The 57,671-nt window shown below is 38.5% G+C and carries 54 protein-coding genes and 1 tRNA gene (2 of these 55 running past the window's edge); 26 read left to right on the top strand and 29 right to left on the bottom strand.

Annotated features, from left to right (window positions below):
* The 4 genes from adeJ to AAC388_RS03650 all read left to right on the top strand — a co-directional run.
* On the top strand, positions 1-2,494 hold the 3' portion of the coding sequence (adeJ, locus tag AAC388_RS03665; protein WP_206221993.1) for an efflux RND transporter permease subunit. The gene continues 683 nt to the left of window position 1, outside the view; 2,494 of the gene's 3,177 nt are visible here — the last part of the coding sequence; its start codon lies off the left edge, out of view; it ends in the stop codon at positions 2,492-2,494.
* Positions 2,494-3,945: a multidrug efflux RND transporter outer membrane channel subunit AdeK gene (gene adeK / locus AAC388_RS03660; protein WP_032056635.1), complete on the top strand. Its 1,452-nt coding sequence runs from the start codon at positions 2,494-2,496 to the stop codon at positions 3,943-3,945. The genes adeJ and adeK overlap by 1 nt, the downstream gene beginning before the upstream one ends.
* Positions 3,946-4,053: 108 nt before the next feature.
* Positions 4,054-4,404, top strand: a complete 351-nt coding sequence (locus AAC388_RS03655) for a YbjQ family protein (RefSeq protein WP_104075287.1) — start codon at positions 4,054-4,056, stop codon at positions 4,402-4,404.
* 7 nt (positions 4,405-4,411) lie between these two features.
* On the top strand, positions 4,412-4,846 hold the full coding sequence (locus AAC388_RS03650; RefSeq protein WP_017400199.1) for a YbjQ family protein: 435 nt from the start codon (positions 4,412-4,414) through the stop codon (positions 4,844-4,846).
* On the opposite strand, the gene AAC388_RS03645 is transcribed toward AAC388_RS03650, so the two are convergent.
* From AAC388_RS03645 to AAC388_RS03635, 3 genes are read right to left on the bottom strand one after another with little or no spacing between them, the layout of a single operon-like run.
* Positions 4,843-5,277, bottom strand: a complete 435-nt coding sequence (locus AAC388_RS03645) for a nuclear transport factor 2 family protein (protein ID WP_057085977.1) — start codon at positions 5,275-5,277, stop codon at positions 4,843-4,845. The genes AAC388_RS03650 and AAC388_RS03645 overlap by 4 nt on opposite strands.
* A 53-nt stretch (positions 5,278-5,330) precedes the next feature.
* Positions 5,331-6,137 (bottom strand): SDR family NAD(P)-dependent oxidoreductase, encoded by an 807-nt coding sequence (locus tag AAC388_RS03640; RefSeq protein WP_057085978.1) that lies wholly within the window; start codon positions 6,135-6,137, stop codon positions 5,331-5,333.
* A gap of 25 nt (positions 6,138-6,162) precedes the next feature.
* Positions 6,163-6,834 (bottom strand): hypothetical protein, encoded by a 672-nt coding sequence (locus tag AAC388_RS03635; RefSeq protein WP_002116504.1) that lies wholly within the window; start codon positions 6,832-6,834, stop codon positions 6,163-6,165.
* A 196-nt stretch (positions 6,835-7,030) separates the two neighbouring features.
* Between AAC388_RS03635 and AAC388_RS03630 the strand changes: the two genes are divergently transcribed.
* The 3 genes from AAC388_RS03630 (at position 7,031) to AAC388_RS03620 (ending at position 12,637) form a co-directional block, all read left to right on the top strand.
* A complete protein-coding gene (locus AAC388_RS03630) occupies positions 7,031-9,928 on the top strand; it encodes a valine--tRNA ligase (RefSeq protein WP_044101603.1) in 2,898 nt (965 codons plus the stop codon).
* 71 nt (positions 9,929-9,999) lie between these two features.
* The gene (locus tag AAC388_RS03625; protein ID WP_060466088.1) at positions 10,000-11,625 is read left to right on the top strand and encodes an AAA family ATPase; all 1,626 of its coding nucleotides are present in this window, start codon (positions 10,000-10,002) and stop codon (positions 11,623-11,625) included.
* On the top strand, positions 11,618-12,637 hold the full coding sequence (locus AAC388_RS03620; protein ID WP_060466087.1) for a DUF4435 domain-containing protein: 1,020 nt from the start codon (positions 11,618-11,620) through the stop codon (positions 12,635-12,637). The genes AAC388_RS03625 and AAC388_RS03620 overlap by 8 nt, the downstream gene beginning before the upstream one ends.
* 57 nt (positions 12,638-12,694) lie before the next feature.
* Here the strand turns inward: AAC388_RS03620 and AAC388_RS03615 are convergent, their stop codons facing one another.
* Entirely contained in the window at positions 12,695-13,711 is a 1,017-nt protein-coding gene (locus AAC388_RS03615) for a molecular chaperone DnaJ (RefSeq protein WP_060466086.1), read from the bottom strand.
* Positions 13,712-13,839: 128 nt separating this feature from the next.
* A complete protein-coding gene (locus AAC388_RS03610; RefSeq protein WP_060466085.1) occupies positions 13,840-14,745 on the bottom strand; it encodes an AEC family transporter in 906 nt (301 codons plus the stop codon).
* Between the two features lie 116 nt (positions 14,746-14,861).
* On the opposite strand from AAC388_RS03610, the gene AAC388_RS03605 reads away from it, so the two are divergent.
* The 3 genes from AAC388_RS03605 (at position 14,862) to AAC388_RS03595 (ending at position 18,088) form a co-directional block, all read left to right on the top strand.
* Complete coding sequence (locus AAC388_RS03605) at positions 14,862-15,746, top strand: LysR family transcriptional regulator (RefSeq protein ID WP_060466084.1); 885 nt, start codon at positions 14,862-14,864, stop codon at positions 15,744-15,746.
* A gap of 305 nt (positions 15,747-16,051) precedes the next feature.
* On the top strand, positions 16,052-17,239 hold the full coding sequence (locus tag AAC388_RS03600; protein ID WP_016143347.1) for an ammonium transporter: 1,188 nt from the start codon (positions 16,052-16,054) through the stop codon (positions 17,237-17,239).
* A gap of 138 nt (positions 17,240-17,377) precedes the next feature.
* Positions 17,378-18,088, top strand: coding sequence for a phosphatase PAP2 family protein (locus tag AAC388_RS03595; protein WP_342371206.1), 711 nt, complete (start codon positions 17,378-17,380; stop codon positions 18,086-18,088).
* 1 nt (position 18,089) lies between these two features.
* On the opposite strand, the gene AAC388_RS03590 is transcribed toward AAC388_RS03595, so the two are convergent.
* The 6 genes from AAC388_RS03590 to AAC388_RS03565 form a co-directional block, all read right to left on the bottom strand.
* Positions 18,090-19,424, bottom strand: coding sequence for a two-component system sensor histidine kinase PmrB (locus AAC388_RS03590; protein WP_002116013.1), 1,335 nt, complete (start codon positions 19,422-19,424; stop codon positions 18,090-18,092).
* Between the two features lie 23 nt (positions 19,425-19,447).
* Entirely contained in the window at positions 19,448-20,122 is a 675-nt protein-coding gene (locus AAC388_RS03585) for a DNA-binding response regulator PmrA (protein WP_002116411.1), read from the bottom strand.
* 14 nt (positions 20,123-20,136) lie between these two features.
* Positions 20,137-21,786 carry a phosphoethanolamine--lipid A transferase gene (locus AAC388_RS03580; RefSeq protein ID WP_342371205.1) on the bottom strand — a complete coding sequence of 550 codons (1,650 nt, stop codon included), beginning with the start codon at positions 21,784-21,786 and terminating at the stop codon, positions 20,137-20,139.
* Between the two features lie 178 nt (positions 21,787-21,964).
* On the bottom strand, positions 21,965-23,281 hold the full coding sequence (locus AAC388_RS03575; protein ID WP_078219638.1) for a DcaP family trimeric outer membrane transporter: 1,317 nt from the start codon (positions 23,279-23,281) through the stop codon (positions 21,965-21,967).
* A 274-nt stretch (positions 23,282-23,555) separates the two neighbouring features.
* Complete coding sequence (locus AAC388_RS03570; RefSeq protein WP_014207513.1) at positions 23,556-23,747, bottom strand: hypothetical protein; 192 nt, start codon at positions 23,745-23,747, stop codon at positions 23,556-23,558.
* A 73-nt stretch (positions 23,748-23,820) separates the two neighbouring features.
* Positions 23,821-25,080: an MFS transporter gene (locus tag AAC388_RS03565; protein WP_342371204.1), complete on the bottom strand. Its 1,260-nt coding sequence runs from the start codon at positions 25,078-25,080 to the stop codon at positions 23,821-23,823.
* A 128-nt stretch (positions 25,081-25,208) separates the two neighbouring features.
* Here AAC388_RS03565 and AAC388_RS03560 point away from each other — a divergent pair, with 128 nt between their 5' ends.
* The 4 genes from AAC388_RS03560 to AAC388_RS03545 all read left to right on the top strand — a co-directional run bounded on the left by AAC388_RS03560 (position 25,209) and on the right by AAC388_RS03545 (position 28,269).
* Positions 25,209-25,835 carry a lysophospholipid acyltransferase family protein gene (locus AAC388_RS03560; protein WP_342371203.1) on the top strand — a complete coding sequence of 209 codons (627 nt, stop codon included), beginning with the start codon at positions 25,209-25,211 and terminating at the stop codon, positions 25,833-25,835.
* 66 nt (positions 25,836-25,901) lie between these two features.
* Positions 25,902-26,819 carry a patatin-like phospholipase family protein gene (locus AAC388_RS03555; protein ID WP_014207516.1) on the top strand — a complete coding sequence of 306 codons (918 nt, stop codon included), beginning with the start codon at positions 25,902-25,904 and terminating at the stop codon, positions 26,817-26,819.
* A gap of 105 nt (positions 26,820-26,924) precedes the next feature.
* Positions 26,925-27,386, top strand: a complete 462-nt coding sequence (locus AAC388_RS03550; protein ID WP_016143172.1) for an NfeD family protein — start codon at positions 26,925-26,927, stop codon at positions 27,384-27,386.
* A 28-nt stretch (positions 27,387-27,414) separates the two neighbouring features.
* The gene (locus AAC388_RS03545) at positions 27,415-28,269 is read left to right on the top strand and encodes an SPFH domain-containing protein (protein ID WP_002116544.1); all 855 of its coding nucleotides are present in this window, start codon (positions 27,415-27,417) and stop codon (positions 28,267-28,269) included.
* Between the two features lie 70 nt (positions 28,270-28,339).
* On the opposite strand, the gene AAC388_RS03540 is transcribed toward AAC388_RS03545, so the two are convergent.
* From AAC388_RS03540 to prpF, 3 genes are all read right to left on the bottom strand, one after another.
* Positions 28,340-28,708, bottom strand: coding sequence for an MmcQ/YjbR family DNA-binding protein (locus AAC388_RS03540; RefSeq protein WP_342371202.1), 369 nt, complete (start codon positions 28,706-28,708; stop codon positions 28,340-28,342).
* A gap of 57 nt (positions 28,709-28,765) precedes the next feature.
* Positions 28,766-29,677 (bottom strand): polyprenyl synthetase family protein, encoded by a 912-nt coding sequence (locus AAC388_RS03535; protein WP_017386295.1) that lies wholly within the window; start codon positions 29,675-29,677, stop codon positions 28,766-28,768.
* A 163-nt stretch (positions 29,678-29,840) separates the two neighbouring features.
* A complete protein-coding gene (prpF, locus tag AAC388_RS03530; RefSeq protein WP_342371201.1) occupies positions 29,841-31,028 on the bottom strand; it encodes a 2-methylaconitate cis-trans isomerase PrpF in 1,188 nt (395 codons plus the stop codon).
* A gap of 378 nt (positions 31,029-31,406) precedes the next feature.
* Between prpF and AAC388_RS03525 the strand changes: the two genes are divergently transcribed.
* Positions 31,407-32,786, top strand: a complete 1,380-nt coding sequence (locus AAC388_RS03525) for an amino acid permease (RefSeq protein ID WP_031946772.1) — start codon at positions 31,407-31,409, stop codon at positions 32,784-32,786.
* Between the two features lie 102 nt (positions 32,787-32,888).
* On the opposite strand, the gene AAC388_RS03520 is transcribed toward AAC388_RS03525, so the two are convergent.
* Entirely contained in the window at positions 32,889-33,143 is a 255-nt protein-coding gene (locus AAC388_RS03520; RefSeq protein WP_002116175.1) for a TIGR03643 family protein, read from the bottom strand.
* Positions 33,144-33,451: 308 nt separating this feature from the next.
* Here AAC388_RS03520 and AAC388_RS03515 point away from each other — a divergent pair.
* A tRNA-Arg gene (locus AAC388_RS03515) sits at positions 33,452-33,524 on the top strand.
* Between the two features lie 13 nt (positions 33,525-33,537).
* Here the strand turns inward: AAC388_RS03515 and hchA are convergent.
* The 4 genes from hchA to AAC388_RS03495 form a co-directional block, all read right to left on the bottom strand.
* A complete protein-coding gene (gene hchA / locus AAC388_RS03510; RefSeq protein ID WP_342371200.1) occupies positions 33,538-34,413 on the bottom strand; it encodes a glyoxalase III HchA in 876 nt (291 codons plus the stop codon).
* 208 nt (positions 34,414-34,621) lie between these two features.
* Positions 34,622-35,632, bottom strand: a complete 1,011-nt coding sequence (locus AAC388_RS03505) for an NAD(P)H-quinone oxidoreductase (protein ID WP_081313899.1) — start codon at positions 35,630-35,632, stop codon at positions 34,622-34,624.
* Between the two features lie 32 nt (positions 35,633-35,664).
* Complete coding sequence (locus AAC388_RS03500) at positions 35,665-36,561, bottom strand: AraC family transcriptional regulator (RefSeq protein WP_069037011.1); 897 nt, start codon at positions 36,559-36,561, stop codon at positions 35,665-35,667.
* Positions 36,562-36,719: 158 nt separating this feature from the next.
* Positions 36,720-37,538 carry an undecaprenyl-diphosphate phosphatase gene (locus AAC388_RS03495; protein ID WP_016143164.1) on the bottom strand — a complete coding sequence of 273 codons (819 nt, stop codon included), beginning with the start codon at positions 37,536-37,538 and terminating at the stop codon, positions 36,720-36,722.
* Between the two features lie 353 nt (positions 37,539-37,891).
* Here AAC388_RS03495 and AAC388_RS03490 point away from each other — a divergent pair, with 353 nt between their 5' ends.
* Together AAC388_RS03490 and AAC388_RS03485 are read left to right on the top strand one after the other, a co-directional pair.
* Positions 37,892-38,692 (top strand): PaaX family transcriptional regulator C-terminal domain-containing protein, encoded by an 801-nt coding sequence (locus AAC388_RS03490; RefSeq protein WP_204085449.1) that lies wholly within the window; start codon positions 37,892-37,894, stop codon positions 38,690-38,692.
* Positions 38,693-38,797: 105 nt separating this feature from the next.
* A complete protein-coding gene (locus AAC388_RS03485) occupies positions 38,798-39,781 on the top strand; it encodes a fatty acid desaturase family protein (RefSeq protein ID WP_016143366.1) in 984 nt (327 codons plus the stop codon).
* 57 nt (positions 39,782-39,838) lie between these two features.
* On the opposite strand, the gene AAC388_RS03480 is transcribed toward AAC388_RS03485, so the two are convergent.
* Positions 39,839-40,864, bottom strand: a complete 1,026-nt coding sequence (locus AAC388_RS03480; protein ID WP_342371199.1) for an AraC family transcriptional regulator ligand-binding domain-containing protein — start codon at positions 40,862-40,864, stop codon at positions 39,839-39,841.
* Positions 40,865-41,022: 158 nt separating this feature from the next.
* Here AAC388_RS03480 and AAC388_RS03475 point away from each other — a divergent pair, with 158 nt between their 5' ends.
* Positions 41,023-41,721, top strand: coding sequence for an NAD(P)H-dependent oxidoreductase (locus AAC388_RS03475; RefSeq protein WP_342371197.1), 699 nt, complete (start codon positions 41,023-41,025; stop codon positions 41,719-41,721).
* 598 nt (positions 41,722-42,319) lie between these two features.
* The gene (locus tag AAC388_RS03470) at positions 42,320-43,819 is read left to right on the top strand and encodes an outer membrane protein transport protein (protein WP_342371196.1); all 1,500 of its coding nucleotides are present in this window, start codon (positions 42,320-42,322) and stop codon (positions 43,817-43,819) included.
* 59 nt (positions 43,820-43,878) lie between these two features.
* Here the strand turns inward: AAC388_RS03470 and thrH are convergent, their stop codons facing one another.
* Positions 43,879-44,496, bottom strand: coding sequence for a bifunctional phosphoserine phosphatase/homoserine phosphotransferase ThrH (gene thrH, locus AAC388_RS03465; RefSeq protein ID WP_003655338.1), 618 nt, complete (start codon positions 44,494-44,496; stop codon positions 43,879-43,881).
* A gap of 184 nt (positions 44,497-44,680) precedes the next feature.
* Between thrH and AAC388_RS03460 the strand changes: the two genes are divergently transcribed.
* Both AAC388_RS03460 and AAC388_RS03455 read left to right on the top strand, forming a co-directional pair.
* Positions 44,681-45,415, top strand: coding sequence for a phosphoadenylyl-sulfate reductase (locus AAC388_RS03460; RefSeq protein WP_005064416.1), 735 nt, complete (start codon positions 44,681-44,683; stop codon positions 45,413-45,415).
* Between the two features lie 171 nt (positions 45,416-45,586).
* Entirely contained in the window at positions 45,587-46,972 is a 1,386-nt protein-coding gene (locus AAC388_RS03455) for a wax ester/triacylglycerol synthase family O-acyltransferase (protein WP_005064414.1), read from the top strand.
* Positions 46,973-47,001: 29 nt separating this feature from the next.
* On the opposite strand, the gene AAC388_RS03450 is transcribed toward AAC388_RS03455, so the two are convergent.
* From AAC388_RS03450 to AAC388_RS03425, 6 genes are all read right to left on the bottom strand, one after another.
* Positions 47,002-47,175 carry a PA1571 family protein gene (locus tag AAC388_RS03450; protein WP_002116397.1) on the bottom strand — a complete coding sequence of 58 codons (174 nt, stop codon included), beginning with the start codon at positions 47,173-47,175 and terminating at the stop codon, positions 47,002-47,004.
* 139 nt (positions 47,176-47,314) lie between these two features.
* A complete protein-coding gene (gene rng / locus AAC388_RS03445; protein WP_069119193.1) occupies positions 47,315-48,769 on the bottom strand; it encodes a ribonuclease G in 1,455 nt (484 codons plus the stop codon).
* Between the two features lie 114 nt (positions 48,770-48,883).
* The gene (locus AAC388_RS03440; protein ID WP_005064410.1) at positions 48,884-49,444 is read right to left on the bottom strand and encodes a Maf-like protein; all 561 of its coding nucleotides are present in this window, start codon (positions 49,442-49,444) and stop codon (positions 48,884-48,886) included.
* Positions 49,432-49,923, bottom strand: coding sequence for a rod shape-determining protein MreD (mreD, locus tag AAC388_RS03435; RefSeq protein WP_002116279.1), 492 nt, complete (start codon positions 49,921-49,923; stop codon positions 49,432-49,434). The genes AAC388_RS03440 and mreD overlap by 13 nt, the downstream gene beginning before the upstream one ends.
* Positions 49,910-50,767, bottom strand: a complete 858-nt coding sequence (gene mreC / locus AAC388_RS03430) for a rod shape-determining protein MreC (RefSeq protein WP_002116449.1) — start codon at positions 50,765-50,767, stop codon at positions 49,910-49,912. Before mreC ends, mreD begins: the two co-directional genes overlap by 14 nt.
* Positions 50,768-50,783: 16 nt before the next feature.
* A complete protein-coding gene (locus AAC388_RS03425; RefSeq protein WP_000601379.1) occupies positions 50,784-51,824 on the bottom strand; it encodes a rod shape-determining protein in 1,041 nt (346 codons plus the stop codon).
* A gap of 133 nt (positions 51,825-51,957) precedes the next feature.
* Between AAC388_RS03425 and gatC the strand changes: the two genes are divergently transcribed.
* The 4 genes from gatC (at position 51,958) to AAC388_RS03405 (ending at position 56,021) form a co-directional block, all read left to right on the top strand.
* Positions 51,958-52,272: an Asp-tRNA(Asn)/Glu-tRNA(Gln) amidotransferase subunit GatC gene (gene gatC, locus AAC388_RS03420; RefSeq protein WP_000107699.1), complete on the top strand. Its 315-nt coding sequence runs from the start codon at positions 51,958-51,960 to the stop codon at positions 52,270-52,272.
* A 53-nt stretch (positions 52,273-52,325) separates the two neighbouring features.
* Entirely contained in the window at positions 52,326-53,804 is a 1,479-nt protein-coding gene (gatA, locus tag AAC388_RS03415; RefSeq protein ID WP_002116210.1) for an Asp-tRNA(Asn)/Glu-tRNA(Gln) amidotransferase subunit GatA, read from the top strand.
* On the top strand, positions 53,804-55,273 hold the full coding sequence (gene gatB, locus AAC388_RS03410) for an Asp-tRNA(Asn)/Glu-tRNA(Gln) amidotransferase subunit GatB (protein WP_002116348.1): 1,470 nt from the start codon (positions 53,804-53,806) through the stop codon (positions 55,271-55,273). Before gatA ends, gatB begins: the two co-directional genes overlap by 1 nt.
* A gap of 169 nt (positions 55,274-55,442) precedes the next feature.
* Positions 55,443-56,021 (top strand): DJ-1/PfpI family protein, encoded by a 579-nt coding sequence (locus AAC388_RS03405; RefSeq protein ID WP_005064406.1) that lies wholly within the window; start codon positions 55,443-55,445, stop codon positions 56,019-56,021.
* Between the two features lie 78 nt (positions 56,022-56,099).
* Here AAC388_RS03405 and AAC388_RS03400 read toward each other — a convergent pair whose 3' ends face one another.
* The gene (locus AAC388_RS03400) at positions 56,100-56,618 is read right to left on the bottom strand and encodes a hypothetical protein (RefSeq protein WP_005064404.1); all 519 of its coding nucleotides are present in this window, start codon (positions 56,616-56,618) and stop codon (positions 56,100-56,102) included.
* A gap of 83 nt (positions 56,619-56,701) precedes the next feature.
* On the bottom strand, positions 56,702-57,671 hold the 3' portion of the coding sequence (locus AAC388_RS03395; RefSeq protein ID WP_342371195.1) for a DUF1176 domain-containing protein. The gene runs 95 nt beyond the window's last position; only the last 970 of its 1,065 coding nucleotides appear in the window; its start codon lies off the right edge, out of view; the stop codon is at positions 56,702-56,704.

Raw genomic sequence — 57,671 nt, 5'->3', positions numbered from 1 at the left:
AGTGCTTAACGCAACAGTGAATGCACAAAGTTTGCTGCAAACACCTGAACAGTTTAAAAATATCTTCTTAAAGAACACAGCATCTGGTGCTGAGGTTCGTTTAAAAGATGTTGCACGTGTAGAGTTAGGCTCTGATAACTATCAGTTTGACTCGAAGTTTAATGGTAAACCTGCTGGTGGTCTTGCAATTAAAATTGCAACTGGTGCCAACGCACTTGATACCGCAGAAGCTGTTGAACATCGTTTATCTGAATTACGTAAGAACTATCCAACAGGTCTTGCAGATAAACTAGCTTATGACACGACTCCATTTATTCGTCTTTCAATTGAAAGTGTTGTACACACATTAATTGAAGCGGTAGTTTTGGTATTCATTGTCATGTTCTTGTTCTTACAGAACTGGCGTGCAACGATTATTCCAACACTTGCTGTACCTGTTGTTGTGTTAGGTACATTCGCTGTTATTAATATCTTTGGCTTCTCAATTAACACCTTAACCATGTTCGCCATGGTATTGGCAATTGGTCTTCTGGTCGATGATGCCATCGTTGTGGTCGAAAACGTCGAACGGGTTATGAGTGAAGAGCATACCGATCCGGTCACGGCGACCTCACGATCAATGCAACAGATTTCTGGCGCGTTAATTGGTATTACAAGCGTATTAACAGCGGTATTCGTACCAATGGCATTCTTTGGTGGTACCACTGGTGTAATTTACCGTCAGTTCTCGATTACCCTTGTAACAGCAATGGTTCTATCGTTAATTGTAGCGTTAACATTTACACCGGCACTTTGTGCAACCATTTTAAAACAGCATGATCCTAACAAAGCACCAAGCAATAATATTTTTGCTCGTTTCTTTAGAGGCTTTAACAATGGTTTTGACCGCATGTCGCATAGCTACCAAAATGGTGTTAACCGCATGCTTAAGGGCAAAATCTTCTCTGGCGTGCTTTACGCTGTAGTTATTGCTTTATTAGTGTTCTTGTTCCAAAAACTCCCATCTTCATTCTTACCAGAAGAAGATCAGGGTGTGGTAATGACGCTTGTTCAATTACCGCCAAATGCAACGCTTGACCGTACAGGTAAAGTGATTGACACCATGACAAACTTCTTCATGAATGAAAAAGATACTGTGGAATCTATTTTCACCGTTTCGGGCTTCTCATTCACAGGTGTTGGTCAAAATGCTGGTATTGGCTTCGTTAAATTGAAAGACTGGAGTGAACGTACTTCACCAGAAACTCAAATTGGCGCATTGATTCAGCGTGGTATGGCATTGAATATGATCGTTAAAGACGCATCTTACATCATGCCTTTACAGCTTCCAGCAATGCCTGAATTAGGTGTAACAGCCGGATTCAACTTGCAACTTAAAGATTCAAGTGGTCAAGGCCATGAGAAACTTATTGCTGCACGTAATACGATCTTAGGTTTGGCTGCACAAGATAAACGTCTTGTGGGTGTTCGCCCTAATGGTCAAGAAGATACACCTCAGTATCAAATTAATGTAGACCAAGCTCAAGCTGGAGCGATGGGTGTGAGTATTGCCGACATTAACAATACGATGCGTATTGCATGGGGTGGCTCATACATTAACGACTTCGTTGACCGTGGCCGTGTGAAAAAAGTTTATGTTCAAGGTGATGCGGGTAGCCGTATGATGCCTGAAGACTTAAACAAGTGGTATGTACGTAATAACAAAGGCGAAATGGTACCGTTCTCTGCATTTGCTACTGGCGAATGGACATATGGTTCTCCACGTCTTGAACGTTATAACGGCGTATCATCGGTTAACATTCAAGGTACACCTGCACCTGGCGTGAGCTCTGGTGACTCGATGAAAGCAATGGAAGAAATTATTGCCAAGTTACCATCTATGGGCTTACAAGGTTTCGACTATGAATGGACAGGTTTATCACTTGAAGAACGTGAGTCTGGTGCTCAAGCTCCATTCTTATATGCGCTTTCATTGTTAATCGTTTTCCTTTGCTTGGCTGCATTGTATGAAAGCTGGTCTATTCCGTTCTCGGTTTTACTTGTGGTACCACTCGGTATTATTGGTGCAATCGTATTAACTTACTTGGGTATGATTATTAAAGGAGATCCAAATCTCTCAAATAACATTTACTTCCAGGTAGCGATGATCGCGGTAATCGGTCTTTCTGCAAAAAATGCGATCTTAATTGTTGAGTTCGCAAAAGAGCTGCAGGAAAAAGGTGAAGACCTGATTGAAGCAACTTTACATGCTGCAAAAATGCGTTTACGTCCAATCATCATGACTACCCTTGCCTTCGGTTTCGGTGTACTTCCGCTTGCCCTTTCAACAGGCGCAGGTGCAGGAAGTCAGCACTCTGTTGGTTACGGTGTACTCGGTGGCGTACTCAGTGCAACGTTCTTAGGTATCTTCTTTATCCCTGTATTCTATGTGTGGATTCGTAGTATCTTTAAGTACAAACCAAAAACCATAAACACTCAGGAGCATAAATCGTGATGCAAAACGTATGGTCTATTTCAGGTCGTAGCATTGCGGTATCTGCACTTGCGCTTGCTTTGGCAGCTTGTCAAAGCATGCGCGGCCCAGAACCAGTCGTGAAAACCGATATTCCACAAAGCTATGCATATAGCGCTTCTGGTACGTCTATTGCTGAACAGGGTTACAAACAGTTCTTTAGCGACCCTCGTTTGCTCGGAGTGATTGATTTGGCACTTGCCAACAACCGCGACTTACGTACAGCAACGCTCAATATCGAACGTGCTCAACAGCAATATCGAATTACACAGAACAATCAGCTTCCAACAATCGGAGCAAGTGGTAGTGCAATTCGTCAGGTTTCTCAAAGCCGTGATCCGAATAACCCCTACTCTACTTATCAAGTAGGTCTGGGTGTAACTGCCTATGAGCTTGATTTTTGGGGCCGCGTACGTAGCTTAAAAGATGCTGCGTTAGATAGTTATCTTTCAACGCAAAGCGCACGTGATTCGACTCAAATCAGTCTAATCAGTCAAGTGGCTCAAGCGTGGTTGAACTATTCTTTTGCAACTGCCAACTTACGACTTGCAGAGCAAACGCTTAAAGCACAGCAAGATTCTTACAATCTCAACAAAAAACGTTTTGATGTGGGCATCGACAGTGAAGTTCCACTACGTCAGGCACAGATTTCTGTAGAAACTGCGCGTAATGATGTAGCGAACTACAAAACACAGATTGCTCAAGCTCAAAACTTGTTGAACTTGTTAGTTGGCCAATCAGTTCCACAAAACTTGTTGCCAACCCAACCTGTAAAACGCATTACGCAACAAAATGTATTTACAGCGGGTTTACCAAGCGACTTGCTTAACAACCGTCCAGATGTAAAAGCTGCTGAATATAACTTAAGCGCTGCTGGTGCGAATATCGGTGCTGCAAAAGCACGTTTATTCCCAACCATTAGCTTAACGGGTTCTGCAGGTTATGCATCAACTGACTTAAGTGATCTATTTAAGTCTGGTGGTTTTGTATGGTCAATTGGACCAAGCTTAGACTTACCAATCTTTGACTGGGGCACTCGTCGCGCCAATGTGAAAATTTCTGAAACTGATCAGAAAATTGCATTGTCTGATTATGAAAAATCAGTTCAGTCTGCGTTCCGCGAAGTTAATGACGCGCTTGCAACTCGTGCCAACATTGGTGAGCGTTTAACAGCTCAACAACGTCTAGTAGAAGCAACTAACCGCAACTACACACTTTCAAATGCCCGCTTCCGTGCCGGTATTGATAGTTACTTGACGGTTCTTGATGCACAGCGCTCATCTTATTCAGCAGAACAAGGTTTGTTATTGCTTCAACAAGCAAACTTAAACAACCAAATCGAGTTATACAAAACTCTAGGTGGTGGTTTAAAAGCAAATACTTCAGATACAGTGGTTAATCAACCATCTAGTGCTGAACTTAAAAAGCAATAAGTTTTAAATAACTTATTCACAAAAGCTCACTTCGGTGGGCTTTTTTATTGCAACTCATCTGAATATTTTTTATCTTGAAACCTTAAGAATTTAGATTGATAAAAAACAATGTTATTGAGTAATTTAGAAAGTGTGCCAGGCCACCAGATTGTAAAGCAGCTGGATGTTGTTTACGGAAGTACCGTTCGTAGTAAGCATGTTGGCCGTGACTTGATGGCAAGTTTAAAAAATATTGTGGGTGGTGAACTTACGGGTTATACCGAATTATTAGAAGAATCTCGCCAAGAAGCCATGCAGCGTATGATTGTAAAAGCCCAGCAACTTGGTGCGAATGCAATTGTGGGTATCCGCTTTTCAACTTCCAATATTGCACAAGGTGCTTCTGAGTTATTTGTATATGGCACAGCAGTGGTTGTACAGCCTCAAACCCCTCATCTACCCGATCCATTTAATGCATAGGTAGAAAATGGACAATCTTATTTTTCAGCTTGTTATTTTTCTCATTCTTTTCAGCATTGGTTGGGGTTTTGGCCGCCATATTGAACGAAAACATTTGAATGAACTTCTAGAAAAAGAGCAACAATTTGCCCATATCAGAATTGATACCAATCGTTTTGCAACGAGTGACCAACTGGGCCACTTTATTAGCAGTAATGTTGTGATTTCTCATGATTACTTTAAATATGTATTGGCATCTATAAAAAATGTTTTGGGCGGAAGACTAACCAGTTATGAAAGTATTGTTGAGCGTGCTCGCCGAGAGGCGATTGTACGTTTAAAACAACAAGCGCAAAGTGTCGGTGCTACTCATATTATGGGAGTTCGGCTGAGTACAACCGAACTCGGAATGCAAGGCGGAATGGTCGAAGTTTTTGCTTATGGAACAGCAGTTAAAGATTAATACTGCCCAACCTCAGAAAAATGAATACGTGGATTGCCAATATTTTTAGTTAAATGTTGGCAAATTCGGGTAATTTTCCATTGGTCTTGTTGTTTTGCCAAAGTAAAATAATAACGACCAAAAGAATGAAAATAATCATTTTCTGAAAAACGATAAATTTGATAATTACATTCTAGCCATGCTTGATCTTGTTCAATCCGAACCAGAGGATTGCTCAAATTGTGCTGTAGTCGCAAATGGGATAAAGCTTGTTGCCGAGAACCTTTATATTCATGACAAGACACCACACATAAAGGCTCTCCTCTAAATTGAAAATAGTCCACCTCAAGTTGATCTGCCAACAACTCATCAAAAGCATCCCAATTTTTCTGATCAAAGACCAATTGAAAACGCGTGACGACTTCTAAAATACGGTGATAATCCTGATCCATGGCGAACCTTCTATGCGGGTTTTTCACCAATTTAGCACGGCAAAATCACTTTTTTATTTTACTTTTGTTTTCCGAATCATTTTATAAAGAAGTTTTGGTGACATTCGAGAAACCATTACACCTAGTTTTTCTTTAGTCCCACCCACAACAATATATTCTTGACCCTGTACTAACGCTTTTACAGCTTGCTCTGCAAAAACATCTGCCTCTAAACCATTTTCAATTGCTTCATCTTGATGGCCTTGAGGTTCCCCTGCACCATTGAGTGCATTGAAAGAAACATTAGTTTTTACAAAACCAGGGAAAATAACCGAAACTTCGACACCTTGATCTGAGACCTCAGCACGTAAACTATTTGCCCACATGTGAATCGCTGCTTTAGCAGCCGAGTAGCTTGCACGGTACTGTGTACCCAATAAACCCGCTACACTCGACACAAATACAACTCGGCCAGACTTTTGTTTTAGCATGGTCGGTAGGACGGTTTTAGTTAACGCAACTTGTGAGAAATAATCGACTTCCATGATGGCGCGTTCGGTTGCCATTGTCGTGTCTTTAATTAAAGCACGTTGACTCAAACCTGCATTATTGATGAGCCAGTCAATACGGCCTTTCGCCTTTAAAATCTGCTTGTAAGCGTCTTGAACCTGCTTTTCATCAGTAATATCTGCGACCACAGACAAATGATGATCGGGATTTAATAAGCCAACCCGCACTTCTTCTAATTCTTCAAAACGACGCGAAGTCAAAATCAGCTTTGCGCCTTGTAAAGCCAACTCCCCTGCTAAGGCCTTACCCAAACCAGAAGATGCGCCCGTAATCCATACCACTTTATTTTGCAAAGTATCAAGTTTGGCCATGTGATGTTCCTATTATCTTTTTAAATTATGCTGCTTGGTGCATGAAGGCCAAAAAGTGGTTGATATAATGAGTTGCTGTGGTCTGATCGACCTGTGTCCCTAACTTTTCCAAACGTTTATAGCCCAAATGCGTCGTCATGTTGATGACTCCGTTAAGAGTTTTATCGACAACCAAATTAAATTTTAAACGCTTTTTAGGTTCACGTACTAGGCTTGTTACGCCTAAATCCACAATTTGTATGAGTGTTTCAAATGCAGCCGTAATGCTTTGCATATTACCGTCACGAATTTGCTGGGTAAGGGTTTCGGCTTGTTGTACGAGTTGAAGTGTGACCGGATAGGTAATATAAACTTGCTGCCCTTGCTCTTTCATGAGAGATGTCATGTAGTCAACTAAAGGTAAAAGACGTTCATTTCCAAAGAATGAAACTGACCAAGGCATGTATTTTCGAAAAGTCTCTAAAACTTGCTGAATAACTTTTTCAGACTCAGCTTGTTGTTTTGGAGACATGCTTGCATTTCCTGACTGTAAAAGCACAGAAAAAACCTGCTCAATAATTTCACAAGAAAGGTCAGACAAGACATCCCCCAAAACTTTTGCCTGACTTTGGCTTACCCCATCATGCAGTTTTTGCCGAATAGCCTCGAATTGTGTATAAGTCGAATCGGAAATTTTCAAAAAAACTTCATAACTCATCAGCAGCATCCTTTTTCAATTCTTTTGTAATTTTTGTGCCGTGTCGCCACACGATTAAATTGTGATCCATCTTTCATAAATCTACCGTTTTTTGAAAAAAATACAAAACCGTTTATCTGTTTTCAGCACATTAATTTCGAGGCATTTTTTTGCTACAATAGATGCAATTTTTTATGCATATTCGATCTAAGCTACTATGACTGACGCTCAAACCGCTCAAAATATTGCAACCACATACGATCCAACCGAGATCGAAAAGAAGTGGTACAAAACGTGGGAAGAACAAGGTTACTTCAAACCTTCTGGTCACGGTGAATCATTCTGTATCATGATTCCGCCACCAAACGTCACTGGTAGTTTGCACATGGGCCATGGCTTTAACAATGCCATTATGGATGCCCTCACCCGTTATAACCGCATGATGGGTAAAAACACTTTGTGGCAACCGGGTACAGACCATGCTGGTATTGCAACTCAAATGGTTGTTGAGCGTCAACTTGGCTTACAAGGCGTAACTCGTCACGACTTAGGCCGTGAAAAGTTCATTGAAAAAGTTTGGGAATGGAAAGAACAATCTGGCGGCACAATTACGAAACAAATTCGTCGCTTAGGTTCATCTGTAGACTGGTCACGTGAACGCTTCACGATGGACGAAGGTTTATCAAACGCAGTTAAAGAAGTATTCGTTCGTTTGCACGAAGACGGTTTAATTTATCGTGGTAAACGTCTTGTAAACTGGGACCCTAAACTTCAAACAGCTCTTTCTGACCTTGAAGTAGAAAGCAAAGAAGAAAAAGGCTCACTTTGGCACTTTAAATATTTCTTTGAAGACAAATCAGTTAAAACTCAAGACGGCAAAGACTATTTAGTTGTTGCAACAACTCGTCCTGAAACTTTACTCGGCGATACTGCCGTTGCCGTTCATCCAGAAGATGAGCGTTATGCGCACCTTGTTGGTAAAAATATTGTATTGCCAATTACGGGTCGTTTAATTCCGATCGTTGCTGACGACTACGTTGAAAAAGACTTCGGTACTGGCTGTGTAAAAATCACGCCTGCTCACGACTTCAATGACTATGACCTAGGTAAACGCAATAGCTTACCAATCATTAATATCTTCAACAAAAATGCCGAAGTTTTAGGTGAGTTTGAATATATTGCAAAAGCTGGCGAACAAATTTCTAAAACGATTACTGCACCTGCAGACTATGCTGGTTTAGAGCGTTTTGAAGCACGTAAAAAATTAGTTGCCCAAGCTGAAGCTGAAGGCTGGTTAGATCAAATCCAACCATATGACTTAAAAGCGCCACGCGGTGACCGTTCAGGTGTGATCATTGAGCCATTATTGACTGACCAATGGTATGTAAAAATTGCGCCTCTTGCTGAGCCTGCAATTGAAGCAGTTCAAGATGGCCGTATTAAGTTTGTTCCAGAGCAGTACAGCAACATGTACATGGCGTGGATGCGTGATATTCAAGACTGGTGTATTTCACGTCAGCTTTGGTGGGGTCACCGTATTCCAGCTTGGTACGATGAAAATGGCAACATCTATGTTGGCCGTAACGAAGAAGAAGTACGCGCGAAAAATAACATCGCTGCTGACGTTGAACTTAAACAAGACGAAGACGTTCTTGATACATGGTTCTCATCTGCACTTTGGACATTCTCAACTTTAGGTTGGACTGGCGACGCACAAAAAGATGCAGCAAATGATTTCTTAAAAACTTTCCACCCAACAGATGTGTTGGTGACTGGTTTTGACATCATTTTCTTCTGGGTTGCCCGCATGATCATGATGACCTTGCACTTTATGAAAAATGAAGATGGTTCATCGCAAGTTCCATTTAAGACTGTTTACGTTCACGGCTTGGTACGTGATGGTGAAGGTCAAAAAATGTCGAAGTCTAAAGGTAACGTACTTGACCCATTAGACTTGATTGACGGTATTGATTTAGAAAGCTTAGTTGCAAAACGTACAACTGGCCTAATGAACCCTAAAGATGCAGCGAAGATTGAAAAATCAACGCGTAAAGAGTTCCCAGAAGGCATTAATGCTTATGGTACTGACGCAGTTCGTTTCACGTTCTGTGCACTTGCAAACACTGGTCGTGATATCAAGTTCGACTTAAAACGTGTTGAAGGCTACCGTAACTTCTGTAACAAAATCTGGAACGCAACTCGTTTCGTTTTGATGAATGTTGAAGGCCAAACTGTTGGTCAAGAAGCGCGTCCTGATCTATGGGAACTTCCAGAACAATGGATTATCAGCCGTTTGCAAAAAGCAGAAGCTGCTGTACATCAAGCGTTTGCAACGTATCGTTTAGACCTTGCTGCTCAAGCGATTTACGACTTTATCTGGAATGAATACTGTGACTGGTACGTTGAGTTAACTAAACCAGTTCTGAATGATGCAGAAGTTTCAGAAGAGCGTAAAGCTGAAGTACGCCGTGTATTACTTGCTGTGATGGAAGCTTCATTGCGTTTGGCTCATCCGCTTATGCCATATTTGACAGAAGAAATCTGGCAGACTCTTGCACCAATGCTTGGTCAAGGCGGCCCAACGATTATGACTGCTCAATACCCGATTCCTGAGCAAGCAAAAATCAATGAACAAGCTGAAGCAGATATGCAATGGCTTCAAGGTTTGATTGGTGCCGTACGTAACATCCGTGGTGAGTTGGGCTTAGGTAATGCGCGCTTGTTGCCAGTATTACTTCAAAACACATCTGATGCTGAACGTGAACAAATTATTCGTATTGAAGCATTGTTCAAAGCATTGGCTAAAGTTGAAAGCATTGAGTTCTTGAATAAAGACCAAGAACCACCTTTGTCTTGCTCTAGCGTTGTAAGCCATGCATCGGTATTTGTACCAATGAAAGGTTTAATTGACCCTAAAGCTGAGCTTGCTCGTTTGCAAAAAGATTTAGATAAAATCCAAAAGCAACATGACCAAATTGCGGGCAAACTTGCAAACGAAGGCTTTGTATCTAAAGCACCAGCAGCGGTTGTTGAAGGTGAAAAAGCGAAGCTTGCTGAGTTTGCTGCTCAGTTAGAGAAAGTTAAAGCGAATATGGAGCAAATTGCTGCGCTTTAATCTTTAAAGTTTACAATTTAATCTGTAGTATAAAGGGTTGATTATTCAGCCCTTTATACTAAGATTAACATATGAAAAATTTTACTTTAAAAGCATTTAAAATATTGAATTTAAACAACGAATATGATGTTTCTCTAGAATTTCGTGACAATAAAAAAATTATAGTTTCTGAAAATGGTAGTGGAAAAACTACAATTTTAAATATTTTTTACAGTTTTTTTTCTTTAGATTATAAGTCAATCTCAACTTATAATTTTGACTCGATTATTATAATACTTTCTAACAATCTAACTTACAAATTTTCAAAATTAATTTTAAGATCTTTTTTAGACTCAGAGCGACTAAATAGTTTAAATGATTTTATCAATAGTGACTTTATAGAAATATATAAAGATTTTATTCAGAGAAATAATATAAATCCCAATAAAGAAGAAATTCGCCCTCTTAACTCTACATTTACTGCATTAATTTATCTGTATGTTTATGAAAACAAATTTAGTAGCAAAGTAATAAAAAATACAAGCTCAATAATAAAATCTGAATTAAAATCAAAAAACAACAATGAAATTTTAAAAATAATAAAAGATTATGAAGACATTCTATCACTTTATTTTCAAGATTATAATGATATATTTCAAAACTATGAAACATCATTAAAAAATGAACAAAATATTAATGAACTATATCTCAATATAAAAAGTAAATCTAAAAACCAATCAAAAAACATAATTGAAGATATGCAAGAACAGCTAAAAACAATGGAGGTCCGTGTTAATTTATTCAAAGAATTTAAAGATTTAAAGATTATTTACCTACCAACATATCGTAGAATTGAGCATAACATCGATTCTTTGTTCGATGAATTTAGCAACAATGAATTAAATTATGAATTTATGATTAATAGTAATGATATTAAAGAAAAGTTTATGAGTAATAAGCTAATTCAATTTGGTATAGAAGATATCGAAAACACTTGGAGAGATATATCAATAAATCTAAGAAAATCTATGATTGATGGATTTAATAAGTTTAGTGGTCTCATGCTAAAAAACTCAATTTCCTTCAAAAACCCAACCAAAAATCAAATTCAAGGTTTATCTGAAAAAATAAATACAATAAAAATTATATTTGAAAGACTAGGTGAGGACAACATTTCAAAAGAGACGAAAAACAAAATAATTGAGCTATTAAGCACTAAAAATCAATTAAATCATGAAAAATATAATTTCTTATACTATATGTTAATAAATTTAATAAAGATTTATGAAAATCAAGAAAAGTCTGAAATAAATATAAAAAAATTTGTTAATATTTCTAATGAATTTTTTAATTTCAATAACAAAAAAATTATTTATGATGAGAACAATGTTGATATAAAAATATTAAAAAAATATAAAAAAGAATATAAAACTATTGAATTAAACAATCTATCATCAGGTGAAAAACAAATTATTTCACTTTTTACTAGATTACTATTAAAAGAAACTAGTGAAGAAGTAAAATATTGGATAATAATAGATGAACCAGAATTATCTCTTTCGATAGAATGGCAAAAAATTTTATTACCAAATATATTAAAAACTGATAGATGTGAATTCTTATTTGCAACTACACACTCGCCATTTATATTTTCAAATGATTTAAAAATCAATACTGCTGATCTTTCTCTAGAAATGAAGGAATCTAACAATGACTGATCGCGTACAATCCATGTTAGCTGAGTTAGAAGATGACTCTGTCACTTTTAAAATTTTTATGGAAAAATTTGAAAAAAACTCAAACAGATATTTTTTATTTTTTGAAGGCGAGGATGATATAAATTATTATAATATTAGCTTAAATTCCTATCTAGGATCATTTCAAGAGGATTGGGATTATATAGTTTCTTATGGTCGAAAAAATGTTGAATTAATTATAAAAACCTTAGAAAACCATACTAAACAAGAATATAGATCATCATTTTTTTTTGGTTTTATTGATAAAGATTATCATGAGAATCCACCATCCTCTAATAAAATCTATATGACACCTTATTATTCAATTGAGAATTTCTATACTAATGATATTTTCATTCGTAATATTTTAATTCATAAGTTTAAATTTACAGATGAAAATCAACCTCTCAGCTCATCCGATTACAATATATGTTTTAATAAATTCATGATACTTCTAGAACAATTTATTAATATAATTCAAGATCTAGATGCTTTAATTCGAGCGAATAGACTCATGTATGAAAATAATATTACAGATTTAAAAATTAATGCACGGGATCTAAATTTAGATAATATTATTTATATAAGCTTAGATGAGGTAAAACTACGCATAAATCAATCATTATTTGAATTTATTAATGTAGATGAAGATAATTTTGAATCTACTTTTTTAGAAAAAGCTAAGTTATTTTATAAAAATAAAGGCTTAACTGAGCTAAGTTATTTTATCCGTGGGAAATTCATGCTTTATTTTATTCATAACTTTATTTTCAGATTAAAAGAAGCATCTCAAAATAGAGAATTAAAAAAAATATACTATAAAAATACAATAAAGAAGTGTCGAGATGAAAATAGGAAATTTAAATCAATTAATATTTCTGTTTATAAAGAAAGCCATGATATTATTTCCGATTTCTCTCAATATGCGATTCGGCCTATATGCCTTAATTCTTTTTTAGAAAGAGTTGCTACAAATCATAAAAAAATTGCTTAAAAAATCAACTTGCTCCTAATCTCATATCTATTAGGATTAGGAGCATTTACTTAAAAATTAAAGCACCCCACCACCCAACAACATCTCTATCCCACTCACTTTTTTCATATGTTTTAAACGTTCCTTTTCCCACTTCAACTGCTGCTTTAGCTCAACACAGTCAGCATCTACCGCTTTATAAATATCACTAATATGTACATGCTCTGCTTTTACATTTTTTGCTAATTGAAAAGAATCTAAAATCTCAGCTATTTGGCTTTCAAGCTGCTTACTTTGTGCATCTAAAGCGAGTTTATAAAACCGCAACTGCTCAGCAGATAGCTCTTTAGCGCCTAGCCCTTTATTCTGTTCAAGCTGTAACTGAAGTTTGAGTAAATAAAACAAATCCTGCTTTTCATAAGCCTGACTTGCCTGTTGGAACAGCTCCGTTTTTTCTTCTTTTTTAGTTTCATCTTGCTCGCGGTCTGGGTGAATCATCGCGGCAATTTTTAAATAGACTGTTTTAAGTGACTGCGCTGCCATTTGCTCAGCTTGTTCACGTTTCTGTTGTTGTCTTTGCTGTTTAGCTTGTTCCCGCGCTTGTTGTTGCTCGGCAGCATACTGTTCAAAGTCTTCTTCTAACTCTACGCTTTGCTCAGAATTTTCATCATATTCAAATTGTATTGACTGAGCTTTTTTATTCTTTTTTGCCGATTCCGCTGCATGTTGCTGATAAAAGGTATCGATCTGCTTTACCAGCTCCAACTGTTCAGCAGATAGCATTTTTGAGCGCTTCAACATTTGTGCAAGCTGGGCAATTTTTTCATCGATTTGTTGTATATCCGCTTTAGAAAACTCATGGCTATGCAATATATTCCAAAGTTGCTCTAACTGCTGAAATAGCACTATATGTAAATCATTATACACAGGCATCAGTTTTTGGCGTATGTGCTGTTGAATCTCAGCTTGTGCATTTTGCCATGTGCTCAGGCTAACTTTTTGCTGTTCTATTTTATCAATCAGGCGATTCAGTTTTTTCTGCTGTGCAGACGGCTCAGACCTTTGCTGCAAGCTGACTTTGAGATCAAAGGACATACTCATCCACCTGAAAAAGAAAAAAGTGTAGCAATAATCAGATGAGGAAGGTAGTAAAGCATTTATTAAGTCATCATCAACCTATTCATTTTTAAAAAATAGAATGTGTCTTAACTAAAGTTTATATTTTAAGAAATCCACCAAATCACTAATGGCAAAGTCACGGCAGCACATAGAGTTTGAAAGCTAATCACGGCTGCCATAAGTTGACTATCACCACCCAAAACTTTGGTTAAAATGTATGAAGCAGAAGCAGTCGGTAGCGCAAAGAAAATGACTAAAATTTGTGTTTGCAAACTTGGTAAATCAAACCACATGCAGACCATATAAGCCAAAGCAGGTACTGCTAAAAGTCGAGCAAACGTATCTGCTGCCAATACCATAATGTCTTTTTTAATTTGCATAAACTGTAAAGCTGCGCCAACACATAACAACCCTAGTGGCAAACTCGACACTGAAAAAAGCTTAATAAACTGAGTAAAGCCTTCCCAAATTGGGATTTGAAGTGCATTGACTGCTGCTCCGACCACACATGATGCAATCAACGGGTTTTTAAGGAGTGCAATCAAAACAGGTTTAATTGCCATGTGTTCTTTAGAGGTTAGAGCAAGCACCGAAATAACATTCACAAGCGGAATGCAAAGCGCCAATAAAATTGCCAGTATTGCCATTCCTTCACTTTTAAAAAGCGATGTCACTAAAGCCAAACCAATATAGGTATTAAAGCGAACCATACTTTGTACGTGCACACCAAAACGTGCAGGTGGTATGTGCCAAAATATTCGGAGGATGTATAAAAAGATGGTGACTGCTAAAACCACAACCAACATCGCAATGATGGCTGTACTCAAGCTTTGTAAGTCAATTTTTGCGGTCGATAGCGTACTAAAAAGTAAAGCGGGAAATAGAATATAGTAATTTAACTTCTCTGCCCCAGCCCAAAACTCATCGCTAAAAAAACGATATTTTTTAAATAAGTATCCCGATGCAATTAATGCAACTAAAGGAAAGAGAGATAAAACAATACTATTCATTTCTTTACTCGAGTTTTGTTAGGGCTTGCTGTTTTGGCAATTCGCTTGGCTTACTCATATATTAAAGATAATGAAAACTCATGATAAAATGAGTTTTTACTCATAACAAATACAACATGACATTTACCCAGCTTGAAATTTTTGCACTCATTGCTGAACTAAAAAGCTTCACTGCTACTGCAGAAAAGCTGGGAATTTCACAGTCGGCAGTTTCCCATGCGCTTAAATCATTAGAACAACAATGGGGCATTAACCTGATTTCAAGAACTCAAAGCGATATTGAGCTCACCACGACAGGCCAGCAGCTACTTACACATGTAAAAGAGTTATTGAGTATTTCCGATACATTAGAAAAAGAAGTGGCTGCCATCCACGGTTTAAACGAAGGAACATTACGTATTGGTTCTTTTGGGGCTTCATCATCTATTTATCTATTGCCTGAAATTTTAGAAACCTTTCGGCAGCGCTACCCTAAGATCGAGATTTATATTGATGAAGGTGAAGATAAAGAAGTTGCCCAGTGGCTATTGGAACGGCGTATAGAAGTTGGTTTCTTGATTATGCCAGATGAGCGATTCGATACATTCCCTTTGATTGAAGATCGTTTTGTGGCCCTAATTCCGAATAGTTACTCGCTCGCCCAACAACTCTATATTGATCCAGTACAGCTAGAAAATTGCCCTTTTATTATGACAATGGCGGGTAGTCGACATCAGGTCGAATTAATTTTAAAAAACTTTGATGTGAAACCAGACATCAAGTTTTATGTGTCACAAATTCTAAGTATCGTCAGCATGGTCCATAACCAGTTAGGGATTTCGATTGTCTCTGATATGGTGCTCACCAAAGAGTTACTCTCACTCTATCCAAATGTAGTTAAACGCCCTTTTAAACCGAACCTTAAACGTTCTATTGGTCTCGCAGTCAAAAATAAAAAGCACATGAGTCCCGCTGCAAAAGCTTTTATTGAAGTCGCACAATCGGTTTGGTCAGATCATTAATTGAATATGAGCGAGTCTTTTTTAAACTTTGAGAACGAACTCTTTCAGGTCAATTTATAAGCGTATTAGATGACTTGTAACGTAAAAAGCGCCAAAACCGCCCCTCTTTAACCAAATCAACGCACCATTTATCGCCAAAAACTACTTATTTAATCCAAATTGGTGCGCTTATTGCATATTCACTTTTATGCAATTGAGTTTGTTTCGACAAACTTAGGTTTTTAGATTCCTTAAATCTATTTTGGTGCAATTTACAGACCCAGATTTGTTCCAAAATGGAATTTAGCACTTTTTTCGAGCATGCTATGCAAAATGTAGATCTATTTTTCTTATTACTTGGTGCTGTTTTGGTTCTTGCCATGCACGCAGGTTTTGCATTCTTGGAACTTGGTACGGTTCGCCATAAAAATCAGGTGAACGCACTTAGTAAAATTCTGACTGACTTTGCCCTTTCTGCAATCGCATATTTCTTTGTTGGCTACTACATCTCTTATGGCCAGCACTTCTTCCATGATGGTACGGTTTTATCAAGTGATCATGGCTATAACCTTATGCGTTGCTTCTTTTTACTCACTTTTGCTGCGGCAATTCCTGCCATTATTTCGGGTGGTATTGCTGAACGCGCAAAAATGCGTTCACAAGCAATTGCCACACTCGCTTTAGTTGCGCTGGTATATCCATTTTTCGAAGGTATGGTCTGGAATGGTAACTACGGTCTGCAAAAGTGGTTAGAAACAACCTTTGGCGCAGCTTTTCACGACTTTGCGGGTTCAGTCGTAGTTCATGCCATGGGCGGTTGGATTGCACTTGCTGCTGTCATTTTATTGGGGGCGCGTTCTGGTCGTTATAAGAAAGATGGTCGTGTAAGTGCTCATCCGCCATCTTCTATTCCATTTTTAGCGCTTGGTTCATGGATTTTGATTGTTGGCTGGTTTGGCTTTAACGTGATGAGCGCGCAACGTGTTGATGCAATTTCTGGTCTGGTTGCCATTAACTCACTCATGGCTATGGTTGGCGGAACCATTACAGCAAATGCGATTGGAAAAAATGACCCTGGTTTCTTACATAATGGTCCACTTGCTGGTTTAGTGGCAATCTGTGCAGGCTCTGACATTGTTCATCCAATCAGTGCACTTGTTATTGGTGGTGCAGCTGGGGCTATGTTTGTATATCTATTCACCTATACTCAAAACAAACTTAAAGTTGATGATGTACTTGGTGTCTGGCCGCTACACGGCGTATGCGGCGCATTCGGTGGTATCGCAGTAGGTTTATTTGGTCAACAATGGCTTGGTGGCTTAGGAGGTGTCTCATTCATCTCTCAACTCATCGGAACAGCGCTCGCGATCGCTATTGCGCTTGCTGGCGGCTTTATTGTTTACGGCTTGCTTAAAGCAACTATCGGCATTCGTTTATCTCAAGAAGACGAGTTCCGTGGTGCAGATTTGTCTATTCATAAAATTTCAGCAAATTCTGAAGAGGGTATGTTTTAATACTTTCTAAAGTGCTCAGGGCGACGATACTTCTCGTCGCTTTTTTATTTTTAAGGAAAATTGAACTTCTTTCTTCAGTATAGTTTAAGAGCAATTTAAGTTTTATTTTATGTAATGCCTTTACCCACAATCTAATTGATGTTGCATGGCATGAATCAACAAAAACAATTTTTCCAGATTAATATCATTCTTCTGTTTTTCAGTTTTTTTCTGCTTTTAATCATTTTTCCAGTGGGTGGGAAAATTGATATGTACCTCATCCAACCTTGGATCGATTCAACGGGTCATTTTTTCAATCGAGACAATTGGTATCTGGAAAGACTTAATCATGAGATTGTAAAGCAGATCATTACTGGCATTTATGTCATCTTTTTTAGTCTATGGCTTGCATCATTTAAAGTTGAGAAATTAAAGCTTTATCGCTGGCAATATGGTTATATGTTTTTTGTGAGCATGATTGGTAGCGCACTGGTTGGTCTCTTAAAATCACAATCTGCTCATGCCTGCCCTTGGAATATGATTCATCCTAACAGCTTAGGTGGCTATATTTGGGACTTTACTGCGAAACATGGGCATTGCTTTCCGGGTGGACATGCAAGCGCTGGCTTTATTTTAATGACAGGTTATTTTGTTTATCGTCTTGAACAACCCAAACGTGCCTATTTTTATCTCATTTCAGGCATTTTATTAGGCTTTATGATGGGATGGGCACAAATGATGCGTGGAGCACATTTCCTAAGTCATAATTTATGGACAGGTTGGGTCATTTGGGCGGTAAATATCTTATTTTATGCCGTTTGTATTCACCGCTTTGAGTTTGAAAAACGAGTCAAACAAGAACTTGTCTAACTCAAGTCCTTGTTTCGTGAACATGTAAAATCTTTGGAAGTTTAACCAAGACCGAAAGTCCACCAAGCTCTAAACTTCTGTCTAGTGTCAAAGTCCCACCTAAACGTTGAGTTGCTCGGTCAACAATGGATAGACCTAAACCACTCCCCACTTCAAGATGATGATGTACACGATAAAAACGCTTTAGAACTTTATCATAATGTTCTGGGTCGATCCCCGCGCCGCTATCTTCAATTTGTATACACGCATCGCCATCTGTAGCAGTGAAAACAGAAATATTAATCATCCCCTCATGAGGGGTATATTTGATGGCATTATCAATTAAGTTAAAAATAATTGAATGAACAGTTGGCTCAACACTATGCATTTCAATTGGCTCGTTACGAACAAAGCCCAAGTCGATTTCTTTTTGCATAGCCAGATTAACAAGCTGCTCAACACAATTTAAAGCAACATCATTAAGCTGAAAAGCCCTCGTCGGTTCAATCACACTTAAAGAAACATCCTGTTTAGCTAGCGCTAAAAGCTGTGTCACCAAGTGCTGAATACGCGCTAATCCTTTACTCAAATTTTGCAGCGATTCCTGCTCAGGAAATTGACTAATTAAAATTTTAGTTTGTAAATTTAAAGCAGTCACAGGAGTTCGAAGTTCATGGGCAGCATCTGCAATGAACTGTTTCTGCTCATTTTGTGCCTTAGAAATGCGCTCAAAAAGACGGTTCATTTCATCAATTGTGGGTAACAATTCTTGAGGATAATCTACAACTTCAATAGGCGTCAGCTCTTCTGAGTCACGATGAGTCAGTTCATTTTTAAAGTCATCAATCGGCTTCAGCCCACGACGAATAATTGCAGCTAAAGCAAAAATCGCAAATGGTAAGATAATCAAATATGGAATGAACATGCTACCTGCAAGTTCCCAAGCAAAAGCCTCACGAACCTTTTCTTGCTGGCTAATCTGAATCTGGTAATCCTTTAACGGTAAAACATAGGTACGGATTAAGCCGTTACTGGTTTTATGTGAGTAAAAGCCAGCTTGTGCAACAGGTGGAACCAATAAATGGAGATGGTGTGATAAATGGGCTTGATCTTTATAAGCCCAAATATCTACAAATAGATCTTCTTCATGATAAGTTTTATGAAAATCAAATTCACTGCTTACCGTTTTTAATGGATATTCAGCTGTTCGCTCAGCTAAATAACGCATTTGGGTATCTAAAATTTCATCAACTTCTTGCAGTGCAACTTTATACGCACTAAAAATTAATATACAACCTAAGATGACACTGAAAATTGAGGTGCCCCAAATCAGTCGTTTTTTTAATGAATAATGCACTGTTATGAAGTTCCAAAATTAAGTTACGATTGCCCTAAACGGTAACCCAATCCTCGAATAGTTCGGATAAAGTCTTTCCCGAGTTTAGCTCTCAGGTGATGCACATATACTTCAATCGTATTACTGGTTACATCACTATCGAAATCATATAACTTATCTTCAAGATTTGCTTTAGAAAAGATTTTATTTGGGTGGCTCATTAAAGGAATCAGAATTGCCCACTCACGATTAGACAAATCAATACGCTGTCCTTTAAAAGTTGCAATGTGTTGTTCAACATTTAAAACCAGATCACCACTTTGTAATAGTTGCTCATGATTCGCAAGCTGAGCCTCTACGCCACTACGGCGTAATAGCGCATGAATACGAGCAAGTAATTCATCAAACTCGTATGGTTTGATCAAGTAATCATCTGCACCATGGTTTAAACCATCAACACGGTTTTGTAACTGATCTCGCGCTGAAATAATTAAGACGGGAGTTGCTGCTCTTTGGCGAATTTGCTTTAAGACCTGCATGCCATCCATCATAGGTAGCCCTAAGTCCAAAAGAATTAAATCGAATTTATTTTTAGCCAACTGAGCCAGACCGTCTAAGCCATTATTGACCCACTCCACTTCAAATTGATGATATTGCAGCAACGTTATTGTTGACTCTGCAATCATAAAATCATCTTCAATCATCAAGATTTTTGTCATGTTCTAGGCTCGCTTTAATTCACATGGGCACAAGAGTGCAGCATATCCAGTTGAGGGTTGATGACCTGAGTTTTTACACCTAACAAACTCAGTAAGCTTGGGAATAAATTATCCTGACTTAACTTTTCTTTAGTTTGTTGGCCTAAACAACTCACTTGTGCAAGGTTGTGTTGTTTCCAGCTATCAGAAAACCACATCATCATTGGTACATGCGTTTGTTGGGTCGGTGCAATTGCATACGGTGAACCATGTAAATATAAACCATGTTCACCCGTCGATTCACCATGATCAGATAAATACCATAAACCTGTTTGATATTTCGATAATTCTTTTAGGTTATTAATGATCTGACTTAACACATGGTCTGTATATACAATTGTGTCATCATAACTATTTAATAACTCCGTTTGAGAGCAGCCCTGTATCGCATTAGTATCACAAGTCGGTTTAAACGGTTGATATTGGGCAGGTGCACGCTTGTAATAGGCTGGCCCATGACTTCCGACTTGGTGTAAAACAATGAGTCGCGGACGAGTATCTTCTTTAGGAATAGTCGCTAAATACTCATTTAAGCTATCGATTAAAATATCATCATAGCATTCGCCATCTTTACACCATTTTTGCTTTAACTTTTCTGGTATTTTGTACTGTTCAACACGATCACAAGTACCCTTACAGCCAGAGTTATTATCAATCCAAGTTACTTGGTAACCCGCACGTTTAGCTATGTCCAATAGACCTTCACGGTGACTTGCTAGTTGTTCATCGTAGTCAACGCGAGGCATTCCAGAGAACATACATGGAACCGACACAGCAGTTGCTGTACCACATGAGCTGACTTGGGAAAAATTCAAAATATCTTGTTTGGAAAGTTCCGGATTCGTATTTTTCGAATAACCATTTAATGCAAAACTTTCCGCACGAGCTGTCTCACCAACAACGAGAACCATTAATTTAGGCAAGTTGCTTTGTACTTGCTGAACTTGATGAGCATCTTCTCCATAATGTATAAGTGGCAAGTTCTTCTTAGGTGCCATTTTGTGGTAATAAGACATTAAGGAAGAAATGCTATTTTGTGGTGAGATCATACCTTTCAAATCACGATGCTCACGAAAAATAGATGCAAAATCAACATAATAAACAAATAGTAAAACACCCACGATTGCACATGAGGCTACAATCGAACCAAGCTTTTTCATCAATAAATAAGATACTTTTTCTTTTTTAAGCTTTACCTGAGTAATTAAAATAATCGGCAAAGCAACAAAGAAAACTGTCCAAAGCCCGAAACGTAATGAAATTAAATCAGAAACTTCAGATACATCAGTTTGTATCATATTTTGAATCTGATCAGGTGAGATAATTACACCTAATGTATTGACGAAATAAGAGCTAAAACCACCAATCACGACCAGTAAAATTGCAAAAATTTTAGCGGTCCATTTCCAGTTTAAAATCTGTAAAACCGCATAATAAGCAGCAACCACAATAACTACAGTAGCAGCTAAAAATAGAATAGCCTTTATTCCAAAATATGGAGTTAAAAGATGGACTTGGTGATAAAAACCAATATTTAGAATTGCCCCTAACCAAATGGCTATAATCAAATTAAACATAAACAGTGAAATCTGTTTATGTTTTAAAGTAGAAAAAAAATTCAGCATCTTGGGTGACTACAATCTTTTTATGATGCTCTAATGTAGAAATTGAAACTTAAAAATGACTTAAATAAAAAATGATCTAATTCTGAAGCTTTAAAGCAAGCTAATTCTTTTAATTTATATAAAAAAAGACGAGATTAGATTTAACCTCGTCTTTTGAGCTTTTAACTAAATATTGTTTTTAGAAACTATATTTAGCCATTAAACCAACACGGTTGTCTTTGTAAGACTTACCATCAAATGTATCACGTTTACCGTTAACGTATTCAACGCCTAAATCAATTGGTTTAACTGGTGTATAGATGAAGTTAATCCATGCTTGCTGAACTTTTTCATTCCCTGCTGCATATGCTTTAGCATAATCAGTACCATCATCAGAGAACTGAGCACCGTACGCTAATGTAGAACGTAAGTTAGGCAAAATCTTATACGTTCCACCCACTTGTACAGCTACAAATTCATTTTGTTCAATATCACCATCTACGATTGTATAGGCCTTATTACTACCGTATAGATAGTTACTATTACCTACCACATAAGATGCATCAGCAAAGAGTTTTAAAGGATCAGATACTTTAAAGTCGGTACCAACAGCAACGCCCCAACCAGTTTGGTTGTCACCACCAGCTTTTGATTTATAGTTTTCAACTAATGCACGAGCTGAAGCATTACCTTTGCCATCAGCATAACCTTGGGTTACTTTAGCAGTTAAGACTGGTAGGCTATATTTAATACTGTCATTTATCCAAGCACCATCTTCATCTTTTTTACCAGTAAGGCCAGTGCTATCGCCCTCTTCAGCCGCTACAAACAATTGAGTTGTTGGCCCAAGTTTATAGTTATAACGTACTTGTGGAACACGCGTTGTACCACCACCAATGTTTGTCGAGAAGTCGATCATTTCTGGTGCATGGTTAGACAAGAAGTTTGAAGTTGTTTGACCGAATAACCAATTGTTATAAGTTAAGAAAGCATGACGAATACGTAATCCATCATTCGTACCCGCAAAGTCAACTTCGATTTTACCACCAACTTTGGCATCATTTACTGGAGCAGTAAAATCTAAACCAAGACGAGTTGTTTTAGGTGTTGCACGAATTTTATCAGTCGCCTCACCTTTTGATTCAGCTACTTTACCAAAGTCGTTATCCGCACCTTCGATAATATAGTTAGCATCGCCACGAACAAAACCATAGAGGTTCACATCAGCACCCGCTTTAGATTTTAATGATGCTAAAGGTGAAACTGGCGCAGCAGCTTGAGGTTGTGCCTTAACTTCTGCTAACTGGACTTGCTGTTGTTGCTGTACTTGCTGTTGTTGTTGCTGAACTTGACGTTGTTCTTGAATTAAAGCTTTTAACGCTTCAACTTCTTTACGAAGCTGTTGAATTTCCGCTTTGTCGGAAGTCGCAGCATGTGCCCCACTCATCATTAAAGCTGTAACTGTAAGAGCTAAACTTTTAATAACGAAAGATTTACGATTAAGGAATAGATCCATCAAAAACTCCTAAAAATATATTTTATGTTGCCTATCCATGCCAAGTTGATTTACGCCATTAAATTAGGGGCTAAAAAATCAACTCTCCTCCACATTGGTTACATTAATTTTATTACCGCAACCAAAACCAATTTCAACGTTGTGCAAGACTAAAACCTATAAACAAAGACATAAAAAAAACATACTTTGATTTACAGATTTTTACCTTAACTTCATGTTGTAACGAATCCTACACAACTCTCTTATCTTATAGAATGATTAAATCGTTATTTCATTATTCTTTTTTAGACTTTAGGCTAATAACCAATCTAATTGAACATTTTTCTGCCCATTTTGATTGATTCACATGATTTTTCTTGTTATCCAAATCCATTTTTTCTCCATTAAGCTTCCATTTGCTACCCACACAAGATGGCACAATTAATTGAGCATTTAAATAGCTAAAAATATACATTTTTAAAAACATAGACAAAGGTAGTAGATAAAGCTTAGATCACTGCTTGAGCAATATTAAAGTTCTTTATTTCATTTAGTTAACATTATTTTTCCTGTAGTTTCTCATGTTTCCATAGGAAAATAGGCAGTAAACTGATCACTGCAATAATGACAATAGCTATCAAATAATGGAAATAACCGAGTAAATCTCCAATCACACCACTAAAACTATAAAGAAGACCGCTAACAGTCGCCATGACTGAAACCTGAAAGGTGAAGTCTGTTCCCGCATATTCTTTTCGACTGTAATGCATGACTAGAGTCAACATAGCTACCAATAGCATTGCCGAGAATGCATCTTCTAAAGCATTGACTGTATATATAACCCAGACATTCAACTGAATTTTTTGTTCATAGGCATAGGCTAAATAAGCATAGGCTCCTAGACTCATAATTTTAAAAATTGAAAAGCCAATTAATGCTGCTGGTCTTGAAAAGTATTTAAGCACGCCTCCTGCTATTGCCGCCCCAGCGAGTGCTGCGACTGCACCGAGCATCGTGATGTAAACACCAATTTGAGTAAAACTTAACCCCATATCAACCATTAAAGGTTTAAGTAATGGTCCAGCTAAGCCGTCTGCTACTTTAAAAGTGATCAGTACCATTAACCAAGAGCGGAGTTCTTTATTTTGAGAGAAATATCTTAGGTAAGCTTTAATTTTTAGGACTAAATTTTGCTGATCAAGTTTGAGTTCGCGACTCGCATGAGAAGTATGTTGACGCTCTTTAAATAACCAAACTGGTAGAGTATTTAAAAATACTATGGTTGCTAATAGCAAAAAAGTGGGTTGCCATGTTAACCAGTCTAAGCACCAAAGTACGGCGCCTCCCCCAACTATAAAACCTAACCGCGAACCAATGACCTGAAATGTATTGCCCCAATGCTGCTGATCATGTTTTAACAAGTTGACTGCTAAAGCATCGGTAGCAATGTCTTGTGTTGCTCCAGTTAAGTTCATAAAAAGAAGGGAAATAAAAAATGCGAATAAATAAATAGGTTGATCTAAAGCTTGAACAGGGAAAAAAGACAAAATACACAGTACACCCACAGTCAAAAACTGAGTAGGTAGAATCCAACTACGATAATGTCCTAAATGGGAAAGTGCGTGTCGGTCGACCCACGGCGCCCAAAAAATCTTGATTGACCACGGTAACATTAATAAGCCAAAGCCACCAATATGGGCGAGTGAAACTCCTTCTGCTCTTAAGATCACGGGTAAAGCGTGGGTCATAAACCCAACAGGCAGTCCTTGTGCCCAATATAAAGAAAATAGCAGAAGATAAAGATTTTGCTGCCGCAACATAGAAACCTACTTTTTATTTGTTTAATGAGGAATAACATCAAATGTCATGTTGTTCTTACATTTTGCCAATGAAGCATATATTTCAAAAGATTAAGATAAAACTAGGACAAGTTAAAATTTAAAAAAATATGGATCAACATTTCCCTAATTTACCTGATTTAGTACCTCAACGCGGTACTGCTTTAAGCCGAGCGCTATTTAAAAAACTTTTTTTAGCGCAAGGTTGGACAATTGAAGGTGAAGTTCCTAATTTGCCAAAAGCAGTGGCGATTATTTCCCCCCATACTTCCAATATTGATGGATGGTATGGCTTTCTTGCGATTTTCGGATTAGGTATTCAAATTACGGTGTTAGGTAAAGATGCTCTTTTTAAACCACCATTTAAACGAGCTTTAGATTGGGCTGGAGTTATTCCAGTTAAACGTGACACAGCCAATGGTCTTACTGAGCAAGTCGTTGCAACTATTCAAAAATATGACAAGATCTGGATTGGTATGGCGCCCGAAGGCACACGTAAAAAAGCAAAAAAAATGAAAAGTGGCTTTTATGATATCGCTGCAAAAGCCAATATTCCCATTGTGATGTTTTCTTTTGATTATGATCACAAGACGATTCACTGCTTAGGTCACCTAAACCCAAGTGGCAACTATGATGAAGATCTCACCAAGATTTTTGAGCGTTATGAAGGAAAAATATCACCTAAAAATCGTAATTGGCTTGCTGAACCTTTACAAAATCTAGTGAAAAAAACCTAGCAAAAATTGAGCAAATCTGGTCTCATGAGCCCTCTTAATTTATCTCGACGTAGATTATTTTTAAAGATGAAAATTGCTCAATTTGCCAGTATTGGATTTATCTCTCTAGCACTATTTGGCTGTGATAAATTTAGCAAAACACCAACACCGACAACCTCAATGAAAGCCCGTGAACCTGTGATTGCACTTGCTTTAGGTGGCGGTGGAGCAAAAGGATTTTCACATATTGGTGTAATTAAGGTTTTAGAGTCTCACGGAATTAAACCTAAAATTGTCACGGGTACCAGTGCCGGTAGCTTTGTTGGAAGTATCTACGCAAGTGGACAAACGCCTTATCAATTGCAAAGTCTGGCTCTAAAGTTACAAGAGTCAGATATCCGCGATTTAACACTTAATCGTCAGGGTATTATTCTTGGACAAAAGTTACAGGACTACGTTAACCGTAATGTAGGCAATAAACCGATTGAGAAGTTCCCAATCCGTTTTGCTGCCGTGGCAACACGTCTTGATAATGGTCAAAAAGCTGACTTCATTAAAGGTAATGCAGGCCAAGCAGTACGTGCATCTTGCAGTATTCCAAATGTGTTTGTACCAGCAACAATTGGCAAGCAGAAATATGTAGATGGTGGATTGGTTAGCCCAATTCCTGTTAAAACTGCTCGTGATATGGGTGCAGATATTGTCATTGCAGTCGATATTTCCGCGCGTCCAGCAGGAAATCGCCCAGCCAATATGTGGGGACTACTGGATCAAACCATTAATATCATGGGTCAACAAAGTATTAATGAAGAGCTCAAGCAGGCCAATGTTGTCATTCAACCTAAAGTTGGTCATCTAGGTACTCTTGATCTCAAGTCAAGTAATCAAGCAATTTTGGAAGGTGAAAAAGCTGCTCAAGCGCAAATACGCCAAGTTGAAACTGCAATTGCAAACTTCAAAAAATCTCCAGCTGCGTTTAAGCCTGCACCACGCCCTAAATTCTAATTGAGGTGGTTTTTTTCTATCCACACTCCCCATCATCTGCTACAGTGGTAAAAGTGATATTGAGTCACTTTTACCCATCATAAAGATATATAAAAGAGCAGATCTATGGAGTTTGTTATACAACCTTGGCACTGGTTTGTATTGGGTATCTTACTTATTCTTTCTGAACTGATTCTACCCGCCTTTGCCGCGCTTTGGTTTGGTATTGCCGCCATTATGGTGTGCTTTCTCTACTGGTTATTTCCAGATATTAGCCTCACAACGCAAATTGTATTGTGGATAGTTCTGTCAGTGCTATGCACCATTCTTTGGTTCAAATTTATTAAACCATTATCAATTGATAAAACAAAAGCGGGATTACCCCGTGAAGCGACTATTGGTCAAATTGGTATGGTGATTCAAACCGGTCTCGACCATGATCAAATTATCGTTCGCTTTCCAATGCCTATTTTAGGGGCCGATGAGTGGAACTGCCGAAGCACCACACCAGTCAAAGTCGGTGATCGTGTTAGAGTTATTGATATTTCGGGTAATGACTTAATTGTCCAGTCCCATGGTACTTCATAAACATTAAAGATAAAGAGAGGGTATTTTCATGCCAGTCGGTACTATTATTGTTTTAGCCTTTTTGGCTTTTGTGGCTGTCACCATTTTTAAAGGGGTTCGTATTGTTCCTCAGGGTTATAAGTGGATTGTTCAACGTTTAGGGAAATATCACTCTACCCTTAATCCCGGGCTTAATTTTGTGATTCCCTATGTCGATGAAGTGGCTTATAAAGTTACCACTAAAGATATTGTGTTAGATATCCCATCTCAAGAAGTGATTACGCGCGACAATGCTGTATTACTCATGAATGCTGTGGCATACATTAATTTAACCACACCAGAAAAAGCGGTCTATGGTATTGAAAACTATACATGGGCAATTCAAAACCTTGTACAAACTTCATTACGTTCTATTGTCGGTGAAATGGATCTAGATGATGCTTTGTCTTCACGAGATCATATTAAAGCGAAGCTCAAAGCTGCGATTTCTGATGATATTTCAGATTGGGGCATCACTTTAAAAACTGTCGAAATTCAAGATATTCAGCCCTCTTCCACCATGCAAGCTGCCATGGAAGCTCAAGCTGCCGCAGAACGTCAACGCCGTGCGACAGTAACGAGAGCTGATGGTGAAAAACAAGCTGCAATTTTAGAAGCTGATGGTCGCTTAGAAGCATCTCGCCGTGATGCAGAAGCACAAGTTGTTTTGGCAGAAGCTTCACAAAAAGCCATTGAGATGGTGACAAGTGCAGTGGGTGATAAAGAAACGCCAGTTGCTTACCTGTTAGGTGAACAGTATGTCAAAGCGATGCAAGATATGGCGAAATCAAGCAATGCTAAAACTGTGGTTTTACCAGCCGATGTTTTAAATACAATTCGCGGAATTATGGGAAAGCATAATTAATTTAGGAACTTTCAATACGTAATTGAAATCAAAACGGTGACTATGATGTCGCCGTTTTTTATGTTTTATATTATTGGTTTTTTAATCTTTTCTGATCTTTCAAAGGGAGTTTTTTTACAACCAAATCATAAGAATCGTGAATTAAATCTTGAAGTAAATCGCTTGTTAAGTTCTTATGCGGTGTAATCGAAATCCAGTGCTTTTTATTCATGTGATATCCCGGAACAATAAATGAATAGAGCTCCTGATATTCCTGACTTTTATACGGATCACATTTAACATTAACCATTTTGACGTCAGCTACTTCTGCTGTCAGCATGAATATTTTTTCTAGAATTTTAAAAACTTCATATTCAGGCCCAAATGGATAGTCCTGTTGGCTAAAAGGAAGATTACGAGCGATTTCAATTGCTTTTTGATGAAGCTGAGCACCATTCATTCTTTTCTCCCTTATTCATTGAATATGAATAGAAGCACGAATATTGATTTAATATTATTAATTAGTACGTGCTAAAAGAAATTGTGAGATATCTACTAATTCTTTTGCATCGTCACCAAAATGAGCTAAGGCTTCAAAAGCTTGATCATGCAATTCTTTAGCATAGGCCTTTGCTTGTTCGAGCCCCATTAAGGCTGGGTACGTCGATTTTTGTACTTGTTCATCCTTACCTGCAGTTTTACCCAAGGTTTCAGTACTCGAAGTAATATCGAGAATATCGTCTAATACCTGAAAAGCCAAACCAATGGTCTGCCCATATTGACGCAACTTTGGAATTGCTTGATCTGTTCCAGAGAAAATGGTCACGGCACCCATCATAATGGCAGCCTGAATGAGCGCACCAGTTTTATTGCGATGAATATTTTCAAGTTCGTCTTGAGTAATTTGCTTGCCTTCAGCTTGCAAATCTAAAACCTGTCCAGAGACCATCTTGGAGCTGGCAGTTGCTAAAATCTGCATTTGTTTTAATACAATCGCGGCATCGGTACCCTGCCCTTGTTCATCGAACAAACGGCTCCCTAAAACCTCAAAAGCCATTGATTGTAAAATGTCGCCTGCAAGCAAAGCCGTATCTTCACCAAACGCAACATGACAAGTCGGCTGACCACGACGCAGTAAATCATTGTCCATACAAGGCAAGTCATCATGCGCTAGTGAGTAACAATGAATAAGTTCAACTGCAACCGCAGCACGGCGAGCCGCAGCAAAATTCGGATTTGGCTGTAAAGAAGCCGTGGCATAACATAAAGCTGGACGCACACGTTTTCCACCAAGCATGACTGCATGGTGTACTGCACTTTTTAAAGGTTCTGGAATTGAAAATGCGGCCAATGTCGTCAATAAATCTTGTTGAATACGTTGTTGAGCTTGTTTTAAAACATCCGCATTAACTTGAGAGAGTGATGACACAGTCGCCTCGATAAAATCAGTAGAGAAATTTTATTGAATGTCTTGAAGCATTCATGCGCTACATCATACACGATTCACTGTGAAAAGTGCGTGATGAGTTTTCGAAGGCCTATGTAAAAAGCCTCTACAAAATGGAGAGGCTTTTTACATTCTGAAGTGACTTTTAGAAGCTGTCACCTGGGACGCGTACCCAGCCTTCCATTAAGACACGTGCACTACGGCTCATAATGGCCTTTTTAACAACCCACTGGCCATTTGTAAGTTCAGCTTGAGCACCAACACGTAATGTCCCAGATGGATGCCCAAAACGTACTGCTTCACGTTCACCACCGCCAGCTGCTAAATTTACTAATGTACCCGGAATGGCAGCTGCCGTACCAATCGCTACTGCTGCTGTTCCCATCATGGCATGGTGTAATTTACCCATCGACAAAGCACGAACCAGTAAATCAACGTCATTCTCTGAAACGGACTTACCACTTGAAGCGGTATAGTTTTTCGGCTTAGAGACAAAAGCAATTTTTGGTGTGTGCTGACGCGCTGCTGCTTCTGAAATATCTTTAATTAAACCCATCTGTACCGCGCCATAGGCACGAATTTTTTCAAAACGTGCTAGTGCTGCTGCATCACTATTAATATGATCTTGTAATTCTGTACCTTGGTAACCCAAATCTTCTGCATTTAAGAAAATAGTTGGAATACCTGCATTAATGAATGTCGCTTGGAAACGGCCAATATCAGGAACATCTAACTCATCAACGATATTTCCTGTTGGGAACATATCACCGCCTTCTTCTCCATCATCGGCTGGGTCTAAGAACTCAATTTGAACTTCAGCGGCAGGAAACGTCACTCCATCAAGTTCAAAGTCGCCAGTTTCTTGAACTTGACCATTGGTGATAGGCACATGCGCAATAATCGTTTTTTGAATATTTTTTTGCCAGATTCGAACCGTACATAGGCCATTTTCTGGAATATGATCGGCATCAACTAAACCATTTGAAATCGCAAAAGAACCAACAGCAGCAGTCAAATTACCGCAGTTACCACTCCAATCTACAAAAGCTTGATCAATTGAAACCTGACCAAATAAATAATCGACATCATGATCTGGTTGCGTACTTTTAGCGAGAATAACAGTTTTGCTGGTACTCGAAGTGGCTCCTCCCATCCCATCAATTTGTTTTCCATAAGGATCTGGACTACCAATGACTCGTAGTAACAGCTGATCTCTTGCTTGACCTGCAACTTGAGCTCTTTCCGGCAAATCATCAAGTTTAAAAAAGACACCTTTACTCGTCCCACCACGCATATAAGTTGCTGGAATTTTAATTTGCGGTACTGAGCTCATATCAACTGTTATCCTTACTATTATGTTCTTCTATATCAAAACAAGCATTCTTGTTTACCCTTCTCTTCATCTTAAATTGTTTTAAGGCCAAGAGATAGCGATCTGCTTTATACATCAATCGTATTGACGTGAGCATATTTTGTGAATTTAACAATGCTCTTGCAATGACTTAATCTAAGCAAAATCTAAGAAAAAAAGTCTATCTGAAATTATATTTTTTAGAGTACTTTTCACTCGAAATAGAAATATTAAATGCAAGATTATGATTTTAAATAGTTTTTATAATTACTTTTCAGTCACTGCTTATTAATTTGTAGTCTAGGCTAAAATAACTCCATCTATTAGAATAATTTACTTATTCATAGTGAGTGAAGACCTTTGACCAACGAATCTTCTACACTTCAACGAGGACTAAAAAATCGACATATCCAATTAATTGCTATGGGTGGAGCAATTGGTACCGGATTATTTTTAGGCTCGGCGCAAGTGATTCAATCTGCGGGACCATCCATTATTTTAGGATATGCCATTGGTGGCTTAATTGCTTTTTTAATTATGCGCCACCTGGGAGAAATGATTGTTGAAGAACCTGTTGCAGGATCGTTCAGCCATTTTGCGTATAAATACTGGGGGAAATTTCCCGGATTTTTAACTGGATGGAATTATTGGATACTCTACGTTCTGGTTGCGATGAGCGAACTCACCGCAGTGGCCAAATATATTAATTATTGGTGGCCTCATATTCCAGCGTGGACGTCTGTCTTATTTTTCTTTGTCGTGATTACGGCAATTAACCTAACAAACGTCAAATTTTATGGTGAGTCCGAATTCTGGCTCGCTATTATTAAAGTTGCTGCGGTCATCTCTATGATTGTTTTTGGACTCTATTTGCTATTTACAGCAGATGTAGGCTCAAATATTTCATTTAGTAACCTTTGGTCTCATGGTGGATTTTTTCCAAATGGCTTTAGCGGCCTCTTCTATATGTTGGCTTTCTTGATGTTCGCCTTTGGTGGTATTGAACTGATTGGTATGGCCGCAGCAGAAGCAAAAGATCCGAAAAAAACGATTCCAAAAGCAATTAACCAAGTCGTTTTCCGTATTTTGATTTTCTATATCGGTTCACTAGCGATCTTACTTTCATTAGTGCCATGGAACCAATTAGATCTTGGCGGTCTCGACAAAAGTCCATTTGTTATGATTTTTAGCCAAATGGGAATTGGTTGGGCTGCACACTTACTTAACTTTATTATTTTAACTGCTGCTCTATCTGTTTATAACAGTGGGATGTTTGCAAATAGTCGTATGCTATACAGCCTCGCTCAACAAGGGAATGCACCAAAAGTTTTTGCAAAAACCAATAAACAAGGGGTTCCTATTCCCGCTGTTCTGCTTTCTGCTTTATTAATCTTTGGTTGTGTTCTTTTAAATTACTTTGTACCTGAAGATGCTCTTGGACATCTCATGTATGTTGTAGTTGGTGCACTTGTTCTAAACTGGGCAATGATATCAATTACACATTTGAAGTATAGACGCTTTGTTAAGCACGCGAATATTAAGACATCTTTTCCAGCGTTATGGTCACCTTTTAGTAATTACTTAGTTTTAGCCTTTATTGCTGTGGTTCTCTATATTATGTGGACTCAAGGCTTCAAAGAGTCAGTAATGATGATCCCTATTTGGATTACGGCAATGCTTGTACTTTTTGACTATTTAAATCCTAAAAAACTAGATTCCATTGAGAATCCTGAAGAATAAATAAATCTAAAAAGCCATTGTCTAGACAATGGCTTTTTTTATTCATCATTAGAAAATTACGCGTTGTAAGTATTAAAATTTCATTGACAATAAAATTAGAAGTTATGCATATTTATACTGACGAGAACAGTAAGCTCGTTCAACTTCTGGTGAACGTAATTGCTGATGCTTAGTTTTACGCCCTGCCATACGTTTACGCCAAAGTTTAAAACTATTGGTTTTTAGGTTGTATCTCATTAAACGAATAACTTCGCTTTCGCTTAAGCCATACTCTCGCTCAATTGCTTCAAATGGAGTGCGATCTTCCCATGCCATTTCAATAATTCTAGATAAGTCCTGTTCATCAATTTTTTTCATGCTCTGCCCTTTTGAATTATAGGTAGCTAAATCTGATTTTTAACAAACAACCTTTCGGGAATAGTTTCATCTACTGAATTGCTTGTCTTAAACCTTTTCGTGTTTTACTTCAGATCATAGAAAGACAAACATGAAGTTTTTGTGATTTTTTAGCTTTATAAACTGTTTTTCTACAGACATAAGTGTTTGAAACCGTTGAATGGTTCAACTTTATCTTTATTGGCCACTCTGGCAAAAGTTTTAATAACTAAAACGTAAAAAAGCCATTGCCTTCACAATAGCTTTTTTGTTTATAATCATAAAATTATGCGCCCTTAGCTTAACTGGATAGAGCAGTTGCCTCCTAAGCGACCGACGTGGGTTCGAGTCCCGCAGGGCGCACATACTTAATACGTTAATCCTTCACTTCAGCCAACAATGTTTCAGCTGCAAGTTTTCCTAAATTATTAGAAGCAAGCGGACTATCACCAGTTAGCAATTTACGATCTCTATGACATTGACCGGTAATGCCCTTATTTAAAATTTTGACACCGAGCTTTTCAAGGTTCTCACCTACTAGCCAAGGTAAAGCCCCTGGCATATAACCAATATCAATATTTGCTCCCTTATCTAATGAATCAGGGAATACACAAATTTGATAACCTTTAAAAATATAATTCTCAGGTTGTTCGCCTACTGCCGCAGCAAGTAATGAAGCTGGACCATGGCATAATGTAATAATAAATTTATCTTGTTCAACCGCCCATTTAAGAACTTTTTTCACCTCAAGGCTATGTGGAATCTTAGCTAATACGCCATGCCCACCCGGAATAAATACAGCCGTATATGGTGAGTTTTCACCGACTGCATTTTCTAAAATGTCAGCTAGTTTAAGCGGATTTTTTAATTTATCTGCATATTTCTGAAAGGTATCTAACACCACTTGTTCTTGCTTTGGCATTGCCCACATTTCAAGTTTGGCAGGGTTCCCTGAAAGTGTCGCAATATCAATTTCGAAGCCTGCATTATCTAAATGAAACATCGGTAAAAGCATTTCTACAGGATGGTTACCTGTTGAAAAGAACTTACCGTTTTGCATCTGAATATAACGTTCATCAGTTGCAATCATTAAAACTTTTTTATTGCCCGCATACGGCGTTGAATAAGTCGTGCCATCGTAATCGGTTTTAGGGGCAGTATATTGACTTAGTGAATAAGGTGATGGGAAAAAGGCATTATCTTCAGCCAAATCTGGAGTAGGATTTTTATCATCAATATTTGCGGTATTCATTGTTACTATCCTTTTTCATCAGTATGGAAAGAAATAATAAGGTAAGAACCCATTTTTATTTCTTACTCAATTTATAGGTGAAGTTATGGAACTGGTGCAATCTGCCAATAGAATTTGGCAATTTTTATAGAGAAATAGGCAGAATCTAGAATTATAAAATTCAGTTTAGGCGAACCTGTCGTTCGCCCAAACTTCAATGATTACAGTGTTACGCATTCATTTCTAAAACGATCTTTCCAATATGATCACCTTGTTCCATACATGCGTGAGCACTTTGTACATCTGAAAAAGCATACGTTTTATAGATTTGTGGTAAACATTTACCTTGAGCCAATAATGGCCATACATGCTCATGCAAAGATTGTGCAATCTCTGCTTTTTCTTGGCTATTACGTGCTCGCATCGTTGAGCCCGTAATTGTGGCACGCTTTAAAATCAGTTTTTGTAAATCAAATTCTTTTGCGATTCGACCACCCATAAAACCAATAATGACCAGTCGGCCATCACGTTTTAATAGATTTAAATTTTTTGTGAAATAAGAACCACCCACAATATCCAAAATAACATCAACACCTTGATCTTGAGTATGTTTCAAAACTTCTTGCTCAAAATCTTGGGTTTTATAGTTAATTGCTGTCGTTAAACTTGAGAGCGCTTCAACTTTATCTTCACTACCAACCGTAGCAAAAGTTTTAATCCCCAAAGCATGGCAAATGGCTAAAGCTGTGGTTCCAATACCACTTGCCCCACCATGAATCAGTGCGGTTTCATCTTTCTTTAAACGGCCGATATCAAATAGATTTGCCCAAACTGTAAAAAATGTTTCCGGAATCGCAGCGGCTTGAGTAAATGATAAATTTTCAGGTATTGGCAATACTTGAGTTGCTGTTACCGCACAGTACTCAGCATAACCACCGCCATTTGTTAGGGCGCAAACTTTATCTCCAACCTTGAATCGATCGACTTGTTCACCTACAGCAACCACGACACCAGCGACTTCAAGTCCGGGTATTTGAGTAACACCTTTAGGCATTGGATATAAACCCATACGCTGCAATACATCAGGGCGGTTAATTCCAGCAGCCTTTACCTCAATTAAGACTTCATCTGCTTGAGGTGCTGGAATATTTGCATCTTGAACTTTTAGAACCTCAGGTCCACCAGGAGCCGTAATTTCAATAATTTTCATGGTTGTTGGAAGGGTCATATAATGCTCCATGTTTGATTTATATTTCAAAATACTAATCTACGTTAAATAATTGAAGACTTGGGTGGAACTCCAAACAGTCGCTTAAATTCTCGGCTAAATTGTGAAGCACTAACATATCCAACTTCATAGGCGGCTTCTGCGACTCCCATTTTATTGTTTATGATTAACTCACGTGCCTTATGTAACCGAGTAATTTTGATGTACTGTAAGGGCGAATAATTCGTCACCTTTTTAAAAGTTTGATGAAAAAGCGAGATGCTCATGCCTGCTTGTTTCGCCAATTCTTGAACCGTTAAGTTATGATAATAATCACGCTGAATAATTTCACAAATGGTGTAAATCACGCCATTTCGACTTGCCATAGCAGATAAGCTTTCGACTAGATTGCCACCTGAAGCCTGCACCACACGATAAACTAATTCTCTTTTAACTTGCTCACCCAATATGAAAGTATCTTGTTTAGAACGAAGTAAATTGAGCAATCTGAGAGCAACCTCGGAAATGGTGGCATTCATGTCGATCACTCTAAGCCCACAGCTTAATTTTAAATCTTCTGAATGAGCATCTTCAGTAACCACTTGTTGCTGTTTATCCATTTTAGTAATGAGATCAGTCATCATTTGTGGTTCAAACTTTATTGCTATTGCCAACATCGGTTCATTATTTTCAACTACAGTATCGCAATCAAACGGTATTGCAATTGAGATAAATAAGCACTGTCCTTGTTGAAACTGAAAGATTTCTTTACCAATATATCCGCGCTTTAACCCCTGTATCACTAAAACAATTGAGGGCTCTTGCAGCACGGCAACAGGTGGTGTGGAATGATCTACACGCATCAAAGTGATATTAGAAATAAAAGTAGGATAGAGGCCTTCTGCTGGAGCCAAGTGCAAAAATGCATCGACCAAATGTTCTGTAAGATGATTTTGCGGCATAGTTTTATTGTGAGAGGTAATCTAATAATCAATATAACAATGAACCTAAAATGAAAACATCTGTCTTACGTTTACTTTGTATAAATAGGCAACTCAAATCAATTTTTAGGCATAAAAAAACCTAGAGCATTCTAGGTTTTTTCAATTTATAAGATTATTTAAGCCGATAAATTAAAGAACATTGCTGCAATCAAAATAATTACACCAAGTACAATTCGGTACCAAGCAAATACACGTAACGTGTGACGTTCTACAAACAGTACCAATGCTTTTACAACAAACAGCGCGGCAATAAAAGCAGCAACGAAACCTACCCCAATATTAATCATATTGTCTGAGGTAAGTACGTCAGCATTTTTAATCAAGTCAAAAGTCGCAGCACCCAACATGGTCGGCATTGCAAGGAAGAAAGAGAACTCTGTAGCCGCTTTACGTGATAAGCCCGCAAACATTCCGCCTACAATTGTTGCGCCTGAACGTGAAGTTCCCGGAATCATCGCCACACACTGAGCAAGACCTACTAAAAGCGCTTGTTTAAAAGTAATTTTAGTTGCATCGAGTGTTTTATGTTCAAACTGTCTAGATTCAACCCAGAAAATGATCAGGGCGCCGACAATTAAGGCAATCGCAACCACAATTGGGCTAAATAGAACACTTTTAATAAAGTCGACAGCTAGAACACCAATAATGACTGCTGGAAAGAATGCAATAAGCACACTAATCGCAAAATGACGTGATTCCACATCACCACTAAAGAATCCCTTAATCAAGTTAATAATTTTTTGTCGGTATAACCAGCACACTGCCAAAATAGCACCTAACTGGATTACGACCTCAAATACACGACCGCCGTCTGAGTGGAAATCGATAATATGACCAAATAAAATTAAATGGCCTGTACTCGAGATGGGTAAAAATTCAGTTAAGCCTTCGACAAAGCCTAAAAACAGTGCTTTTATAACTTCAAAATTTTCCATAACTTGCTCAAAGAAAGTTAATCATTAGAACGACCTAAAATTTGTTTTATCGAAATTGGTAAGTCCCAAATTAGACTTAACACATGTTCAATATCAGATCATTTCTAACGTTTGTGGTTATTGCCCCTAGTTAAAGGCAGTTTATTTAAAGTGCGATAATGTATCACATCATGATGACAAACTTGGGTTAACTATCGTAAAAAGATAAAACTTGGTTAAGAACTGCCAAAGTTTTTCTTGTTATACACAAAGCTTTTTACCTTTACTTACTCTACAAAATGATCTTAAAAAGTCCTTAAAAAAACATGATATTATTCTGATCAAATGCAGGTCATCTCAAAAATTCAAACTGAATGAAAAATACCAAAATTAATGCACGCCATCTCATTATCGATTTATTTCTTTCCTCTGCTTACCCTCAGCTCACCATTAAACAAATATTAATTGCCGCTAAACTTTTTAATATGAGTGACAACGGTATACGTGTGGCTACGACTCGGCTATTAAATGAAGGCATGATAGAAAGTGTAGAACGCGGTATTTATCAACTTTCACCATCAACCAAAGAATGGGCAAAAGTCATTTTGAATCGTAAAAATGGCATTAAGCAGACTAAAGAATGGCGACAACACTATCTGGCAGTATTTACGGGGACATTAGGTCGTATTGATCGAACCGCTTTAAAAAAGAGAGAACACGCTTTACGTCAATTTGGTTTTAGAGAACTCGAAACTGGAATTTATATACGTCCAGATAATTTAGCGTATAGCTTTGAAAAAACATGTGAAGAACTCATTTTAGCGGGTCTTGAAAATGAAGCTAAAATTTCTATTATTCAAAAATTTGACGCAAAAACAGTTTCGTTAATTCCTTCTTTGTGGGATATCAAACAGCTTGAAAAAAACTATGAAATGTATAGTCAAGATATCCAAGAATGGCTTTTGAATTATAAAAATTTATCCTTAAATGAGGCTGCTACCCAAGCTTTATTATTAGGACGTGAAACCATTACCTTACTCATGAATGATCCTCTACTGCCTTCTCCATTTGTTGATGAACATGCCCGCAATCAGTTTGCTCAAAATGTACAACAGCTCGATTCGATTGGACAAAAGCTATGGCAGAAACTTTATGAAAATGAATTAGCCCACTAAAGGGCGATTTATTTTTTTACAAACAAATATTTCACATTTTAAAATTTTATGATTATATTTGTAATATAAGATATGGATACCAAAATCTGATTTGGGAGAATAAAAATGAATGCACAAGTGAGTGTGACCGATCTATTTAGCAGAGAAGAAATACAAGAACTCACACAACCCTCAGACATATACGGTGCTTGGGCTGTTGCAAGCACATGGGCCGTTATTGGCGGAACATTTGCAAGCTTAATCATGATGTGGGATTACTTACCTAGCTGGGGCAAATTACTTGCTTGTATGCTAGCTTTAGCTATATTGGCAGGTCGCCAGTTATGCCTAGCAATTTTGATGCATGATGCATCTCATAAAAGCTTATTCAAAAATAAAAAAATAAATGACTTTGTAGGCGAATGGCTATGCGCCCGTCCAATCTGGAATGATCTACAAAAATACCGCGTACATCATGTTCGTCATCATGCAAAAACCTCTACTCCAGATGATCCAGATCTTTCGTTAGTTTCTGGTTTTCCTGTAAGCAAAAAATCGCTTACTCGTAAATTTTTACGCGACTTAACAGGTATGACAGGATTAAAGTTTAGCTTTGGTCGAGTGTTAATGGATCTAGATCTAATGAAATGGACTGTTGCCAATGATCAAGTCTGGCTAGATCGAAGCAATAAAGATTTCGTTGATTATGCAAAAAGTCTTATAAAAAACAGTAGTGGTGCCATTGCAACCAATGTAGCTCTTTATGGTGTTTTAAAAGCTTTTGGTCAACAACGGTTTTATTGGTTATGGCCCCTAGCTTATTTAACACCGTTTCCATTATTTTTAAGAATTCGCTCAATGGCCGAACATGCAGGGATGCAAACGAGTAATACAGCTTTAACTAATACCCGTACTACACGTGCAGGTTGGATTGCTAGAAGTTTTGTGGCGCCTATTCATGTCAATTATCACATGGAACATCATTTAATGGCTTCGGTGCCCTACTTCAAACTGCCACGTATGCATCGTCTATTGAGAGACCGCGGACATGTTCCTGCACCGCCTAGCTATTTTGAAGTGATTGAATCACTCTCATCTAAGCCAGAATAGTCTACTTAATTGACTCAAATAATAAATGAAAGGCCATGAATTTAAATTTGTGGCCCTTTAATTTGAATCCGCCATCTTATGTTTGGTTTGGAAATATTTAGGAGTAACACCCACCCAGCGCTTAAACGCACGAGTGAAGTGAGAAGTCTCGGCATAACCTAGCATTAAAGCCACTTTTTCAACCGACATGTTATTTTGAGCTAAAAGTTTCTGGGCATGCTCCTTTTTCAGTGAGTCAACCAAAAGTGTAAAACTAGTATCATCAAAAGCTAAATAACGTTGCAAAGTTCGCTCCGACATATTCATAATATGAGCCACTTGTCCAACTTTTAGCGCCTCAATATTCCCATTCATAAGCAATTTTTCGGCAACTTGTTTGACTTGTCCTTTCCAACTACTTTTTAAGTTTAATTTCTCTATATCCCGTTTACATTGCGCATTTAATAACGGCGCTAGCATTGGGTCTGCCGTTAATACAGGTTGTGCTAAATACTCTTTTGGAAATATCCAACGATTACGCTTTTGGTTAAATAAACAAGTTACAGCCAGCTGATGACTGATTTGGCCAAAACCTATTGGCTCTGGCATTTGTAATTCAACTTTTCCCAAATGAGAAAGCCCTGTTAATTTTTTGGCAATTTGAACAAAACCGACTAACAAAAAAATGTTGGCATTTGAACTCAATTGAAATTGATTAACAGGCTGATGAATTGACCAACATGCATCATTATTTTCTTGTTTTAATTCTGGTTTAAAAACCTTACAACGTGAACCAATGAATTCTTCAAGTATTTTCAGTGCTTCTCCTAAATTTGGAGAAACTATGGCAGCCATTCCGACTGAACCATAACATGAAGCCGTCATGCTTAAAGCTAAATATACTGCTAGTGCTGGCTCTTTGCATAACTCGATCGCCCGTTCAATAAGCTGATTTAAGATGTTGAACTCAACATACCAGTAAGGCTTTTCTAATTGTTCTAAATTTATTCCACTTCCATTTAAAAGCTGCTCACTAGAGACACCCCACCGCTTAACAGTCTCGACGATTAAATTAATATAAGTTCCGGGTAATTCTGGATTCATAAATAACCCAATCAGCAAAATAAAATGGCGCGAAATGGTAAAAACTGTCAGTTCATGAACTATGCCATGCTTTTAAATTGATGCATAGTTATTCAAAACAAAATCCGCTGAATTGCACTAGACAGCAAAATTTCTGAAAAGAATACAGGTCCTCCTCTATGAACATTCTGATTGTCCATGCTCATCCAGAACCACAGTCTTTTACCGCTGCTCTAAAAAGTACAGCTAAGCAAACCTTAGAAAAATTGGGGCACAGCGTAGAAGTTTCAGATTTATATGCGATGCAATTTAACCCAGTTGCATCCCAAGAGGATTTCTTAGAGCTTAATCAGCCTGATTATCTTAACTATGCTCTAGAGCAAAGAAATGCCAGCAAAAATCAGCTTCTAGCTCCAGATATTCAAGCAGAAATTGAAAAGATAAAAAAAGCAGATCTCGTCATTTTAAATTTCCCACTTTATTGGACATCTGTTCCAGCAATTTTAAAGGGCTGGATTGATCGTGTGTTTGTCTCTGGACTTTTTTATGGGGGTAAACGGTTTTACAATCATGGTGGCATGGCAGGAAAAAAAGCGATGTTGTGTTTAACACTCGGTGGTAGAACACACATGTTTGGAGAAAACTCAATTCACGGCCCAATCGAAAATTATTTATCGCCGATTCAACGTGGTACTTTGGCATATGCTGGTTTTGAAGTTTTACCGCCATTTATTGCTTACCATGTGCCGTATATTAGCCAAGAAGCACGACAAACCCTTCTTGAAGACTATGTAATCTACCTTACTCATCTTGACCAGCTAGAGTCATTAAAATTTCCCAAACTTGAGCAATTTGATGAAAAACTCTATCCACTCTAATGCTCTGTTTTAGCTCTAAAAATAGAATAGCCGAATTTAGATCATTATTTTCGGTTTTTTATTACACATAACTTTCAAATATAGAATCCAAATTCGCTCAAAAAATAGATCAAATGGTAAAAAAATTAAGGTAAACTTTTTCATAAAATGAATAATATAAAATTTAATCAATAATATACAGATGTAGAGAAACTAGACTTATCAACTAAAAATGGCTACCAATACTCATTTCATAATCACTTAATTCATATTTTTACAAAAAAATCTTTGACCATTTTTCTTGGATTTGTGACAAAAATGTCATAAAAACAAAGACCATTACTAATAGATAAAAAATATAAATATCAAATAATTAAATTAATTTAACAATGCAAATATTCCTTCATATTTCATCCATTATTGGCGTTATTTGTATAAAAAGTGAGTACTCCTCAGTTCATATAACAGATTTACTCTTATTGTAATTATGCTATTTTTGTTACATGGAGTTATCAAAGCTTCTATTACTTGTAATTAGGAGCTTTGAAGGCAACACAGTTTAAACGGTTTAACTCTGTTACTTTTAAAAAAATGTCTTGAAGTTCAAGGAAAGATTAAAATGAAATTAAAACATCTGAGCACTGCAATGATTTTAGCAACGCTGCCTGCAACTGGGGTTTTTGCAGCAGCATTGGATCGCTCTGGACAGTCAATGTCTGCATTCTTACAACCTGGTAACTACTTTGAAGCTGGTATTACTGCTTTAGATCCAGATGTATCAGGTAAAGAAGCAGGATCAAGCGCAACACGCCGTGATATTAGCGATATGGGTGAGGATTATTATTTCCCTAATGCAGCACTAAAACTACAAATAAACGATAAATTCTCATTTGGTTTACTCTATGATCAGCCATTTGGTGCAGATGCGGAATATTCTGGAAAAAACGTATTTGTATCAGACTCTTCTAATACAATTTTAGCTCAAGATAGACTAGATGTAATTCGTGCCAATACTATTGATACAACTTTTAATAGTTTAACTGCTAATCAACGTGTGGGTGCCGCCCTACAAGCCCAAGGAGTTGACTTATCCTCCCCTGCAGGACAAGCACAATTTGCTGCTACTTTAAATGCTTATAATAATGATGCAGCTACTAAGGCTGCTATCGATGCTGGTGTAAAACAGGGTGTCGCAGCAAGAGTAGATGCTGGAATAAATGAAATTAATGGTTTACTCGGCAAGGGTGGAACAAAAGTTGAAGTAGATACTCAAAACCTTGCTATGGTTTTTGGTTTTCAACCCAATAAAAACTGGAATCTCTATGCGGGTGGTGTGTATCAAACAATTAAAGGAAACATTAGCCTCCGTGGACAAGCTTATAGTATCTACAACGGCTATGATGCAGATATTAAAGAAACTGGCGGCGTGGGTTGGTTAGCAGGTTTTGCTTATCAAATTCCTGAAATTGCCCTTAAAGCTTCTTTAACTTATCGTTCTGAAGTTGACCATGATGTCAATATCCGTGAAAACTTGCCTACACTTCCTGCTCTGTCATTATTAGGGCAAGCTGCAGCGGCCGATGCGATTAAAAATAGCTCAGCAGATACCACAATTACTACCCCCCAATCAGTTAACTTTGATTTCCAAACAGGCATCATGGCTGACACTGTTGCGTTTGCCAACATTCGTTGGGTGAACTGGAAAGATTTCTCTGTTCAGCCATACAAATTTGGACAACTATCAAAAGTTGTAGGACCTATTGTCAACCGCCCAAATGGCTTCGATTTAGTTAGCTATACAGATGACCAATGGACAGTAACCACAGGTGTTGGTCGCAAACTCAATGATAAATGGGCTGGTAACGTTTCTGTAGGTTGGGATTCTGGTGCTGGTGACCCAATCACAACTTTAGGCCCAACTGAAGGTTACTGGAACGTAGGCGTAGGTCTTCAATATAGTCCTACTCCTCAAACGTTTATTGCTGGCGGTGTAAAATACTTCTGGTTAGGCGATGCCAAAGCTCAAACTGGTGCACAAGCTGGCGGTGATGAATATGTTGCAGAGTTCTCTGACAACAATGCAATCGCTTATGGTTTAAAACTTGGTTATAAATTCTAAGTTTCAAAACTGATTTATATAAAAAAGGCGCTTAAAGCGCCTTTTTTATTATTTATTTCTTATGCTGGAATGCTACGTTTTGAAACTGAACGAATTGCTTCTTTTAATGCATCATATCCGTGAATAGCTGGAAACTGAGGAAACTCAGCAATCACATTTGCAGGTGCATCAAACAAGAAACCATGGTCCGCTTCACCAAGCATGGTTGTATCGTTATACGAATCACCTGCAGCGATTACACGGAAATTCAAGCCATGCAGTGCTTTAACAGACTCACGTTTTTGATCGGGTTGACGTAGTTTATAAGCGGTAATCATACCTTCTTCATCTGTCTCTAACTTGTGACAGAAAATTGTTGGCCACCCTAATTGCTTCATTAAAGGATGTGCAAATTCATAGAAGGTATCTGACAAAATTACGAGTTGGAAATGCGTACTCACCCATTCAACAAACTCTTTTGCACCTGGTAATGGCCCCATCTCAGCAATGACTTCTTGAATATCATTTAAGCCTAAACCGTGTTGTTTTAAAATATTAAGACGCTGAGTCATTAAAACATCATAATCCGGAATATCACGAGTTGTTGCTTCGAGTTCTTTAATCCCTGTTTTTTTTGCGAAATTGATCCAGATTTCAGGAACTAAAACCCCTTCAAGATCTAGGCATACGATTTCCATGAATGCTTCCAACGTTGGTTAAAAATTGCTGTATCATACCATTAAGATTTTCAGTTTTGCGTTGTTATTGATCAAATCAATTTTATTCATAAGGATCGAAATTAAAGTGCTAAGCACTTTATCAACTATCCTTTAGAATATTTTTCATAACTCAATGCGCCCAAGCCTTTTGCCAGGAACACACATGACCGTTATTCCGACTATTGATATCGTAGATGCTCTTGCTGCTGAATATGCAACCAAAAGCCCTCGAGAAATTTTAGAACTTGCCTTAAGCCAACAAGGTGAAATTGCAATTTCATTTTCGGGAGCAGAAGATGTTGTGTTAATTGATATTGCTTCACGCTTAGGCAAACCTTTCCGTGTATTTAGTCTCGATACGGGCCGCCTGCATGCCGAAACTTATCAATTTATTGAAACTGTCCGTAAACACTACAATATCAATATCGAAATTTGTTTCCCTGAATCTGAAGCTGTTCAAAACATGGTAAACGAAAAAGGTTTATTCAGCTTTTTTACAGATGGGCATCAAGAATGTTGCGGTATTCGAAAAGTTCAGCCTTTGCGTAAAAAACTTGCGACTTTAGATGGCTGGATTACGGGTCAACGTAAAGATCAAAGTCCTGGTACGCGTACAGAGATTCCTGTAGTACAAGCTGATGCAGGTTTCTCTGGCCCAGGTAAGCAACTCATTAAATATAATCCTCTAGCGAACTGGACAAGTGCTGAGGTATGGAGCTACATCCGTATGATGGAAATTCCATATAACCCTCTTCATGAGCGTGGTTTTGTTTCTATTGGATGTGAACCATGTACGCGACCTGTATTACCAAATCAACATGAGCGTGAAGGACGCTGGTGGTGGGAAGAAGCCACTCAAAAAGAGTGTGGCTTACATGCTGGTAATATGAAAAAGTAATTGGATATCAAAAAACCACTGGCAAATCAGTGGTTTTTTTTATGTCATGTTCCGTACACAAAGTCATATTTTCTCTACTCTAAACGCTATATACTTAATTTTACGGTTCTATAATTCTAATAAGAGCTCATATAAGGGCTTCTTAGAAAAATGCATGAGGCACAATGATTTATGCGTCCATTACACCCAATTGATTTCATTTTTCTGTCACTTGAAAAAAGACAGCAACCCATGCATGTCGGTGGATTATTTTTATTTGAAATTCCTGAAAATGCACCAGAAACCTTTGTACATGATTTAGTAGAAGATATTAAACGCTCAAAGAGCATTCCTATTCCTCCGTTCAATAACCGCTTAAGTGGTTTATTTTGGGATGAAGATGAAGAATTCGATATCGATCATCACTTTCGCCACATTGCTTTGCCTCATCCTGGCCGTATTCGTGAACTTCTGGTGTATATTTCACAGCAGCATAGTTCACTAATTGATCGTGCAAAGCCACTTTGGACTTGTGACATTATTGAAGGAATCGAAGGCAATCGTTTTGCCATGTATTTTAAAATCCATCATGCAATGGTAGATGGTGTTGCTGGTATGCGTTTGATCGAGAAATCTCTATCAAAAACACCAGAAGAGAAACATGTTGTTCCTTTATGGTGTGTTGAGAGCAAAAGAGCTAAGCGTCTAAAAGTACCAACTCCAAGTACTAGTAAAATTAAAAGTATTTTAGGCGGTATTAAGTCTCAACTCGACATAGCTCCAAAAGTCATGCACGAGCTATCTCAAACAATATTCAAGGAAATGGGTAAAAATCCTGATTATGTTTCTACTTTTCAGGCACCAGTTTCTATTTTGAACCAAAGAGTCAGCGCTTCACGTCGTTTTGCGGCCCAATCATTTGAATTAAGCCGCCTTAGAAAAATTTCAAAAGCATTAGGCGTGACGATTAATGATGTTGTCCTAGCTGTATGTTCAGGCGCTTTACGTGAATATTTGATTAGCCAAAACAGTTTACCTAAAAAGCCACTTATTGCCATGGTTCCAGCTTCATTACGAACAGATGATTCTGACATGAGTAACCGGATTACTATGATTTTGGCAAATTTAGGGACGCATAAAGATCAACCGTTAGAGCGTCTAGAAATCATTCGCCGTAGCATGCAGAATTCAAAGCAACGCTTTAGCCGCATGACTGCGAATGAAATTTTAAACTATAGTGCGGTTGTTTATGGTCCGGCAGGATTAAACATCATGTCAGGAATGCTTCCTAAGCGTCAGGCGTTCAATTTAGTGATTTCCAATGTACCAGGACCACGTGAGCCGCTTTATTGGAATGGCGCGAAATTAGATGCACTCTACCCCGCTTCGATTGTCATGGATGGACAAGCTCTAAACATTACCATGACTAGTTATTTAGATAAGCTTGAAGTTGGATTAACAGCTTGTCGAAATGCTTTGCCGAAAATGCAAAACCTTTTGACTCATTTAGAAGATGAGATTCAACGTTTTGAAGAAATTATTGCAGAGAAACAGCTGAAACATCATTCAGCAAGTTAGAAAAAGTTAAGGGGCTTTGAATTGGCCCCTTATTTTTTGATTGTGCGGCACTGGTTAAGTAACTGATGACATACTGAACGAATCATTGCAGTTGTGATTGGTACTTCTTTACCTTGGTCATTCAACATATAGCAGCTATTTACTGGCGTGCTTTCTAAAACATGTTTAAGACCGTTGCTAATTAAGTTTTCACTTACATTCATGGGTTATACCTCTTATTGTTTGCTAAGACGTTTAATAGGGAGAACGTCTAGGGCTACTGTATGTAAGTAGTATTTAAAATTCATGAATGAAAGTAAAATTTCAGTTGTAACAAGGATTAAGCGATATCTTGTTACAACTTTAACTTAAAATGATATCGTATTGCTCTTGCGTATATAAATTTTCGACCTGAAATTTAATAACACGGTTAATAAAATGCTCTAAATCGGCTACTGCTGGTGCTTCTGCTGTTAATAATCGGTCAATCACAGAAGGATGGGCAACAACAGTAAAGCCACTCGTTGACTCAAATGCGCGGGTATAACGTAATATCTCACGAAATATTTCGTAACACACTGTCTCCGCTGTTTTGACAAAACCACGCCCTTGGCATGTTGGACATGATTCACATAACAAGTGTTCTAATGATTCACGAGTTCGTTTACGCGTCATTTCGACCAGACCAAGTTCTGACACTTGAGTAATTTTGGTCTTCGCGTGATCTCGCTCAAGCATTTTCTCAAACTGACGCATCACCTCTTCACGGTGAGTTGCTTCTTGCATGTCAATAAAATCAATAATGAGAATCCCCCCCAAATTACGCAGTCTAAGTTGACGCGCGATAACTTGAGTCGCCTCCATATTGGTTTTAAAAACCGTGTCTTCAAGACTACGACCACCTACATATGAACCTGTATTAACGTCAATCGTTGTCATGGCTTCAGTCTGGTCGATCATCAGATAACCGCCCGACTTCAAAGCTACGCGAGTTTGTAAGGCTTTTTGAATATCTTCTTCAACATTATAAAGATCAAATAGTGGTCGCTCGCCCGGATAATGAATGAGACGACTCTTCATATTCGGGACAAATTCATTTACAAACTCAAGCAGTTTTGCATGAATCTCTCGCGAATCTACATAAATCTTTGCAGTTTCTTCGCTTGCTAAGTCGCGAATAATACGTTGAGGTAATGGAAGTTCTTCAAAAATTAAAGAAGGAACAGCAACGTCGGTCTGTTTACGCTGAATGTACTCCCACAATTTGCTCAGATAGCACATGTCCTGAGCAATTTCTGCCTCATCCACCCCTTCCGCAGCCGTACGGACAATCACACTACCGGGTAAATTATGCTCAGATTGAATACCTTCAATAATATTACGCAGTCGATCTCGCTCTTCTTCAGACTCAATACGCTGCGAAACACCAATATGGTTACCATACGGCATTAAAACCAAATAGCGAGAAGGGATTGAAAGATCTGTACTTAGACGTGCACCTTTTGTGCCCAACATATCTTTCATTACTTGGACAGTAAGGGTTTGCCCAGGATGTAATAGCTCAAAGACATTTGGGGTAGGCTGCGAACGAGGCCAAACCATATCATTGATATGTAAAAAGGCTGTTCGAGACAAACCAATATCAACAAAGGCAGCTTGCATGCCCGGAAGCACTCGTACAACTTTACCCTTGTAGATATTGCCGACTAGACCGCGTTTAACTGTACGCTCGACATACAGTTCATTAACAGTTCCATTTTCGATTAATGCTACCCGACACTCCATAGGCGTGACATTAATAAGTAGTTCTTCTGACATACATAAACTCAAAGCATTATAAAATTTTTTATTAAAGAGTCAGTGAAGCTGTTAACTTTAACGTTGTCTAATGTTCATCGACAATGCTATTCAATGAAGAATGATAACAACCCCTTATGTCTTTACTCTTTTGAATAACTGTGCAAATTCGTATAAAGGAAGTCCTACCACATTACTATAACTTCCTTGAATTTGGGGAATATATTGCGAGGCAATTCCTTGAATTGCATATCCACCCGCTTTTCCAACAGGCTCACCCGTGGTCCAATAATCTTCCATATCCTGTGTAGTCAGGTGCTGAAACTCAACTTGTGTTTGCACTACCTGACTTAACATTTGTTGTTGAGTCGCAACGCACAGTCCAGAAAACACATCATGCCAACGTCCAGATAATTGTTTCCAGATTTCAAAAGCATGATTTTTCGATTCAGGCTTACCAATAATTTGGCCATCAAGTCCCAGACTTGTATCGGCAGCAATAACAATTGCTTCTGGAAAAAGCTTCAATACAGTTTGAGCTTTTTCTCTAGCCAACCGTTCAACATAATGATGAACCAGCTCATTTTCATGAACAGACTCATCAATGTCAGGACTATAGATTTCAAAATCTAAGCCTAGCTGTTGCAACAGCTCCTTCCGACGAGGAGAGCTAGATGCTAAAACTATATGCGCCATTTTGCCAAACAATAATAGACGACTGGCCACGTGATGATACTTGTCATCAAAGGTTGCCAATGTCTAGCAATCGAAAAATGAATTCCACCCATCGTCTGTGTTACCCACATAAATGCTAAATGGGCAATAATGACCAGCGTTGCTATCGTCCATAAATTAACAAAAGTTAAAATACGGCGTTCCCGAATTAAAAAACGGGTAAGAAAAGTCACAATTACAAAACTTAAGGCATTGAGCCCTAAAGGCGCATCAAGCAGTAAGTCTGTAAAAATCCCCATCCCAAATGCAAACCAGACCCCACACCATGTTGGCTGACATACTACCCAAAATAGCATAATCATTAACATGAATAGTGGCCGCCATCCTGAAATATCATAAGATAGCGGATAAACCATAAGTACAGAACCCACAATAACGGAGAGAATAATTCCCCATAATGGATCTTTACGCTTTTCTCGTTTTAGTTTAGCGATCGGCATACGGCTGCTCCTTCGCTAATGATTCAGAGAAAAGTACAACTACATGATGGCCTGTTGCCAATTGTGCTGATGGTGTTACATCAATTTCAGCAAACTCACCTGAATTATGGCGTTTTATTTTGGCCACTGTACCCACTGCGTAACCTGCTGGGAAATGTTCACCCAAGCCTGAGCTAAACACTTTATCCCCCACCTGAATATTCGCACTGGTCGGTACATATTCCATTTTTAAACGGCCCAAATCACCTGTACCAGAAACAATCGCCCGCATTCCAGTACGCTCAAGACGTACCGACAGTGAATGTTCTTTATCTGATAACAACATCACACGTGAGCTATGAGGGTATACATTAATAATCTGCCCCATAATCCCCTTATCATCCAGAACCGTTTGACCGACCTTTAGATGGTCCGTAGAGCCTCGGTTAATAATGATGATATGGCGTAATGGGTCTGCATCTGTCCCAATCACTTCGGCAATTTCCATACGACCATCAATAATTAACGGTGTATCAAGAAGGCCTCGTAAACGGGTATTTTCAGCTGACAGTTCAGAAAGCTTCTGTAAGCGGACTTGAGCTTGTAAAAGCTCAGCCTGCATCGCGGTATTTTCACGACGCAGTTGTGCTTCAGATTTTGTTTGTTGATTCAGCCATTCTCTCGACAGTACCGGATAACTAGCCAATGCATAAATTGGGTTATATGCAGCGTACAAGACATCCCTTGCTGGCTGAATTACATAAGGCATGCGCCAATCAAAGAACAGCACAACCAAACATGTAATGACCGCAATAATGAACGAGCGGAAAGATGGCGGCTGTCTTGAAAAAATATTCGGTTGCACCGCCTAATCCTTAAACTTAACCGACGAAAAGCATGTCATGGTTCGGGTTGTCGAAGAATTCTAATACTTTACCACCACCACGGGTTACGCAAGTAAGAGGATCTTCAGCAACAACAACTGGTAAACCAGTTTCTTGAGCCAATAACTTGTCAAGGTTACGAAGTAGCGCACCACCACCTGTCAACACAATACCGCGCTCAGCAATATCAGAAGAAAGTTCAGGAGGAGTTTGCTCAAGAGCAGATTTCACAGCGCTTACAATGCTTTGTAACGGATCAGAAATGGCTTGAGTAATTTCGTCAGAAGTTACGGTAATTGCACGAGGCACACCTTCTGCAAGGTTACGGCCACGTACTTCGATTTCTAATGTTGTACCATCAGAAACAGCCATGCCTACTTCTTTTTTAATAATTTCAGCAGTGGTTTCACCAATCACACAACCGTGAGCTTTACGAACATAATTGATGATTTGCTCATCAAAAACATCGCCGCCGATGCGTAAAGAGTCAGCATAGACACAACCTTGCAATGAAATAATTGCAATTTCTGTTGTACCGCCACCAACATCCACAACCATAGAACCACATGCTTGTTCAACTGGCATACCTGCGCCAATTGCTGCTGCCATAGGCTCTTCAATCAAACGAACATCACGGGCACCAGCATTAAATACTGCTTCGCGAATCGCACGACGCTCGACCAAAGTTGATTTACATGGTACACATACAACTACACGAGGTGCAGGTGGGAACAAACGTTTTTCGTGAACTTTACCAATAAACTGATTCAACATGGTTTCAGTCACTTCAAAATCCGCAATTACACCGTCTTTCATTGGACGAATTGCAGAAATATTCGCAGGCGTACGGCCCAGCATTTGCTTAGCATCTAGACCTACAGCAGCAACAATTTTTTGTGAACCACTGTGACGAATTGCCACAACTGTTGGTTCATTTAATATAATGCCGCGGCCTGGTGCATAAATAAGTGTATTTGCTGTACCTAAATCAATGGCTAGATCCGGCGAAAACAAGCCAATTAGTCGTTTTAGAATCACGGTTCGTTCTCAGTTAAACTTTCATGTGGATGCAAGGTGGCAACTTTAAACTAAATGTGATGATTTGAACAAGTCAATCGCTTATTATAACGCACGATATTTTGAAAATTTTTAATACTGATTAGGTGATGTTATGTCTACATCGGATGCACAGCATTCAGCAGATTTAAATGCACAAACAGTTTCAGCAATCGCCAATCTTGCTCGATTGTCGCTCAATGATACGCAATCTGCTGAATATGCTCAAAGTCTAAATAAAATTTTAGGCATGATGGAAACCTTAAAAGGCATTGATACGGAAGGCGTAGAACCTTTGAAAAGTCCTTTTGACAATCCTCAACCTTTACGTGCTGATGTGGTAACTGAAAGCAATCATCGAGATGAATACCAAGCAGTTGCGCCTGCAACTCAAGATGGTTTGTATCTTGTTCCTCGCGTGATTGAATAACTTTTACTCAATTAACCCATCTTCCCTATTTTGAATGTAAAGAAATTTTACTCATGACTGATTTACATCGCTTATCAATTCGTGAACTTGCTGAGGGCTTAAGCCAAGCGAAGTTTTCATCTCGCGAACTGACTGAACATTATTTGCAACGTATTGCTAAAATTGACCCACTGGTAAAAAGCTATGTGACGGTTACGCCTGAGCAAGCGCTTGCCGAAGCTGACGCTGCCGATGCTGCATTAAAAGCAGGTAATGCAACCGCTTTAACGGGTATTCCTCTTGCTCATAAAGATATCTTTTGTACCAAAGGCATTAAAACGACTGCCGGTTCAAAAATACTAGACAACTTCATCTCTCCATACGACGCAACTGTTGTTGAAAAAACTAAAGCAGCAGGTCTTGTCACTTTAGGTAAAGTGAACATGGACGAGTTTGCAATGGGTTCAACTTCAGAAAGCTCGTATGTTGGTGCAACAAGTAACCCATGGGCACTCGACCACGTTCCTGGTGGCTCATCAGGTGGTTCTGCTGCGGCTGTAGCGGCTGATTTAGCACCTTTTGCTACAGGTACTGATACAGGCGGCTCAATTCGCCAACCTGCGTCATTCTGCGGTTTAACAGGCTTAAAACCAACCTATGGTCGTGTATCTCGTTTCGGCATCATTGCTTATGCATCATCTTTAGACCAAGCGGGGCCAATGGCACGCTCTGCTGAAGACTGTGCCTACCTCATGAATGTAATTGCAGGTCACGATGCAAAAGACTCAACTTCGGTTAAAAAGGAAGTTGATGACTACGTTGCAAATTTAAATGGCACACCTGTAAAAGGTTTACGCATTGGTATTCCTAAACAGTACTTTAACGTTGCAGGTTTAGATGCTGACGTAAAAGCACGTGTTGAAGAGTCTTTGAAAAAGCTTGAAGAAATGGGTGCAACACTTGTTGAGATCGACCTCAACATGACTGAAGCCTATGTTCCAACGTATTACCTCATCGCGCCAGCAGAAGCATCTTCTAACTTGTCACGTTACGATGGTGTTCGTTACGGCTACCGCTGTGAAAACCCTGCTGATTTGATGGATCTTTACAAACGCTCTCGTTCAGAAGGTTTTGGTCCAGAAGTTCAACGTCGTATTCTCATTGGTACTTATGCGCTTTCTGCGGGTTATTACGATGCTTACTATGTGAAAGCACAAAAAGTACGTCGTTTAATTCAACAAGACTTCTTAAAAGCATTTGAAAATGTAGATGTGATTGCTGCTCCTGCTGCGCCAACAACTGCATATAAAATTGGTGCGAACTTAAGCCCAACTGAAATGTATTTAGGCGATATCTATACACTTGCAGTGAACTTGGCAGGCTTACCAGCGATTAATGCTCCTGTTGGTTTTGATAAAGATAGCTTGCCTGTTGGCTTACAGTTGATTGGTAACTATTGGTCAGAATCACAATTATTGTCGATTGTCCATCAATACCAACAAAACACCGATTTCCATACTCAACGTGCGGCAATTGCTGAGGAGAATGCATAATGGCTGAAGCTCAAAAGTTGAAATTGATTGACGGTTGGGAAGTCGTTATTGGTATCGAGATTCACACTCAGCTTGCAACCAATTCTAAAATTTTCTCTGGTTCATCAACTGAATTTGGTCAAGACCCAAACACACAAGCAAGCCTTGTCGACTTGGCTATGCCGGGTGTACTCCCAGTTTTGAATGAAAAAGTAGTTGATCTTGCTATCCGCTTTGGTTTGGGTATTGATGCATACATCGACCAAGCATCTGTGTTTGCACGTAAAAACTACTTCTACCCTGACTCGCCAAAAGGCTACCAAATTAGCCAAATGGATAACCCAATTGTTGGCTTAGGCCACATTGATATCCAGCTTGAAGATGGCACAACAAAACGCATTGGCGTAACTCGTGCTCACCTTGAAGAAGATGCGGGTAAGTCTGTGCACGACCAATTTGAAGGTATGTCTGGCATTGACTTAAACCGTGCTGGTACGCCTTTGCTTGAAATCGTTTCTGAACCAGACATGCGTTCGGTTGAAGAAGCAGTTGCCTACATCAAAGCAATTCACACACTAGTACGTTGGTTAGGTATTTCTGACGGTAACATGGCTGAAGGTTCATTCCGTGCGGACTGTAACGTATCTTTACGTCGTCCGGGACAGCCGTTTGGTACACGCTGTGAGCTTAAAAACCTCAACTCATTCCGTTTCATTGAGCAAGCGATCAATGTTGAAATTGAACGCCAAATGGAAATTTTGGAATACGGCGGAAGTATCGACCAAGAAACTCGTTTGTTTGATCCGAACAAAATGGAAACGCGCTCAATGCGTTCTAAAGAAGAAGCGAATGACTACCGCTACTTCCCCGATCCAGATTTGTTACCTGTGATTATTGCTGATGAGCAAATTGAAGCTGCTCGCGCTGCACTTCCAGAGCTCCCTGCTGCTCGCCGTGCGCGCTTTATCGCAGACTTTGGTGTAACTGAGTACGATGCTCACGTACTTACGCTCTCACGCGAAATGGCAGACTTCTATGAAGCTGTTGTGGCTGCTGCTGGCGGTGCGAAGCAAGGTAAAGTATCAGCAAACTGGGTAATGGGTGAATTCTCAGGTGCGTTAAACAAAGCTGGCCTAGACTTAGCAGACTCTCCTGTTTCTGCTGAACAACTTGGCGGCATGATTGCACGCATTATTGACAACACCATTAGCGGTAAGATTGCTAAACAAGTCTTTGGCTTTATGTGGGAATCGGAAGGTAAATCTGCCGATGACATTATTGCGGAAAAAGGCTTAAAGCAAGAAACCGACACTGGCGCAATTGAAGCGATCATTAAAGAAGTACTTGCAGCCAATGAAAAAATGGTTGAAGAGTACAAATCTGGTAAAGAAAAAGCCTTTAACGGTCTTGTTGGTCAAGTCATGAAAGCTTCTAAGGGTAAAGCTAACCCTGCTCAAGTAAATGAATTAATGAAAAAATTGATTGGTTAATTTGACTAGCCAACTCAAGAAAAAGCCTCGATTTATCGGGGCTTTTTTATATCCGTCTAAAGCATTCTTCGACTAAAGAATGCACTTTTTTCCTAAAAAATTACTCAGTGACTGTGCTAATTTAAATTAATAATTTAGATAACTTATATTTTAAAAAGAGAGATAAATTATGTCTAAAAAGATTTTAATGTTGGTCGGTGACTATGCCGAAGACTATGAAACTATGGTTCCATTTCAGTTCTTAACTGGTTTAGGTTATACCGTGCATGCTGTTTGCCCGAATAAAAAGAACGGCGACCATATTGCAACGGCTATTCATGATTTTGAAGGTGAGCAAACTTATAGCGAAAAACGTGGCCACAACTTTGCGATTAACTATGATTTTGATGCCGTTAATACCGAAGACTATGTAGGTCTAGTGATTCCGGGTGGTCGTGCACCAGAGTATTTACGCATGAATGAACGTATTATCGAAATTGTGCGTGAGTTTGATCGAGTGAAAAAACCAATAGCAGCCGTATGCCATGGCGCTCAGTTACTAGCAGCGGCAGATGTATTACAAGGCCGCCTCTGTTCTGCTTATCCAGCATGTGCTGTCGAAGTAAAATTGGCAGGTGGACAATACGCAGATATTGCTGTGACTGAAGCAGTTACAGATGGTCATTTGGTGACTGCTCCAGCTTGGCCTGCACATCCAGCTTGGTTAGCTCAATTTGTGAAAGTTTTAGGGGCTACAATTACGATCTAAAAAGATCTCTTTATCCCAAATACAATAAAGCCTACTCTTAGATAGCAGGCTTTATTACTAAAATAGAAAACTAGACTTTTATCTTGTAATCCCTAATTTATTCCAAATTTCTGGTGTTAAAAACGTCGTCACCAATTTATTTAAGTCAATATAGCGTAATGTGCCCTGCAACTGCTGTTTAACAGCTGGGTCCTTAACAATATCTTCACCCGCACTTTGACCTAACTGTTGAAAGGCCTCTCCAACTGCCTTCACACCTTCAGCCTGAATTACAGCTTTAGTTTGGGTAGAACATTGCTCCACAATCACACGTTGTAAAACCTGCGCCAGTTTTTGATCTAACTGATCCTTTTGCTCAGGTGTTACATTACTAAATGCTTTTAAATCTGGATGAGCAGCTAAAGCTGTAAATGTCCATTGAAGTACAGTAGTTTTGTCTGAAGCCGTTGTCGCCTTAACTAAACAGTCACTTAACTGATCAACTGTTGGGCCAGCCATCGCAATTTGGGTAGTTCCCAACACAGCAGCAGCCACACATATTGAACGGCTCAGGTGTGAAAACTTACGGCGAACAATAGCGTAAAGATGATGTGACATAGGTCTGGCTCCAATAAACAATCTGTTCTTTTTATCACAGAGTCACCAAAGTTACCTGTTATGACTCTGTAACCGCAAAATACTTATTTCACCACAGACTCTATTCGATCCAGTTCCCACACTCCACCTGCTGCCAAGCCTTTACACATACCCGTCCACATATCCTTAGTATGTACAAAACTCTTGCCATCCCACACCCATTCTTCACTTGCCCAGCAGTCTCCAATGCCTCTTCCCTTTTGAGCACTGCTGATCATACCGCTATCAAAATCTGAAGCAGATTCAGTCACAAACACGGCCTTACCATTTAATGACTCATCTAGCACCCAAGCGCCATATCCTTCGTTATAAGCCCCTCTCCAGCACAACGTAGTCGCCAAAACTTTCTTATTGGTTAGTTTATATATCTCAATTTTTTGTGGTTCAGCTCCATCACTATTACCACCATAAATTCCTTCACAAAAGTCTTCTTTAGGATTCGGATTAGCTACCATCAAACTACGGTGTATTGCTTGGTACTGTTTATTTTTAGGCTGTAAAGTTAAATAAGGTTTGGTTGAAGTCTTAATACGCTTCACAACTAGTTTTGGTTCAGGCATAAGCACTTGATTTTCATTGGCACTGCCCTTTTTAACCAAAGCACCAACAGTTCCGATACGCTTCTGAAAATCATCCATTTTTAATAACACAGCGGTCATTCCAGCATCGGAAATTTTCCATTTATGCTGTGAATTTTTAAATACAATTTCGGTCTTCTGTTTGGATTGCTGTAGTACAGCATTGACTTGCGAGCTGTTGAGTTTACCCATAAGTGGTAACTCAGTACCATCTACACTCACAGCGCCTAAATCTTTGCCATTTATATAAAAATGAATATTTTTAAGCTGGTTTGCTGGCATGCTTTGTTCATAGTCTGATAAAGCAAATTCAGCTTGTACAGGTTGTTTTGGCCCTGCTTTACGTGTTAATAAAATTGAAGCTGGATTATCGCCATTTTCTTCATTTTGATAGCCTGCGGCTTTACATGTACCCGTATTGCTACAAGAGATTTCC

The organism is Acinetobacter sp. D009 (assembly GCF_038562025.1).
Taxonomy (GTDB): domain Bacteria; phylum Pseudomonadota; class Gammaproteobacteria; order Pseudomonadales; family Moraxellaceae; genus Acinetobacter; species Acinetobacter pittii.
This window is presented reverse-complemented; position numbering and strand designations above follow the sequence as displayed.

Coding starts and splice junctions, on each gene's coding strand:
- AAC388_RS03545 (WP_002116544.1), top strand. CDS start 27,415: ATGCCAGTCGGTACTATTATTGTTTTAGCCTTTTTGGCTTTTGTGGCT.
- AAC388_RS03635 (WP_002116504.1), bottom strand. CDS start 6,834: ATGAGTTATGAAGTTTTTTTGAAAATTTCCGATTCGACTTATACACAA.
- AAC388_RS03630 (WP_044101603.1), top strand. CDS start 7,031: ATGACTGACGCTCAAACCGCTCAAAATATTGCAACCACATACGATCCA.
- AAC388_RS03620 (WP_060466087.1), top strand. CDS start 11,618: ATGACTGATCGCGTACAATCCATGTTAGCTGAGTTAGAAGATGACTCT.
- adeK (WP_032056635.1), top strand. CDS start 2,494: ATGCAAAACGTATGGTCTATTTCAGGTCGTAGCATTGCGGTATCTGCA.
- AAC388_RS03550 (WP_016143172.1), top strand. CDS start 26,925: ATGGAGTTTGTTATACAACCTTGGCACTGGTTTGTATTGGGTATCTTA.
- AAC388_RS03490 (WP_204085449.1), top strand. CDS start 37,892: ATGAAAAATACCAAAATTAATGCACGCCATCTCATTATCGATTTATTT.
- AAC388_RS03405 (WP_005064406.1), top strand. CDS start 55,443: ATGTCTAAAAAGATTTTAATGTTGGTCGGTGACTATGCCGAAGACTAT.
- AAC388_RS03520 (WP_002116175.1), bottom strand. CDS start 33,143: ATGAAAAAAATTGATGAACAGGACTTATCTAGAATTATTGAAATGGCA.
- thrH (WP_003655338.1), bottom strand. CDS start 44,496: ATGGAAATCGTATGCCTAGATCTTGAAGGGGTTTTAGTTCCTGAAATC.
- AAC388_RS03455 (WP_005064414.1), top strand. CDS start 45,587: ATGCGTCCATTACACCCAATTGATTTCATTTTTCTGTCACTTGAAAAA.
- AAC388_RS03565 (WP_342371204.1), bottom strand. CDS start 25,080: ATGTTGCGGCAGCAAAATCTTTATCTTCTGCTATTTTCTTTATATTGG.
- AAC388_RS03595 (WP_342371206.1), top strand. CDS start 17,378: ATGTTGCATGGCATGAATCAACAAAAACAATTTTTCCAGATTAATATC.
- AAC388_RS03585 (WP_002116411.1), bottom strand. CDS start 20,122: ATGACAAAAATCTTGATGATTGAAGATGATTTTATGATTGCAGAGTCA.
- AAC388_RS03605 (WP_060466084.1), top strand. CDS start 14,862: ATGACATTTACCCAGCTTGAAATTTTTGCACTCATTGCTGAACTAAAA.
- AAC388_RS03495 (WP_016143164.1), bottom strand. CDS start 37,538: ATGGAAAATTTTGAAGTTATAAAAGCACTGTTTTTAGGCTTTGTCGAA.
- AAC388_RS03575 (WP_078219638.1), bottom strand. CDS start 23,281: ATGGATCTATTCCTTAATCGTAAATCTTTCGTTATTAAAAGTTTAGCT.
- AAC388_RS03580 (WP_342371205.1), bottom strand. CDS start 21,786: ATGCTGAATTTTTTTTCTACTTTAAAACATAAACAGATTTCACTGTTT.
- AAC388_RS03460 (WP_005064416.1), top strand. CDS start 44,681: ATGACCGTTATTCCGACTATTGATATCGTAGATGCTCTTGCTGCTGAA.
- rng (WP_069119193.1), bottom strand. CDS start 48,769: ATGTCAGAAGAACTACTTATTAATGTCACGCCTATGGAGTGTCGGGTA.
- AAC388_RS03615 (WP_060466086.1), bottom strand. CDS start 13,711: ATGTCCTTTGATCTCAAAGTCAGCTTGCAGCAAAGGTCTGAGCCGTCT.
- AAC388_RS03400 (WP_005064404.1), bottom strand. CDS start 56,618: ATGTCACATCATCTTTACGCTATTGTTCGCCGTAAGTTTTCACACCTG.
- AAC388_RS03480 (WP_342371199.1), bottom strand. CDS start 40,864: ATGAATCCAGAATTACCCGGAACTTATATTAATTTAATCGTCGAGACT.
- AAC388_RS03650 (WP_017400199.1), top strand. CDS start 4,412: ATGGACAATCTTATTTTTCAGCTTGTTATTTTTCTCATTCTTTTCAGC.
- AAC388_RS03640 (WP_057085978.1), bottom strand. CDS start 6,137: ATGGCCAAACTTGATACTTTGCAAAATAAAGTGGTATGGATTACGGGC.
- AAC388_RS03505 (WP_081313899.1), bottom strand. CDS start 35,632: ATGGAGCATTATATGACCCTTCCAACAACCATGAAAATTATTGAAATT.
- AAC388_RS03485 (WP_016143366.1), top strand. CDS start 38,798: ATGAATGCACAAGTGAGTGTGACCGATCTATTTAGCAGAGAAGAAATA.
- AAC388_RS03655 (WP_104075287.1), top strand. CDS start 4,054: ATGTTATTGAGTAATTTAGAAAGTGTGCCAGGCCACCAGATTGTAAAG.
- AAC388_RS03600 (WP_016143347.1), top strand. CDS start 16,052: ATGCAAAATGTAGATCTATTTTTCTTATTACTTGGTGCTGTTTTGGTT.
- gatC (WP_000107699.1), top strand. CDS start 51,958: ATGTCTACATCGGATGCACAGCATTCAGCAGATTTAAATGCACAAACA.
- AAC388_RS03645 (WP_057085977.1), bottom strand. CDS start 5,277: ATGGATCAGGATTATCACCGTATTTTAGAAGTCGTCACGCGTTTTCAA.
- AAC388_RS03475 (WP_342371197.1), top strand. CDS start 41,023: ATGAACATTCTGATTGTCCATGCTCATCCAGAACCACAGTCTTTTACC.
- AAC388_RS03555 (WP_014207516.1), top strand. CDS start 25,902: ATGAAAATTGCTCAATTTGCCAGTATTGGATTTATCTCTCTAGCACTA.
- gatA (WP_002116210.1), top strand. CDS start 52,326: ATGACTGATTTACATCGCTTATCAATTCGTGAACTTGCTGAGGGCTTA.
- AAC388_RS03570 (WP_014207513.1), bottom strand. CDS start 23,747: ATGTTTTTAAAAATGTATATTTTTAGCTATTTAAATGCTCAATTAATT.
- AAC388_RS03470 (WP_342371196.1), top strand. CDS start 42,320: ATGAAATTAAAACATCTGAGCACTGCAATGATTTTAGCAACGCTGCCT.
- AAC388_RS03625 (WP_060466088.1), top strand. CDS start 10,000: ATGAAAAATTTTACTTTAAAAGCATTTAAAATATTGAATTTAAACAAC.
- AAC388_RS03500 (WP_069037011.1), bottom strand. CDS start 36,561: ATGCCGCAAAATCATCTTACAGAACATTTGGTCGATGCATTTTTGCAC.
- AAC388_RS03450 (WP_002116397.1), bottom strand. CDS start 47,175: ATGAATGTAAGTGAAAACTTAATTAGCAACGGTCTTAAACATGTTTTA.
- AAC388_RS03540 (WP_342371202.1), bottom strand. CDS start 28,708: ATGAATGGTGCTCAGCTTCATCAAAAAGCAATTGAAATCGCTCGTAAT.
- hchA (WP_342371200.1), bottom strand. CDS start 34,413: ATGAATACCGCAAATATTGATGATAAAAATCCTACTCCAGATTTGGCT.
- mreD (WP_002116279.1), bottom strand. CDS start 49,923: ATGCCGATCGCTAAACTAAAACGAGAAAAGCGTAAAGATCCATTATGG.
- AAC388_RS03560 (WP_342371203.1), top strand. CDS start 25,209: ATGGATCAACATTTCCCTAATTTACCTGATTTAGTACCTCAACGCGGT.
- prpF (WP_342371201.1), bottom strand. CDS start 31,028: ATGAGCTCAGTACCGCAAATTAAAATTCCAGCAACTTATATGCGTGGT.
- AAC388_RS03610 (WP_060466085.1), bottom strand. CDS start 14,745: ATGAATAGTATTGTTTTATCTCTCTTTCCTTTAGTTGCATTAATTGCA.
- AAC388_RS03440 (WP_005064410.1), bottom strand. CDS start 49,444: ATGGCGCATATAGTTTTAGCATCTAGCTCTCCTCGTCGGAAGGAGCTG.
- gatB (WP_002116348.1), top strand. CDS start 53,804: ATGGCTGAAGCTCAAAAGTTGAAATTGATTGACGGTTGGGAAGTCGTT.